Genomic DNA, 57,219 nt, shown 5'->3' on the forward strand with positions numbered 1-57,219 from the left:
GCCGATGCCCCCTGGATTCAGCGGATGGTGGATGAATTAGGGACAAATCATCACTGGATTGAATTCGATACGCCAGAAGTTGTAGCAGCTCTGAACAACTCCACGCTAACGCGGGATTTACCCGGAATGGCGGACGTGGATTCGTCACTGTATCTCTTTTGCCGGGAGATTAAAAAAGGAGCTACGGTCGCTATTTCCGGCGAGGCTGCGGATGAAGTTTTTGGCGGATATCCTTGGTTCCACCGGGAGGATATGCTGAATTCGGGTACATTCCCGTGGGCAGTTGCACCCGACATGAGAGCCAGTCTGTTGTCTCCCGAAGTGCGGGACTGGATCAAGCCGCTGGAGTATTTGAACGACCGCTACTCCGAAGCGGTAGGAGAAGTGCCGAAGCTACCAGGAGAAACAGGAAAAGCTGCACAAATGCGCGTTATGTCCTATTTGAACATCACCCGCTTTATGCCTACTCTGCTGGACCGCAAGGATCGGATGAGTATGGGAGCCGGACTCGAAGTGCGGGTGCCGTATTGCGATCATCGATTGGTGCAATATGTATGGAACATTCCGTGGAGCATCAAGATGACAGGCGGACGTGAAAAAGGTATTTTGCGCAAGGCGCTTGAGGGTGTACTGCCGGATGATGTGCTGTATCGCAAAAAAAGCCCATATCCCAAAACGCATAACCCTTCCTACCTTGAGGCTGTGAAAAGGCAGGCGCTGCAGCTACTGGATGACTCCTCTTCCCCACTGATCAAGCTGATTGATGCGCAAAAGGTACGCGATATTGCCGCCTCACCAGAGGCATCCACCAATCTGCCTTGGTTTGGTCAACTGATGTCGGGTCCCCAGTTGTTTGCCTATTTGGCCCAAGTGGATAACTGGTTGCGCACTTACAAGGTAGCTATTCGATAAGCTAAAAATACCAAAAAGGCTATCCGCAGCTCATGACTGACGGATAGCCTTATTTCGTTATGTGAATGGGGGATGATTTCGCCCCTGCTACCAAGCTATGCCTGTGGATTACCCAGCTTTGTTGCCAAATTACGCAGAGCTATCCCTCGGTGACTGATAGCCTGCTTTTGTTCCAACGTCAGCTCGGCCATTGTCTTCTCAAACTCTGGCAAATAAAACAGCGGATCATACCCAAACCCACCGCTGCCGGCGGTTTCAGTAGTAATCCAGCCTTCCACGGAACCTGTCGATTCCAGCGTCTCGCCAGTCTGCGGATTATACAGAATCAAGGTACAGACGAATTGAGCCGGGCTAAGCAAAGGCTGTCCCGTATCATCACCCAGCTGCTTCGATTCCAGAACGTCGAGCAGCTTAATATTGTTTTCGTGATCGCTGGCACCTTCTCCAGCATAACGGGCAGAGTATACCCCCGGTGCACCGTCCAGCAAGTCCACGCAGAGGCCTGAATCATCGGCCAGCACGGGCAATCCGAGCACATCTCCAACCGCTTTAGCTTTTTTCAGTGCATTTTCGGCAAAGGTTTTGCCATCTTCAACGACATCAGGAATGTCGGGATAATCGTACATGCTTCTGACTTCCTTGCCAAACGGCGCAAAAGCATGCGCAAATTCCCGCACTTTTCCTTTATTTTTCGTAGCGACAATGACGACCGGGCCATCCAGCTGCATTAGGCGCCAGCTCCTGTACGTCCAGCACCGATCTTATCAGCAATCGGTCCAAGTACTTCTTTTTGGCGCTCAATCATTTGCAGAATCCCTTGTTCGCCCAAGCTAAGCAGTTGATCCAATTCGTTACGGTCAAATGGGCTTTCTTCACCTGTACCTTGCAGCTCGACATATTTTCCACTGCCAGTCATGACAAGATTCATGTCCACTTTGGCCCTGGAATCCTCTTCATAGTTCAGATCCAGCAACGCTTTTTCACCTACAACCCCTACGCTGACGGAAGCCAGAAAATCGGTAATTGGAAAAACAGGCAGCTTGTGCTGGGTAGCAATTTTATTGACCGCAATCGCCAACGCTACGAAAGAACCGGTAATTGAGGTTGTACGTGTTCCGCCGTCCGCCTGAATGACATCACAATCCAACGTAATCGTCCGTTCACCAAGCGCCTGCAAATTGACCACCGAACGCAATGCTCTTCCAATCAGACGCTGAATTTCCATGGTACGGCCTGTCAGCTTGCCACGCGCAGCTTCACGCTGATTACGGCTATGAGTCGCACGCGGAAGCATGGAATACTCTGCGGTTACCCAGCCTTTTCCTTGTCCCTTCATAAAGGGGGGGACGCGTTCTTCTACAGTAGCCGTGCAAATGACTTTCGTCTCGCCAACCTCTATAAAAACAGAGCCCTCCGCGTATTTATTTACTCCTGCTGTCAATTTCATCGGGCGCAGCTCATCACCGTTTCGTCCGTTAGATCTACTCATGCTTTTTCCTCCTACGTCATATGCAACCTGTTCTTATATGTTTATTTTACCAAAGTGTGCAGGCAAAAGCACCCCAAGGACGATTCCCGCCCTTAAAGAGGTTGTTCAAAAAGTCGTCTTTCCATGACGAAGCTAATCAAGAAGCGGATTCAACGTCGAATCTTGAATTCAGCCGGGCCTTCCGTTGCTCACGTAGATCTGTCTACGCTCCGCTACTCAGTCCCTAGCTTCATCCAATCTTCTCGGTCCTGAAAAGCCGACTTTTGAACACGCCCTTAAAGAGGGATTTCGTTAATATGCTGCGGCTTGGCTACAGGCTCTCCATAATTTTGATTATTTTGTCCAATCACGCTTTTTTCACCATTCAGTTCAATCCGAATTTTTGTTTTGACTGCATCATCTGAATTGTCTGCCGCTGTCAGCACAACCGATTCCAAAAATTCAGCAGGCACGGCTTCTCCCTTAGCAAACATATCATCCGAGAGCGATACCGTAATGACGTTGTCTTTGGAGCGTTCTACTGATTTCAGTGCCGTCTCTCCTGTCATCACTTCTTGTAACCCATCTTTGGTCTGCGGCCCTTGAATCAATTGATGCAGTGCTGACTGGACACGATCTTTTTCAGGGCTGACCAACCGTGTTACAGGTACATAGTATTGAACTCCAGCAGGAGAAGATGAAGAGAAATACACAGTGACTGGACTAGAATCCAGTGGTGTTACGCCATGACCAATCTCCAAGTTAATACCTACTGCACGTGTCAACGGATGATCCAGCGGTGTGCCGCCAACAGGCATTTCGTTCAGCTTTTTGCCCTCCACCCAGATCTGTACGCTCTCAATATCAGGACGGTCGGTCAGGGTCCAGGTCAAGCTCTCCATTAATTTTCGTTCATCCTGTGGCTTATAGTTGGCGAAAGATTTGTTGAATTCGACAACAGCCAGCTTGTTGTTCTTGTCCACTGTCACACTTTTCACTTCCGTGCCTTGGGGAATTACACCTTTAAATCCCTCTGGCAATAATCCGGCATACGGCCCCCCCTCAACCAGGGCTTCCAGCGCCGACTTGGCATCTGCCTGTACATCCCCTGTAGCCATCGGTAAAGATACCGGGGCCAGCAAACCGTTATGATCTTGCAAAAAAACAGCCCTCAGTTGCCCTGTACTGGCAGGTGCTTTTCCGGTTACAGCCTTAATCATGGACTGCTCTGTCGTGGACGGCGGGGGGTCAATGGATGCCGATTCGTTGCCGAAAAGGCTGCAGCCTGACAACAACAGGGGTAGGGATAGCAGTCCAGCTACAGAGGTCATACGCCATGGGTGTTTTATATTCATAAGTGAAGTTCCTCCCTAACAATTTTGTACAGATTGTACTAATATGTATACAAGCCTCGCGTAAAAAATAACTACTTTTTCAGCAGACTGGACACACTGGTCATAATTGCAGTAGAAATCAGGATCTATACGAGGAGGGTAACTTCAATTTTATGGACAAGAAAAAAGTACCTTACAGCCTGAACAGTAAAAAGGTAGCTGATGCCACCCGCGAGTGGCTGCACAAGCGTGGCGTTAACATGACTGAAATCGCAGAACTGGTCATGCTTTTACAGAAAAAATATTACCCAACCCTAACGATGGAAGAATGTATGGAGAATGTGGACAAGGTACTGATGAAGCGCGAGGTTCAAAATGCCGTGCTCACGGGCATCCAACTGGATATCCTTGCAGAACAGGGCGCTCTTCTTCCCCCATTGCAGGACATGATTGAAAATGATGAGGGATTATACGGGGTGGATGAAATTCTGGCCTTTTCCATTGTAAATGTGTACGGCAGCATTGGATTCACCAATTACGGTTATGTCGATAAACTCAAACCAGGTGTGCTGGAACGCCTGAATGATAAAAGCCTCGGGCCGATCCATACGTTCCTGGACGACATTGTGGGCGCTATCGCAGCTTCGGCCAGCAGCCGTATCGCCCATCGCAAACAGGCAGAGCGTGAGCAAGAGCTTGGGGAAGAAAGCGCACCGAATACAACACGTTAAACAACATGCTAAATAACATGCTAAATAACAAACAACGCGTGGGAATATAACAGATATATAAGGGTTAGAGGAGAACTAGACATGGCAAACATTACTGAAGGGTATGCATTCCGTACGATGCAGGCTAATGATTATGATCAAGCCATTGAGCTGTGGAATGTCTTAGACGGATTGGGATTAAGCGAGGCCGACTCACCGGAGCGAATTGCACGCTTTTTACAGCGAAATGAAGGACTTAGCTTTGTCTGTGAGTACAACGGGAACATCATAGGCACGATTTTAGCGGGCCACGATAGTCGCAGGGGGTTTCTGTATCATCTGGGTGTAGCTGCAGCACATCGTGGTCAAGGGATCGCGCCCAGATTGGTGGATAAAGCGTTATCTGCTTTGCTGAGAGAAGGCATTGATAAATGTCATCTGTTTGTGATGGAGCATAACGCAGGGGGTCAACGCTTCTGGTCAGCTAATGGCTGGGAGAAACGGGATGGAATTTTACTATATTCCCGAGGACTAGAATAGGATCTAAGCGCTTGATCTATACAAATAGGAACACCGGGTCTGATTCAAGTCGAGCTATAAACGATCAGACCCGGTGCATAATACTCACAGCTTATTCATTAGCCATTCTAACCTTTCAAGCTCAGATTACCTTCATTCATAAATTACAATCCATTTTGTGGACGCAGTGCACGTTCTACAATTCCCAGCGTGGATTGACGAGAGAAGAACCGGGACACCTGAGCTACCCAATAGTTTTGGCGACCGGAAATGATGTGACTACGCCCCTTTTCAAATGCTCTCAACGCGTTCTTCACAACGGTTTGGGGAGTTTCCCTAATTCCAATTGACGCTTCACTTGCGCCAACAATATCAAAAAACGGCGTTTCTGTTGAGCCTGGACAAAGGGCCAGAACCTTAAGCCCCCGTTTCCGGTTTTCGGCCCATAGCGCTTCAGTAAAAGAAAGCACAAATGCTTTGGTTGCTCCATATACGGCCATATATGGATCGGGCTGAAATGCGGCTGTGGAAGAAACATTGATGAGTCCCCCATCCCGCTTACGCAATAAATCAGGCATAAATGCATGTGTGATATCGACTAAAGCAGCCACATTGAGCATCACTTCCTCATGCTGTCGTTCTCCTGAAACCTGCTCAAAGTATCCATAGGTGGCAAAACCCGCGTTGTTAATCAGGAGATCTACCTTTAGCTGTTGTTTTTGAACCTCCTGATGCAATGTCTGGGATGCTCCGGGTGTGGAAAGATCCAGCGCAATCACTGTTGCTTTTACGTTATATTTAGCTATGAGCTCCTTGGCCAGCGCTTCTAATTTGGTTTCATTCCGAGCTACCAAAATGAGGTCACATTTCTTAGCTGCGAGCGAATAGGCAAATGCCTCGCCAATACCGGATGATGCCCCTGTGATCAGAGCTGTTTTGTTTGCGTACATAAACATGATGATAACCTCCATAGTATCGTTGTTTTATTTTAGAAACATTGTTACCACTACTCTATAATGAACTGAAGTCATCTACTATGACGACCTCAGTACACTTCATTTTTACGATGGGGATGAGGATGTTTTAAATGCTACGAGCGTATTCTTCAGTGTAAATGCATACACCCCTTGAGCCATATCTACATCTGAAAAATGACCTGCAAACTGAAGATGTATGACCCCATGTAAAGCAGACCAAAACATCCGGACAACCAGCAACGGATCATGCTCTTTCAATGCTCCCTGCTCCATAGCGTGTATGACGGTTTGCAGAATTCGTGACAGTGCCGTTGTGGTCCCCTCCAAGCTCTGTTCATCCGGCTTGAAATCAGACAATGCCCCGCCAAACATCATTTTATAATAGGCTGAATGGAGCTGTGCAAATTCCCAGTACGCCCAGCATAGAGCTTCCAGATCAGCGAGTACGCTTTCGGTAACAGGTACTTGCTGGAAGGTTTCAGCCAATAGCCGACATCCATCCAGGTACATCTCATTGGCAAGACCATCCTTACTGCCAAAAATATTGTAAATGATCTTGGTGGAACAGCTTAATTTCTGCGCAACTCGCCGTACGGTCACAGCCTCAGGCCCTTCTTCCACAAGAAGGATGCATGCGGCATCGATGACATTTTTACGTAGCAATTGCTGCTGCTGTTGCTTCACTTCCGAATAGGTTTTATAGGGAGGCGATGGCTCGGACATGATTGAATGCACTTCCTTTTGCTTGAGGATTTTGCAAAATCCTGGCTTATTAAAAACTGTTGCTTGTTGCTACTATAATAAATTAAAGAACTACACAAGACTTTCGGGAAACGGTGTTTCCGTTAAGAATCATAGTATTCTAAGCCTGAGTATTTGTCAAATAAAAAAAGAAACACAATAAGTAGATACACTTACCGTGCTCTGGTTGATTGCTTAAAAATGAAGCTATGTTGGGTGTTTCACGATCAGTAGGCAATACCTACCCGTGTACGGATAAATTCGTAACTCTTGCATTGCCAATAAGTAAAATCAGCCGTATCCGCGGTGGTAATTTGTGAGCCACCTTCAGGCAAAAAATCTTTTTCCACGCGATAAATACCTGTCCGCGCTCCGTCCGGTAGATAGGTTGGACATACGATTGTCCAGTCTAGTGCCGATTCACGCAGCAATTCGTACACTCGCCGATGTTCCTGGGCCGCACGAGTGCTGCGTCGTCGGGTATCGTAGGACTCGTAACGATACAGGTCCGGTTCGGTCCGGCTTTGCAAAATTCCTGCCGTTCCTACCGTAATGAGCCGAGAAATGGACTGTTCCTGCATGAGCCGGATCAGCAGGGCTATATTAACGGATAAGGTAGTCGTTCCATCCGTATTCAGCGCACTGATCACAGTCGTCGCCCCACCCTTCAGCGCCTGTGCTACGTCCTCTCCATTAGTGGCATCGCCTTGTACGATTTGCAGCTGATTCCCATATCCAGGTATGTAATCCTCCAACTTGTCCGGTGAACGAACAAGGACCGTAACGGTATGACCGTCCGCTAACGCATAATCTAATATATACCGTCCTACGCGTCCGGTAGCTCCCAGCAGCAGCAAATTCATAAAGTCCTCTTTTCCGGCATGCATGCCGCTTGTCATGTTGTTTCGTTATGTCACTTGTTGGTCAACTTTCCGTGACTATTGACGGCAAAAGGGATAGAAGCGCGTGATTGGGTTCGTCTCGCTCATAGAGGCCCGTTCACGGCGCACCAGCTCCACCAGATGAGCCAGCGTCTCGGACATGGCAAACCTTAGCTGGTGAATACCCAGCTTGCCACCGAACATGGCAATGCACAGCTCATAGGCTGTGCTTCCCTCCGGTTGGATCAGCTGCTGAAATTTCTCCAGTCGTTCTTCATGATGTGCCAGCAACGCTTGCGTCCGCTCCCGAAAATAACCAAACGGATTGCGGTGCCCCGGATATGCCCACGCTACCTCCAGCTTACCTAGACGCTGCAAGCCGTCTACATAAGACTTCAACGGCTGGGCATCACTGCCCGGCAGCAGACTGATATTAGGAGAAATCTGCGGCAAAACTGCGTCACCGCAGAGGATAACACCGCTATTCGGGTCATATAAGGACATATGTCCGGGCGCATGCCCTCCCGTCTCGACGGGCAGCCAACTGCGTCCACCCCATTCCAGACGAGCGTCTATGCCGGTAGGAATAACGGTAATCTCAGGCTGTGGATTCACTTGCAAATAAGCCTGCCGCATATGTAATTCCAAGGCCGGCACTTGCTCCAAAGGAAAACCATGCTGGACAAAAAAGCTGGGAAGCCTGTTCTCCATAGCGACCGTCGATTCTGGAGCGTCCCACATCATCATCGCTTCCTTATGGCTTCGGGCTGACATATGTACACGAGCCTGACTTTGCTGCTGCATCCAGCCCGCCAATCCGTAATGATCGGGGTGATGATGAGTGACCACAATGTCCGAAATATCCCCAAAGGACATTCCCAGCTGGTGGAAGACATGCGCCCATTCTGCCTCGGTGTCCATATTGCGCGGCCCCGGGTCTACAATTGTAAAACCGTGCTCTCCCTTGAGCACATAGCTATTCACCCAGCGCAGCGGAAAGGACATGGATATTTTGACCTGAAAGCCTCCGTCTATTCGCTCACACGGTGTAAGCTCTGGCATTTTCATGGCTTCCACCCGCCTTTCTGTTTCAAGCCCGCACGCCGACAAAAATCATTCGAGGCGAAGCATCTTCAATATATTGATCTTCATTATAGCTTCCGTGTACCTGCTCTACAGATAGTCCGGCTTGCTCTAGCAATCCACGAAACTTCTCATATGGATATAGCTTCACTCGTTCATGATACACGCGCGCAGGTTCTCCCTCAGTAGGAGTCGTGCCCAGAGCAGAGGCTGCCTCAGTGCCCGTAACGGATGCAGCTGACCGAATCGCAATTTGCTTTTTCACAAATCCATCTTCAATGACCCGATGCTCCTCAATCCAATTCCCTTCATCCTCCCGCGACGAATGCGGTACCAAATGAGCGGCTACGTAAGCAGGGTTCAAATAATCTATGATAAAGCGTCCTCCCGGCTTCAACAGCCGATATATTTCCTTTAGCACTTTAAGCTGCTCCTCATCCTGTTCAAAATAACCAAAGGAGGTGAACAAATTCATCACCGCGTCATAGCTTTCATCCAGCGGCACCTCTCTCATATCCCCTTGATGCCAACTTACCCGTCCTTCGGAATCAGCTGCACGAGCTTCTCTCAGCAGCACATTGGAAAGGTCCACACCTGTCACCTGATAACCTGCATCTGCGAGCGCAAGCGAATGACGTCCCATCCCACAACATAAATCCAATACGCTGGAGCCTTGCGGTAATTTAAGCCAGGAGATCATTTTTTGCACTTCCTGATAGGCTCCCTGAAAGTCGCGATGCTTGTATACCAATAAATAATCTTCCCCAAAGCTTTGCTCGTACCATTCTGCCATATCGTTTCTCCTCCATGAACTCATTTCGCTCTATTACATACTATATTAGCTTTTTCAAACTGGAAACTCAAAAGCATTACGAATAAGGGTTTTGCAAAATCCTGAATAAGGAAACATGTTACAATAACCGTATTTGAGCTTAAATATTCATAGGAACTTCATACCAACTTCATGTGATTCACCCCATTTTATCATTAAAATGATTCATGGGAACGCCTTTAGAAGTTTTCATGAAGGAAAGGAGCGGGGAAATTATGATTCAAATTGGACTTACGGGTTGGGGCGATCACGATGACTTGTATCCAACGGGTACCAAAGCTAACCAAAAACTAAGTATCTATGGAAGCCATTTTCCGGTAGTAGAAATGGATAGCTCTTTCTATGCGGTGCAGCCCACAGATCGTATGGCACGCTGGGCGGCGGAAACCCCTGACTCTTTTTCATTTCTCGTCAAAGCCTACCAAGGCATGACTGGACATACCCGCGGCAAGCAACCTTACTTCAAAACAATAGATGCCATGTACGAAGCACTGCATGCATCGATACAGCCTCTTCACGAAGCGGGCAAGCTCAAAGCCGTGCTGTTTCAGTACCCACCCTGGTTCGACTGTACACGTGAGAATGTCGCTGTACTGCGAGACACAAAAAATAGGATGGGAGAGGTCCCATCCGTACTTGAATTCAGACATCAAAGCTGGTTCACACCCGATTTTCGGAAACAAACGCTGGCATTCATGCGTGAAGAAGGCTGGATACACAGCGTATGCGACGAGCCGCAGGCAGGACCAGGGTCGGTTCCCATTGTGCCGTTGGCTACAGACGGTAATCTGACAATCGTACGTCTCCACGGGCGGAACATATCGGGCTGGAATCAAAGCTCTGCACCGAATTGGCGGGAGGTTCGTTATCTGTATCGGTACAATGAACAAGAGTTGACCGAATGGAGAGACAGGTTGCTGGAGCTGGAGCAGCAAAGCCGCGAGGTGTGTGTTATTTTCAACAACAACTCAGGTGGAGACGCCGCTGCTAATGCCAAGCAGCTCATGACCATGCTTGGCATGGACCCTAAACCTTTTCCCCCTCGCAAGCCACACGAAGAGAATAACGGGCCGGAACAGCTTGAACTATTTTGAGGAACGGGCTGAGGGTGGGGAGTTGGAAATAGCCTCCTTGAGCTTGCGTGCATTATCCAGTAAATGCGGGTCGTCAGGTAAATAGCGTAAAGCGGTCTGGTTATGCTCATACGAAGCGTCCAGCTGACCTACATGGGCATAGCAATGGCTGAGCCGCACATGAGGTAACCAGGAGTAGCATGGTAGTGGAACAGGTCGCATACCCGGAAGGTGATGCTGTTGCTCCAATGCCTTTTCGTACCAGTACGCGGCAGTGCTCCATTCGTTTCTTGTGAAAAACCAGTCACCGATCATGCAGCACAAGTCTGATTGCGGTACACCGTATCGAAAGGAACGTAACAGACGATCCAGCTGTTGCTCCGGCTTCCCGAGGTGAAGATAGCATTCCGCCGACCGCGCACAAGCGGTAATCCGATCCTCACGGTAGCCGCTCGGCTCCTCCAACAGAAGATTGAACGCCTCTACCGCCTCGGCATATTCTTTACGGTCAAAACATTCATTGGCGTGCAAATACAGCAGACGCCCCTCCAGCTTGCCGCTTTCGCTGATCCACCGGGCGAGAATACGTTGGTTACGGAGCATGTGGTCTTGCATTCGGCGGTGTGTTACTGCCACATCTGAATGAACGATTTGCCCCTGAGGTATCACCAGATCCTCATGCAGACGCCCTTCCCAGCGGTATTGTCGCTCGCGCTTCACGAGACGGATACGGCGTGAGGTGAACAACAGTTCACCCTGCTCCCCCTCTGCCAAATGAAGTGGCATCACCACTGCGTCGATATCCTTAGACAAACGCTGCTTCAAGGCACGCAGGCGCTCACGATCCGGCTCCAGCAGCACATCGTCCGCATCCAGCCACATGACGTAGGAACACGTCGCCTTGTCAAATGATTCATTACGGGCGGCTGCAAAATCATCCTTCCATTCAAATGTATATAGCCGATCCGTATAGCGCGCCGCTATCGTCTTCGTCTGATCCGTCGACCCCGTGTCCACAATAATGATTTCATCCATCAGGTCTGAGACCGAATCCAGACAGCGGGTAAGTGTGTGCTCCTCGTTCTTTACGATCATGCACAAGCTGATGGTCATTGGATGCTCAGTCATGACTTCACGTCATCCCCTTTACCTTTGGCTGATTCTCCCCTCGTTTTTCCGGTAGACTCGCCAGCAGTATATGCAACTCTCCTTTCAGCCTGCGTCTTGTCTAACTGTTCGACACGTGCATACCTTTCCATCGGCAAAAGTTGTTCCTCCATATACCGGATTCGCTGTACCGCCTTGTCGAGTGCGGCCTTTCGCTGATTCATTTTGCGAACATGCTGCTGCTCCACCAGTCGAAATTGCTCCTCGTCCAGTTTCATCCACTCATTCAGATGCGCTGCCTCTGGTTTGACCTCACGCAGTTCTTTCGACTTCTTGCGGCCTGCAAAGCACAAATATTTGTGATGCACCTCCAACGCTTGTTCATCAAAATAAGGATACAACACACGGGAGAGGCTCCCGGCATAGTAAGTCCGCTTGTGATCATGAAACGGATGGTAACCATAAGGTACAGACAAGACGAGCGTACCCTTTTTATTCAACAAGCGGTAAGCATGAGCCAGCAGGTTGTCGGGATGCGCAAAATGTTCCAAAATCTCCCCTAAAATAATGGTGTCAAATCCACCGGGAGGACGCTCAAATTGTGAAATGTCCTTTAACTGAAAGTGGACTCGTCCCCGGATGGGTGCGGATTCCTGACGAAGTTCTTTTTTTGCATAAGAAATGCTGCCCTCTTCCAAATCAATTGCCGTTACCTCAAAGCCTTCCCGCCCGAGCAAAATAGCCGTTATGCCCTGACTGCACCCAACATCCAACACCGTATGACCCTGTACATGGCGACAAATCCAGTGAATTCTATTGCGGGTGGCTTCATGAGATTCCTCCGAATTAATCTGCCCGTAATAACGTTCGTTTACCTGATCACGGTTAGCCAACAGCGGCGCCCCCTCCGGGATGCCCCAAGATCACGACATGTCCACCTGTGCAATGTGCAGTCGCATTACGTGTATCGAAGACCAGCGGGGCATGGTCGACCAGCTGTTGGTAATTCACCACAGAATGGTCTGTCGTAATGACTACGATATCTGCACTTTCCCATAGCTGGGCATTTGCCGTCCGAGATGGGATTTCTTCACCGTTCAGCTTAAAACTTGATACATACGGGTCGGTGAAGCTAACCGAAGCACCCATTTTAGTTAAATGCTCGAACAGGACAAGAGCCGGGGATTCGCGAACATCATCAATGTCCTTTTTGTAGGCCACACCTGCCAGAATGATGTTGGCTTTGTTTATGGCTTTATCTTTCTGAGCAAGCATAGCTTCAATTCGCTCCGTAATATACAGCGGCATACGCCGATTCATGCGATCTGCCAAGTCCACGAATTCCAATGGAAAACCATGCTGCTCGGATTTCCATGACAAGTATAGCGGATCAACCGGGATACAGTGCCCCCCGATGCCAGGTCCCGGATAAAAAGGCATATAGCCGAATGGCTTGGTGGCCGCTGCATCCAGTACCTCCCATATATTGATGCCAATTTTCTCACAGGCGGCTGTCAACTCATTGACCATTCCAATGTTGACGCTGCGGAACGTATTCTCGAATAGCTTGGCGGCTTCCGCCACGGTCGTCGAGCTTACCGGAACAATCTGGTCCAAAAAGGACCCATAAAACCCTGCTCCCACTGCCAGACAATCCGGCGTGCAACCGCCGATCACCTTGGGTGTGTTGCGAATGTTAAAATGAACGCTACCCGGATCCACACGTTCCGGCGAGAAGCACACATAGAAATCCTTACCTACCGTCCAGCCCCTGCGCTGCTCTATCACCGGTCGAATCAGTTCCTCGGTCGTTCCCGGATAGGTGGTGCTTTCCAGAATCAACAGTGTTTGTCTACGCAAATGAGGTATAGCCTGATCAATAGCCGTTTCAATATAGGACGTATCCGGCTGGTGTCCGTCCGTCAGCGGCGTAGGCACGCAGATCACGACGATATCCGCTTGCTCCAGTACCTTGATATCCGTAACCGGATGCAATTGCTGTCCAATCAGACCTTCCAATGCATCATCACCAATGTCTATGATGTACGACTTTCCTTGAAGCAGCTTGGCTACTTTGACGGGATCGGAATCCACACCATATACATCATAACCAGCCTTTGCCATTTCCACTGCCATGGGCAGCCCTACATAACCGAGGCCGATTACCGCAACCTTTATAGTTCCTTTAGTTATTTTTTCCATAAGCTGCAAAATACCCACCTCTTTCATCATTACTCCATGCCTCGCAGTAGCTCAGCAATTCCAGCGCGATCCATTAACTCATCGTCCGAGCGATATTGATCGAAGCTCACTCGTTCCAATCCACCGTATTGGCTCAGTAAGCGCTTGTCTGCTTGCTGGGGAAGAATAACAAAATAGCGATCATCATAGCGATACGTATGCGGCACCTCATAGGGCGAAATCAGCACCTCATGCAGCTTTTCCCCACCACGTATACCAATCTCCTTTACTTTCAACGCAGGCTGCCCCGCCTGTTCTTTCATCACTTCTGCTAGATCTGCAATATTGCAGCCCTTCATTTTCATCACTAGCGTCTCTCCCCCAACCGCCGTGACAGAAGCCTTCAGCAGCAAGCCAATCGCCTCTCCGAGCGTGAGGAAAAAGCGTGTCATATCTGGGCTCGTCAGCGTTAAATCCTGCCCATCCGCGATCTGGCGCTTGAACAGGGGCACGACACTTCCACTCGTCCCCAACACGTTGCCGCCGCGTATACACACAAAGCGAGTACGCTCACTTAAAGTGTTGGCGCGGATCATCAGTCTTTCACCTATCGCCTTCGTCATGCCATATACATTCACCGGATCTACTGCCTTGTCTGTAGAGACATCAATTACCTTGGCGACTCCCTGCTCAATGCTGGCCCGGATCACGTTTTCCGTACCGTGTACGTTCGTCTTGAAAGCCTCTTCCGGCTGTCTCTCACACACAGGGACATGCTTTAATGCCGCCAAATGGAATACATAGTCCACTCCGCGACATGCCTCCTGTAATGCCTGAAGATCTCGAATATCTCCAATCATGAAATTCAGGCGAGGATCCGATAGAAATTGCCGCTGCATGGCAATCTGTGCAAATTCACCGCGTGAGAAAATACGAATCTCCGCCGGGTCCTCCTTCAGCAATTCAGCGGTTAGGCGTTGCCCCCAAGATCCCGTTCCTCCGGTCACCAGCAGTTTTTTTCCTTTGAACAATATAATCTCCTCCTGACCGTTACGAATTGGCAATGCCTGTTCCCAGAAATTCTGCCAGCACAGCATTCATTTCATTCTCTGACAGCCGATCCTTCGCCGGCACTTTTTTCACCGAAGTATTGGCAGCATGAATGACGTTCACATAGTTGCGAAGTGGAATGATCTCATGCGGCAGCTCCGTTACATATCCGTGCGTACCCTTTCCAGGAATGACCACACGGTAATCATTCAGAAAATCTTCCACTTGATAGCGAAACACATAAAAAGAAGGCGAACGGTGAAACACCGGTGCCATCTGCCCCTCAACCGCATCCCACAGGTAACCCATCTGGTTCACCAGCGCAACCGTCTCCGATTGAAACTTGTAATCATGCAACTGTTGTACAAAGGACTGGTGATACAAATCGTCGGAATCTATTCGAGCAATGAGCAGTTCGTCCGCACCTTCGATGTACGCATGGATACGACGTTTACTTTCGATGCTCGTACCAAAACGGATGTGGTCGGGAATGGGCTCATGTCGGGCCAGCTCCTCTTCCACGATGTCACTGCATCCGCCCGCCAGCTTGACGACAGATAGGAAATCCGCATTTGTCTGACTGAGTAAACTACGCAGCGTAAAGGTTCTGAATATATCCAGTCGCTCGCTGATCCACTCACGTGTCAGGCGGTTGGGATTCATCCCATAGTTATTAAAATTAATTTCAATTACAACCTTGCGATTCATTGATCTTCCTCCCTTTCAACCGTCTTCTCTCAAGTTATGAAGACGCTCCTGAAACGGCACGTACAGATACAACGAATCTTGTAAAAATAGGTAGAATCCAAAAAGAATAGCCGTTCATACAAAAACCTTTTCGCTTTCGACATATGATAGAATACAAAGTTTTTTACTCCATCTGAAAAGTTGAACAAGCAGGAACGACAGGGAGGAAACATGATATGACGAATCCAAAGTATCTGGAGATGGACGAGGTACTGAAGCGTTTGAAGCTAGCACTCGATCAGCACCAGTCCTTTTCGCTCATTCGTATTGGAGATGGTGAAAATTTGGTGTTGGCGCAGGATACCGTCTGGCCGATGGAAAAGGTGTTACAGGAACGTTGGGCGGTCAAAGCCAATCTCGGTCAAAAGGGACTGTTTCTACCAAATACGGAGCTACGGGACGCGGTGGCTGAGGCAGTGAGCAAAGCCAGCATTACTGGCATTTTGCCATATGATGACGAATCTATTAAAGCACCATCCTATATGAAGCGGGAGCTGACCGATCAGGTCTTTGCTCACTATGCTCTTTCCCCCCCGCTGACCTGCCACGCCTGCCTGAATCGGTATTTGGCTGGGACACCCGCTTTCTGGGACATGCTGAAAAATCGACGCATTCTGCTGGTCACCCGGACGGCCGCTGAAGTAAAGCCTGTTCTTGAGGCTGATCCGTACAAGCTGCATATCGCGCACACGCTGGCATTTCATCAATATGAACAAATGCCTGAAACACTCCAATGGATCGCAGCACACAAAGATGACTTTGACATTGCCCTGTTCTCTTGTGGTGTCAATGCAGTCGTGTTAGCACAAAAAACAGCAGAAATCACTGGCAAAGTAGGTATAGACTTCGGCAAGGCGACTAATATCGTCATGTTCGGCAAAGCTAATTAATAGATAAAATAATATTTGTGAAAAAATCCACTTAGCAAGTAATCTTTGCTCCGTATATCGAAAAGGCACTAGCAAATTTCAATTTTGCTGGTGCCTTTTTGATACCATATGTGGTTCTAAAGCGTGATCAAAAAGGATAATCCATATAAAGCTTTGAGCCCTTGCTTGTTTAGAAATAGAATTTGAGATTTCCTGTCACTTCTTTTACAATATTACAGAAACTAGCATTCATTAAAAACCATTAGGAGGGTGTTGAAATGTCACATAACAAGAGATTGAAGACATACACACTTACAAAAGCAAAGCATATAAAGGTTCATGGTCGAACTACGCAAACACGTACACCGCTTACTCTATTTTGGACAGGCAGTGGCATTGAATTGAATATCAAAGGCTCAGAGCTGTGGATTGAAATTGAGGCCGATTACCAGGTGTATGAGCCCTGGATCAGTATTGTCATCAATGGTGTCCCGATGAGTCGCCTGATGGTGACTGCAGGACGGCATTGGATCTGTCTTTTGAGAGGGTTAAACCCTGATACAGTCAAAAATGTCCGTGTGGTCAAGGATGTCCAGCCTATGAGTTCGGACCCGCACTGCTTGTTGCAAATTCATGCCCTGAAGGTTGACGGAGAATTGCTACCGGTCACTGATAAGCCCCTCAAGGTGGAATTTATCGGTGACAGCATTACCTCGGGAGAAGGAACGATTGGAGCGAAGGACGAGACAGACTGGGTTCCCATGCTGTTCACAGCACTACGCAATTATACAGCCATAACAGCCGAAGCACTAAATGCGGACTACCGAGTGTTTTCACAAAGCGGCTGGGGTGTCCTAACGGGCTGGGATAATAATCCGGATACGAACATACCGGCATATTATGAACAGATATGTGGTGTGCTGACCGGTGAGAGAAATGAAGCATTAGGGGCATTTTCAGATCATGATTTTACCTCATGGCAGCCGGACGTGGTCGTAGTGAATTTGGGGACTAATGACGGGGGAGCCTTTTATTCTCCTGCATGGACGGACCCAGCAAGCGGTAAAGTGTACAAGCAACGCTTGAACGAGGACGGCACATTCAATGAAGAAGATTTACAAGCTTTTGAAAGCGCTATCGAATGTTTTCTTGTCAAGCTTCGGAATTGCAATCCTGCGGCTCATATTGTATGGGCCTATGGGATGCTGGGTACTCCTATGATGCCCTCAATCTACCGAGCGGTAGACGCGTACAAGAAAAGAACGAGGGATTGGAATGTGTCCGTATTCCAACTGCCTAACACGACGGAAGAAACGATAGGATCTCGCAGCCATCCCGGGCTCCCCGCCCATACCAAAGCGGCAGATGAGTTGACAGTGTATTTGCGAGAGATTCTAAAGAAATAGAATCCGAGAAGCACAATCAACTCTGTAGAACACGCTCATAAAGGAAATTGTAACAACTAGGTCATTTGTGCTCTGGGTGTTGCTATTGAGAATTATAGCCACGAGTCTGCGGCAGATGTCTGTCTATGCTCGTGGCTAGTTAAGCTTGGGTGCAGCGGCCTATCCTAGGAGAACCATGAACAGGCAGCGAGCATTTACGAAAGAAATATTTACCTGATATATTTACAAGAACGGAGTCGAAGCGATGCCCGTGAATACCTCTGGACCGTTACGAACAGTGGTCGAAACACCAGAAATATAAGAAGAATATACTGTTTGTATTGCCCAGGGAGCGGACAGATCCTGTGCATTAAAAGCTTGCGTTTCATTAGATCCGGTCACGCCCAGTACCCCCTCAGCGCGGTAGACTACCTCGCTCGGATCATAGTCGGCTCCACGCACGATTTCAACTGCATACGTATCGCCAAGCTCACCGATTAGACCAATGGAACCACTAAAAGTCACAATCGGACCTGGCACAAGAAAGGTTCGCAGAGTAATCAAACCGAATCGCTCCGGTATAGGACCCAGTTGAATATCGGGACCTTCACCTGTCTTTGATGAATTGGTGGAGCTTCTCATATCCAGAAAAAAACCCATACCTTATCCCTCCAAATTGCAAGATACTCCATGTTATGCAAGAAATTCTTTGGCGTATTGGACAAATTAGTAATAAATCTATCAATTCAGCTCAAAATAACCGATAGTAAATACATATGATATAAGCTTTAGAATTGAATATATAGATAGAAAGCAGGGGTTAGATGAAACGACTGAAAACATTAACACTACGCAAGAAATTGACCGCAGCATTCCTTCTGGTCATGCTTGTTCCTAGTATTATTGTAAGTTCTTTTTCTTATCAAGCAGCATATAACCAGACGGACCGCCAATTACTTGATAGTGCGACAACTAGCGTTACTGCATCCGATCGTGCAGTTACTCAAACGATTCAAGCCAAAATCGCGGATCTCGAATATTACTCTACAACGATGACGGCTAGTGATAACAGTGCTGAAGCAGATGATGCCATTCTAAAAAGATTACAAGTTTATTTGAAAATGCACGCGGAAGCTGTTGATATGTTTGTAGGAACCCCCGAAGGTAAGCTCATTATTGGCAAAGCCGTAGGCTCCACAAACGATCCTCGTGAGCGCCCGTGGTACAAACAGGCCCTGGAGAAACCCGGCCAAACCGTAATCAGCCCTGTTGGACTCAATACGGCTAAGATCCCCGTTGTGTATATTTCACGTACACTTCCCGACAACAGCGGTGTTCTCGGCCTTTCCCTGAACCTGAAAAATTTGAAAGAAATCACAAATTTAAAAATCGGACAAAATGGCTATATTATGATATTAGATGGTACCAAACGTATCGTTACCCACCCGACAGAAGTCAGCGGAAGTACCAAAATGGGAGAAACAATACCCAAACTGTTTGACTCTAAGGAAGGCAGCTTTAATTACGATCTTAATGGCGTAGATAAACACCTGATTTTCAAAACCAATGCGCTGACAGGCTGGAAAATTGCCGGCACAATGGACAAAGCAGAAACCAGTGCCTCCGCCCAACCGATTCTTATCACGACGATCGTAGTGTTGGTGATTGCAGCCATCATCATTGGCGTGCTCGCAATGTGGCTAATCAGCAGTATACTTAAGCCTATCCAAAGATTGCGTAATTCTATGGATGCCATCAGCCAAGGTAATCTTTCGATTAACGTGGCTACGACCAGTACAGATGAAATTGGTGAATTATCAAGATATTTTCAACAAATGGTAGATAACCTGCGTAACATGATTAGAGAAATTCAAGCGATGACTGGCAATTTGTCGGCATCCTCGCAAGAGCTTGCAGCAGGTGCAGAACAAACGACCCGGGCTATCGAGCATGTGACCATAGCCATTCAAGATGTGGCTGCTGGCAGCGAACGCCAAGTGGGCAGTGCTAAAGCTAATCAGACACGGGTTAGCGGCATGGCAACAGACATCACCGCGATGACCGAAACTATGGCTGAAATGACTACTTACTCCGCACAGGCCATTCAGGCGTCGGATGCAGGCAGTGAGCATATCGGCAACAGCGTCGTTTCCATTGATGGCATTCGCACTACCGTGGAAGAACTGGACACCATTATCGGTGCTTTGAATGATCGATCTGGACGAATCGGAACGATTGTTACTGTCATTACGGAAATTGCCAGCCAGACTAATCTGCTCGCATTGAACGCTTCTATTGAAGCGGCACGCGCAGGGGAACATGGTAAAGGTTTTGCTGTCGTGGCCACAGAGGTCCGCAAGCTGGCTGAAAACTCAGCTCATTCCGCTCAACAAATTCGTGAACAGATTCAAGGGATACAGAGCGGTGTATCTGAAGCCCTGACCGCTATGGAATCCGCCAAGGAACGCGTAAGCGAAGGTATCAATTCCATTGACCTATCTGGTCGCTCCTTCTCCCGCATCCGTAGAGCGGTAGCCAAATCAGCGAAGCAGCTCGATAACGTCGCAGCTTCTACCGCTGGAGTCGCAGATGGAACAAGTACAGTCGTCAGCAGCATGGAGGAAATTACACGCATCGCTGAAGAAGCGGCATCCCATACGGAGACCGTGTCCGCAGCCGCTGAGGAACAGCTCGCCTCCATGGAAGAGATCGGTTCGTCTGCCGCAGATTTGACCCGTCTGGCAGAGCAGCTTCAAGATTTGCTGACACAATTCCAATTGGATGAAACAAAATAACCGTTCCAACCGATAAATACAGAGAAAGAGTCTTCACAATGAAGGAGGGTTGGAACATGGATATCGCAGCATTATCAACAGGTATGAGTCAGGCCAGCTTGGCTCAAGCCGCAAGTGTGAAGGTATTAAGTATGGCTACGGATCAGGCCAGTGAACAAGGACAGGCTTTAGTGCAGATGATGGAAAAAAGCGTACAGCCTCATCTCGGGGGTCAACTGGACATTCGCGCATAAGTACATCCATATGCTTGGTTAGGGGCGATTCTGCTCAGGTCTGGACAGACCCGGGTAGAATCGTTTTTTTATCTCCCTATTTTTCGTTCAGCACAAAACGTAGTAAACTAGACATATCGTCCACAACCTCGGTTCGGAGGATAGCGCAACATTCACACGATTTACATTGAAAAAGGAGGATACATAGTTTATGAGTTATTCTGAATATTTTGAAAAAGCCAGAGAGCAACAACTAGGCGAGTTACAGGAGTGGTTGTCCATTCCGAGTATCTCAGCATTATCGGAGCACAAAAAGGACATTAACCAAGCAGCTGATTGGCTGGCTGCCAAACTGACTGCTGCCGGTCTGGAAAACGTGGAAATCATTCCAACCAAAGGGCACCCGCTGGTATATGCGGATCATTTGCACGCACCTGGTAAACCAACGATTCTCGTGTATGGACACTATGATGTACAACCCGTAGACCCGCTTCATCTGTGGGAAACGCCACCGTTTGAGCCATCCATCCGTGATGGAAAATTGTATGCACGCGGAGCGACAGATGATAAAGGACAGGTTTTCCTGCACATTAAAGCAGTTGAGGCCATTTTGAAGCAGGAAGGCAAATTGCCGCTGAACATTAAATTCTGCATTGAAGGCGAGGAAGAAGTGTCCAGTCCGAACTTGCTTGAGTTTTTGCAAACTGGAGCTGAACGCCTGGCTGCCGATGCTGTACTGGTGTCCGACACTTCCTTGATCGAAAAAGGGAAGCCTGCCATTTGCACAGGTTTGCGTGGACTATGTTCACTGGAAGTCGCCATTCACACGGCGAACACAGATCTACATTCCGGTTCTTTCGGTGGCGGCGTGCCGAATGCCCTGCATGCTCTGGTGTCCTTGCTGGCAACCCTGCATAATGACAAAGGCAGTGTAAGCGTCGAAGGATTCTACGACGATGTTACTCCATTATCGGCAGAGATGAGAGAAGAATTCATGAAGCAAGGCTTCAATGAGAGCAAGCTGCAACAAGATCTTGCACTTGATTCCCTCTTTGGTGAAGAAGGATTCAGCTTCGTTGAGCGTGTGGGGGCTCGTCCGACACTGGAACTGAACGGCGTATACGGCGGCTTCCAAGGGGAAGGTACGAAAACGGTCATTCCGAAAGAAGCTCACGCTAAAATCACATGCCGCTTGGTGGCTAACCAGAATCCGCAAGATATTCTGGACAAAATCGAGCGCCATTTGCGCGCCCATGTTCAGGCAGGAGCTACCCTGGATATTCAACAGGGCGAAAAAGCGAACGCCTTTAACATCGACCCGTCACACGCGTTTCTGCAAGCGGCGGCCGATGCTTTTGAGAAGGTATACGGTGTGCGTGCCCTCTTTACCAAGGATGGAGGCTCCATCCCAATCGTGGAGACTTTCTCCCGTGTGCTGACTGCCCCAGTCGTGCTGATGGGTTTCGGCTTGCCAGATGAGAACCTGCACGCGCCCAACGAGCATTTCAACTTGGACAATTTTGACAAGGGTCTGCTGACGATTGTGGAGTTTTTGAAATCGGTGTAAGTAAACTAAAAAGCATTCACAGCATGGCACCATCCTTGCTTCGTGAATGCTTTTTTTTCGTTAGTTCTGTCGCTTAAGAAAAACGGGTATAGCGCAACAGATGAGCCAGCCGATTGAGCCGTTCTATCTCCCGATCGAACTCATGCAGCGGCTGTCCAGCCAAAGCAGCGTTTGCTCTCAGATCCCGTAGCGGGTTCATTTTCCGACCCATGAGTTTCAGCACCGTGGCCTTCCCCATGTTATTCACCACCACATATTGTGTTAGCGGGTCAAGCTCAATCCACAATACATGATGCTGTTGGAAAAACGACAATAGTTGCTTTTTTAACGCCTCCAGCTCTTCAAGGTCACCTGTGATTTGCGGATGATGATGAAAAGCCACATAGCCCATCACCCGCAGGTCACTTATGATTTGTTCCAAATGAAGCGTTTCGTGTATGTACACATTGTTCGTGCTCATGCGGTTTCTTGCACCATTCGTATGATCTTCCCGGATGACGTTCACCACCTGACTATCATTTATATCAAGCTTTATCTTTCCCCTTTTCCAATAGCTGCACAAGCCAGCAACCTCCAAACCACAATGCACCTACAGCAAAAAAAACGGTATACACCGTATATAACGTGGTCAGTTCAAACAAGCTATTGTACCGATTAAGCAAGATCCCCCACAAGCATAGCAGAAAATTGCTACCATTTTGCTGATGAAAGCGATGCTTATAGATCCGTTGAATCAAAACAGCCAGGAATCCTATCAACAAAACGTGATTCAGCAAAATACTCCACATTTCCATAAGCCCCCTTTTTCACTATAGCGCAATGGCTTTGAAAAGTCAGGACGTACACAAACCTTGCGAACAAAAAAACAACCGGCTTATACGCCAGTTGTTTCCCGTTCCACAAAATACTTATTGGTCATATAATGGGCCTTGCCTCTGGAAGTATCCACCATTCCCTTTTTGTTGTCGAGAAAAACAATCTCCCGGCATTTGGTGCAGTACCACTTGGTCCGCTTAAAGGGAGATTCTGTAACATACGATGTACCACATTTGCAATCTACTTTAATTAAAGTTTCTGTTGATTTGTAAGCCTGGGACAACTCTTTTAGGCCAGTATCCGGTTGTTGAATGGGGATAATAACCTCCTGATAGCTTGAATACTGATTATGCACTTTAAAATCAGCCACCAGTTCCGCATGCAGTCCAAAGTACTCTTTGCCAATCTCGGTTACAAATTTCTTACCGATTCTGTAACACTCAAGCCATTCCTGTATCTGTTGATTAGACAAAGGCACTGTGCCCTTGATACCACTATTTAATGTGTAAGTCATGATGTATAAAGTATCATCTTGTCTATGTCCGTACATGAGAAGCCTCCTTATAATACACTTGATAATGTACTACAAAGCGCAAAAAACATCAATTTTATTATTTGCCAAAAGACTTATATCATTTGGGTAGGCACACAACAATTGTGAGTATATGGTTAGAAAGCAACTGACAATCTGTCAGTTGCTTTGTCTTTCCACATAGTATTTGTTGGTCATGTACCACGCCTTGCCTTTATCCGTATCCACCATGCCCTTTTTACGATCCAGGAACACAATGTTATTACACTCCTTGCATGACCACTTGGTTCTTTTATGCGGTGACTCTTCTATATAGGAAGCACCACATTTACATTCTACCTGAATTAATGTTTTATACTGGCTGTACGCCTCTACCAGTGGGTCCAGCTCTACAGCTTTGTGTTCCATTACAGGCTGTATTATGAATATGTGTTCTCTCTGCTCCGAGTATTCATTATGTACCTTGAAATCTGCTACCAACTCAGGGTTTAAACCAAAATACTGTTTTCCCACAACCGTTACAAACTTGCTGCCAATTCGATATGCTTTGATCCATTCCTGCACCTGCTTACTGGTTAGGTCGACAGTTCCCTTTATACCGCTGTTCAGCGTATAAGTCATCAAGTGTTGGTTGGGTGTCATATGTCTTAACATTCACCTCCGATCAAGAATATACCACAGGTAGCTCTAGGCAAAAGCTACTTCCTGCTACCTGAAGCAACGAGCTTTTTCTGCCTTGTGATTCTTCTTCAATCCATCTTCCATCCTGTCGTCATGCTGAATACTGTTTTTGTAGGGATTTATATTCTTAGACTATCACCGAATGCATTTCTAGCCTTGTATAACTTTGTGGTAATTCTTCTGATTTGATCACTTCTGCTAGTTTACCATGATCTCCAATGGTAGTTTCTTCCTTCTATATATAGTACATCATTTACACGCAATTTCCCACCTATTTCAGCGGTTTAATCGTTTTACTTTTTTATATACCACAAAACAAAAGCCTTCCCGACCACCCTTCATTGTCGAAGGATCATCGAGAAGACTTTGTACCCCGCAAGGAACGAGAGGTCAGATTTTTAATTCGCCAAGCCTGATTAATTCCACGACCGCCTGTGAACGACCTTTTACGTTCAGTTTCTGCATTACATTGGAAATATGGTTTCGGACCGTTTTTTCGCTAATAAATAGCTGTCCGGCGATGTCACGTGTTGTTTTGTCCTGCACGAGCAGTTCAAATACTTCACGTTCACGGTGAGTTAACAAAAACTTGTTTTTATGGTCGTTACCCTTCGTCAATTTCACCCCTCCTTGCTCGGGTTTTGTGTGGTGTAACAAGGTTAAGGGATACAGTCAACACATTTTATGTCATGCGCTTAGGTATGGTTCAATATGCGGATAAAAATGGGCATAGGCACCCTACTAACTCCCTTCGATGGACGGTTGGACTCTGCGTCTAATTTATGTATTGACAGGCATATGGGCCAGCCTTATGATAAGAAAAACCGCGACTGATAATCATTATCAAAATGATAATTTGATATAGATATCGCAACAGACTATGGTTCAAGGCCAGTTTGGCCAGAAAGGGTGTTCATTGATTATGAAACTACGTTATGCCGTACCGGCCGGAGTGCTGGTCTCTTCTATTCTGTTCTCAGGTTGCGGACAAACCGGAACTGCTACTCAGCAGCCTGCTGCAACGACCAAAGATGCAGGAGCCACAACACAGACAACGACTCCTGCCGCTTCTGCTCCCAATTTTGATCAAGCGGTAGCAGCTTACCGCACCTATGCCATCGAGCAATGCGATACGTTTGTGAAGAAGACAGAAGAATTCACGAACGCGGTCAAAGCTGGCGAGCTGGATAAAGCCAAGGCGCTGTATGCTCCTGCACGCATGTACTATGAACGGATTGAACCAATTGCAGAAGCGCTGGGTGATCTTGACCCAAATATTGATGCACGTGACGGTGATGTGGATGCAGCGGATTGGCGCGGCTTTCACCGGATTGAAAAAACATTATGGGAAGAAAACACAACCAAAGGAATGGACGAGTTCTCCGACCGACTACTGAGTGATGCCAAGCTGCTGCGCGCCAAAGTAGAAACAGTTAATATTGACGCCAGCCTGATGGTAACGGGTGCAGTCGAGTTGTTGAATGAAGTCTCTACCTCGAAGGTGACGGGTGAAGAGGAACGATATTCCCATACGGATTTGTACGACTTTGCAGCCAATGTAGAGGGCGCACAAAAGATATATGACATTTTGAAAACAGATCTGAACCAAAAAGATGCCGCGTTGGAAAAACAAATCGGTGAGCGCTTTACGGCCTTACAGCAGGAGTTGGCTCCTTTCAAGGACGGAGAAGGCTATGTATCGTATACAAAACTGAAACCGGAAGAAGTTAAAAAGCTGAGCCAAAACCTCGATGCCTTGGCAGAACCGTTGTCCCAAATGGGGAAATTGTTAGGAGTGTAATGATATGAAAGGCTTTAAGCGGCAAAAAGGGCAAGAAAAGCCGCAGTATGCGGAATCCCATAATGAACAGGGCGATCTGGTAAAAAAGGATGCGACGCTAGTGAAAGATGATCCGTCAGGAAAAAGCAAATCCGTATCACGCCGAGACCTATTGAAGCTGGCCGGGGTAGGTGGACTAGGTCTCCTGCTTGGCGGCGGGGGCGTGGGAGCCGTGCTGTCAGCCGGTCAACGTCTCGAAAGCATGATGACGGATGCGGATACCAAAGATGTAATCTCTTTTTACGGGAAGCATCAGGCAGGTATTGTGACTCCGGCACAGGATTTCATCTACTTCGCCGCTTTCGATCTAACAACCAGCGACAAGGAACAGGTGCGTAGCCTCTTCAAAGCCTGGACGGAAGCAAGCACTACAATGACTTCTGGCGTGCTCCTTGGCAACGATAATGAAAACCTCAACCTCCCTCCGTCCGATACGGGCGAGGCGGCAGGATTGTCGCCGTCCCGCACGACGATCACCTTTGGTGTGGGCCCATCCTTTTTTGATGGACGATATGGCCTGGCAGGGCTTAAACCTGCCGGGTTCCGTGAGCTGCCCCGTTTTCAAGGGGATGCCCTAGAGGAGCAATGGTGCGGTGGCGATATCGGAGTGCAGGTATGTGCCAATGACTTGCAGGTCGCTTTCCATGCCCTGCGTAATTTGGCGCGTATCGCCAGAGGAACGGCGGTGCTTCGCTGGACGCAGGAAGGCTTTCAGCGGACTGCACAAGCTGATCCTGCGGGAAGCACACCACGCAATTTGCTGGGCTTCAAGGACGGTACGGGGAACCCGGACACCTCCAAGGCAGACGAGATGAATCGGCTGGTGTGGACACAGACCAGTGACGGACCAGCATGGATGGGCGACGGCAGCTATATGGCTGTACGCCGCGTACGCATGCGGGTAGAGGTGTGGGATCGCTCAACATTGGGCGACCAGGAGGATACTTTTGGACGTCATCGCAGCAGCGGGGCCCCACTCGGTAAGGTCAAGGAGTTCGACAAGCTTGATCTGGCGGCCAAAAATCCAGAAGGCAAGCCAGTTACGCCTCCTACCTCTCATGTGGCTTTGGCTCATGGGAACGGAAGCATTAACATTTTGCGGAGGTCTTATTCGTATTCAAGCGGATTGGACAAGCAAACTGGACAGCTGGATGCCGGGCTGCTGTTCATCAGCTACCAGCGTGATCTGTTCAAGCAGTTCGTTCATATTCAGGAGAAGCTTGCACGCAATGACAAACTGAACGAATACATTGTACACAAAGGCAGTGCGGTGTTCGCCTGCTTCCCGGGTGTATCGCAAGGCGGCTACATCGGGGATACGTTATTTTAGCAGCAGGCAAGGAAGGGGATTTATATGAATCGGCGCAATAAAAGCTTGGGATGGGTGTTTGTACTGGTGGCAGCTCTGCTGCTGACCGTAGCTCCGTTCCTATCCAGCTTCGGGTCGGTCGCTTTTGCACAAACAGATGCCAAAGCTGTCACCAATGATCAGCTAATGCCTGTAGTAGGCGGAGCGCTGGTGGAGGCGGGACAAGCCCAATGGACGGAAGCCTCCAAGGATCTGAAAGAATTCCGCACGCTGTGGGAGGCCGCCAAGACAAATGGTGGAGATTCAGCTCACATCGCGACTGTAGATCAAGCACTCACCGATGCGGAGCAGACACTCGCCAGTGGCGGCGGGGAATCAGCGAAAGCTGCCTTATCCGTGCTAGCGCGCTCGGTCAATGAGTACGTCACTGCTGCCGAAGGGGACAAACCAGCCCCGGCTGGAGCCAAAGCAGCGGAAAAACTGCTTCCCATGGCGAAGGGCAGTCTGGCCGCCATGCAAAAAGGCGATTGGGCTGCCGCCCGGGTGGATTACGACCGAATCGTCAAAGCCTGGTATCAGGTAGAAACACCGATTCGTTTGGACAATTTTCCGGTATACAGTTCGCTCGAAACTAAAATCAGTCTCATTCGCATCTCCATGCAAGCTGAGCCCATTCGCCAAGAACAGGCTCTCAGGGAAATGCAGGAATTAACGACTCTGTTGTCTGATTATAGTCAGGGCAAATCTGTGAACACAGGTCAAGGAACGAATACAGGCAATACGGCTACCGGAACGACGAATGGTTCGACAGCTTCCTTGGGCGATGCAGTCACCTTGCTCAAATCCGCACGCCAAGATGCTGTAGCTAATCAATCAGAGCAAGCGGCTGACAAGGTAGTGCAGTTTATCGCTCTGTGGCCTTCTGTCGAAGGACATGTACAAATTGCCGATCCGACGTCTTACACTGCGATTGAAAATGAAATGACCGAGGCTTCCGGATATCTGCTGTCTTCTCCACCGAATACAGACAAAGCCATACAGACTCTTGATCAGATGCTGGACAGGCTCCGTCCGTTGACGGAAGAACGTTCTTACACTGCGTGGGATGCCGCACTGATTTTGCTGCGTGAGGGTCTGGAGGCCATCCTCGTGCTCGCAGCTCTGCTGGCGTATGCCAAAAAAAGCGGCGAAGCCGTGGCTGGACGATGGATATGGGCAGGAGCTGGAACGGGGCTGGTGCTGAGCGGAATTCTGGCGGTGCTGTTCACCACGCTGGTGGCAGCTGCCGCATCGGGCAGCATGCGTGAGCTGCTGGAAGGTGTCACCGGGCTGGTGGCGGTCGTGCTGATGCTGACCGTTGGTAGCTGGCTGCATAGCAAATCCAATGCTGCCGCGTGGAACCGCTTTGTGGAAAACAGCGTGGGCAACGCGTTAGCACGGGGAAGCCTGTGGTCGCTATTTGCGGTTTCTGCGCTCGCAATTCTGCGTGAAGGAGCCGAGACAGCTATCTTTTATGTCGGTATGGCTCCAGCCATCGAAACCTCGCAATTGCTGATCGGCATTAGCTCGGCGATGTTTATTCTGGTCATTCTGGCGTTTGCGATCATTAAATTTAGTGTACGGTTGCCGATTCGCGCCTTTTTCCTGACTGCCACTGCACTGATTTACTATCTCGTATTCCGATTTCTGGGCGAAAGTATTCATTCGCTTCAGGTGGCTGGCAAGCTTTCGGGGCACACTGCCTCCTCGCTTCCGTCCATTAGCTGGCTGGGAATGTATCCAACTTGGGAAACATTTGTCCCACAAATCGCTGTACTGATCTTTATGGTATGGCAGCTTGTGCGTCAGGAAATGCGCAGCTCCAAGCAACATTAAGTCGATACTACCCTACTCATCATGTAAAAAAACGCCAAATCACAGGTCCGATTTGTATCGGTTCCCATGAGTTTGGCGTTTTTTTTATATACTTCAGCATTTTGCATCATTCGATTCCCAACGCTCGTAAGTACAATATATAGACGAACTAAAGCGTTTCGATCTATATATTGCTGATTTAAAAACGCTCTTGGGATTTATGCAAAATGCCCACTTATATCACATCCTCAGGCAACGGAATCATGCGCTGATGACGCAGCAGGTCCGTACGGTCACCGTGTTCACGAATGACATGTACCTCCCCACGAAAATCGAGCAGCTCCGCCGGGGTAGCATGTCCCAGAAATTGTAGTGGACTATAGCTTAATCCATAGGCTCCTGCATTCGGAAAAGCAATATAATCGCCCTCGTGAATCGGAGGAAGCTGCGCTTTTTTCACAATACAATCCTCGGGTGTACAAAGTGGACCGACAATGCTTACCGTCTCCAGCTCCATGGATGCTTCTTCCAAAGGCCCTCCTGTTCGGCTTGCAATCTCTTCTAATGATTGTTCGACAGCAACAGCCGTTTGAGCAGAAACGTCTCTCTGCCCCATCCGTAGGGTTGCTTCCAACTCTCGTTCTTTGGGTTCTTTCGATTCTCCCACTTGCCTGCGCATAATTCGTACCGGGTAGTTGTCCCTAATGCGGCGTCCTCGAAAAGTAGCTGCGGCGTAGTGATTCATGCCACCATCAGCCACGACAAACTTCTCTCCCTTGGATTCCTTTGTATACAATGCTCGGCAGACATACATGCCCGATTGAGCAACCAGATACCTGCCGCTTTCGATGATTAGCTTAACCCCGGGCATGCGGGTTCGGGTCTGCTCCGCGAGTGCGTTCAGTCCGTCAATGACGTGATCCATATCGAGCGGCTCCTCATGAGCAAAATAAGGTACGCCAAACCCGCCGCCCAAATTGACCGTATGCATTGCCACACCATACTGAGCCTGTACCCGTTCTGCCAACTGCAGCGTATTCGCAAATGAAGCTAAAATCTGATCCGATTTCAACATTTGCGTACCTGTATATACCTGAATACCTTGAAAATGGACGTGTGGGCAATCTTCCAGCACCTTAAAAAAGTGATCCAGCTGTCCTTCATCTACTCCAAAGGGGCGCGGAACGCCGCCCATCTTAATCGTTGCTCCAGACAGATCGTTATCAGGATTGATGCGAACCGCTGCCCTGACAAGCTGGCCCGCTTGGGCCGCAATGTCCTCCAGCAGACGCAGCTCCCTCACCGATTCGACATGAATACAGCCGATTCCATAGGCTATCGCCTCGTTCAGCTCGGCTACTGTTTTTCCCGGTCCGGCGTACAGCACGTCTTCCGCAGCATACCCGGCCTCCATAGCGACGAACATTTCTCCGGCCGAAGCAATCTCAACACCACAACCTAACGAGCGCAGCAACCCAGCCAAGGCTACGTTACCATTAGCCTTGAGCGCGTAATGTACACGCACAGCCGGGTGCAATCGGGACAGCAACGAGCTGACATGAGCATGCAGCGCGTCCCCGTCATAATAGTAAAATGGCGTCGGATGCTCGCCGAATCGTTCCAGTAAGGCTTCGTCCTTTTTATCCATCTACTGAATTCCCCTCCTCTCTTTGCCTTGATACTCCGTATTTTGCATCATTCGCTTCCCACCGCTCGAAAACACAATCATGCTCATACTGCATAGATCGTCTCGCCCGAGCGTGCTGCTTCATGAATGGCTGCCAGCAGTCTGACGCGTTCCGCAGCCTCGCGAAATGGTATGGGCTCCGCTTCTCCCCGGATGATACCGCAAAAGGTATTCAACTGATTGACATAATAGTTCATAGGCTCGAAAACCGTTTTGGTATGCGAAGATGTCTGTGATAACACAGGCAGTGCGTCCGCATCCGTTATATTTGACGCGATATTCTTTTTGATCTCCGTCTTGAGTGTCATTTTATAAAAGCCTAAATTTGCTCGAAAGCAGTCCTTTAAAGTGACTACTGCCGAATCAAAGGTCAGTACATGAGCACAGCGATAAGGGCGCTCGAATGAAAAGAGGGCAGATGCCTCCAATCCACTCGGATAACGGGCTTGCGCACGAAATGTCCAGTCACAACCATGCGGACCATCGAAATCCGATTGACTGTGGAATTCCGCCTGATCTAATCCAACGACGGCCTGGAGCAATTGGAGCCAGTACACGCCTAAATCCCAAAAACATCCCCCACCCTGCTCCGGACGGGATCTGTAATTGTCCGCATGCCCTTCTTTTGCCGGAATACATAAACTCGTCTCTATGGAGCATAAACGACCATAACGCCCCGATTCTACGATCCTCCGCAGCTCACGCTGCCACGGATGGTGCTGCACCATGACACCCTCCAGCAGGTGAACGTTACTCTGCTCGACTATAGCTGCCAAGGGTGCCAGATCAGCCGTATTCAGGCATAACGGCTTTTCCACCAGCACATGCTTATGGGCCCGTAGTGCTTTGCCAATCCACTCGGCATGCAAGTCGTTGCTGAGTGCAATATATACAGCGTCGATCTCCGGGTCCTTTAGCATATCCTCAGCATGCCGATAAACGACACTGACGCCAAAACGATCTGCCATTTCTCCTGCCTTGGCAACCGTCCGGTTCGCAAGCGCGGTCACGCGTGCCCCTGCAACATGTCGGATCGGTTCCAGCAACGCACGGGGAGCAATGGCAGAACAGCCAATGATCCCAAAGCGAATATCTCGCATCGCAGGCTCTCGCGCAGCCGCCGCAGCGTTCATGACCCCTGCTCCATTCCCGGTGAGCCTGCTAACATTTGGATGCTATTCACATAGGACTCTATATAACGCGGCGTTCGACTGCGCAGCTCTACGATCCTGCGATGCATATCCTCCAGTATCTGAGCACTACCGTCATAGGTTTGTATCCACGTATCGTACCGCATACCGAGCCCCAGTCGTTCCCATAGATCGGCATTATGCTTTTCATGTACACCAAATGGCTCCAGCATAATGAGTGGAGTGGCTGTAGCAAACGAATCGGTTAGGCTGCCACCTCCTGGCTTGCTGACAATGGCCTGGACATGACAGGCTTGGTCCAGCATGCTATGGTAATCCGGTCCGACCTGATACACGGTCTTCTCGCCCTTTTTCACCTCTCCGAAAGGCGGAAATGTATGCTCCCCGGCTTCATTACGCTGCCATGTCCTCCACTGCGGATCCATCTGAAAATAGCGTATACTGTCCCGCTGTTCATCCGGTTGATCCTGATCATACAACAGCAGATCCAGCTCCCAGCCCGCTTCTTCTAACCGTCCAACCTTGTCACGGTAGGTGCCCATCCCCCAACCGCCGCCATGTACGAATAAGCGGGATTGCCGTTCTTCAAACGGAACATACTCCACAGCCGGAATATCAATATAGTAGCTGACTCTATTGTTATCATTTTCAAAAAAGGTCGTTTCTCCACAGCCATCTGCAAAATGCGGATTATGCTTGGCTAGATTCTTCCAAGATGGGGAAGGCGTCGAATCCATGTACACGATGTCCACATGCACCGATTCAGGTTCTCTGCGCTTGCGATACTCTTCCAACACATACATCCAATGACCGGATAAGCATATAAAATACCGCCGATCCTCCTCCATCCATTGGTTCAACAGCACTTCCATCGCAGCGAGATCCAGTGAATTACGCATATCCTGCGGAACCTTCTGCGACATTAAGGCCACCGCAAAATTGTCATGGTAAGCTTTGCGGCTTTTGTCGACCTTAAGACGAGCCGATTCCGGCAGTACATTTTCAAATACATGAATCGCCGTATCCATGCCCAGCCTGCGAAGACCCGCTTGCAACAACAAGCCAGGGGTATAAAAGCCCAATCCGAAACCGGAACATAAAATCGTTACCTTCATAAGCTTATCGGTACTCCTACGCATGCTCATACGCCTCCCGTTTAATTCAGCACTGTAAAATGATGCTCTGCCAAAAAACGCTCCAGCTTTGTAGTCAATCGCATTTTTTCCTCATCGCTCGCGGCAACCAGTTCCAAATAAAGGCGCCCCTTGCCTCGTGCCCGTTCGCTTCCAGCGGTTTCTTTTTCACCATTCAAGTCCGGCTTAGCCGTGCCAATCCCTTCTGATCCGCCACCGCTGGCCCCAATTCCGCTCACACGAACCTGCTTGGCAGGCGATCTGCCTCCGCGCCCGGTTGCATTTCTGCTTGGCGTGCTTGTATGGCCCACAATCTTGTTCTCGCCATCTCGTCCACCTGTGTTCACATATAACGTATTGGCACCCAGAGGCATGACACCTTCTTCACGTTCACCTGTGAACAGCAATCCTTCACCTTTCAGCCCCTCCAGCAGTTCTTCATAGGATAGACTGCCATCATGGGACAGTGAATAATTCGTCAGCGTGCCACGCATATTTTTTCCGGCCAGAAAAGTATCAAGCTGATGCTTGATCAAGCTCATCGACTTTCTGGCATTAATTTCGATAATAGGCTCCAGCTTCCCACCACGAAGTGTCATGGAATCAATGCAAACATCGCCGTAATAACCATCCTGATACAATTGCCGCCCCACGTCCTGCATTAAGCTAAAATAGCCCTCGCGCTCCAGTCGCTCCAAAAAAGCCCCGTCCGGCGACAAGGATTCCCGATAGGAGAATTGTGTGTTAGCCAGCCATTGTACAGATATGATATCGACACTTCCATTATCACCAATCGTAAATTGGCATGAAAAATCCTGCTCTTTCTCCTGGAAAGGCTCCAAAAGGAAAAGCACCTGTTTGCCTTTGCGCTCCTGTCCACGTAAATACGACACGATCCGGTCCAGCATTTGTGTCGAGGTAATGTGCAGGTTTCCTTTGCCCGATACGCCAAAATCATCCTTGATTAAAAAGCTTCCATCCCGCAGCAGCTTACGCCCCGCCTCAGCGACATCTGCAAACGAAGTCACAATATAACCCGGGTTGCGCAGACCAAGGCTGCGTTTCAGATCAGAGGAATACGTTTTGGCATTTACCTTGCGAATCGTTTCCAGCGGTGGCTGATGTAGTGTTATTCCCCAAGCACGTGCAGCCTCCTCCACATGCGGTAAACCCGCAAACGGGCTAAGCACACAGCCTTCCAGTTGAGGAAATCCCTCTCCGGCATCGGCCTTGCGACTACCCAGCAGTTCAAATACGGAAGCGGTCGATACATTGCCTGCACGCTCCATGCCATCGGTCAAATCCCGTTCGTTGACAGCCGGATGAAAGCCCAACTGCGCGATATACTGACGATGTACGGGCGAAATGGCATAACGGGTCAATAACGCATCTCCCGGCTGGCAAAAGCTGAACAGCAGTTCATCCATGGCTGCTACAATCGCTGAAGAAGCCCGGTCAGGCAGGGCTGGCAGGGAAGCTAACTGGGCATCCCGCCAGTAAGCCTCCGCTTCGAATGTTCCCATATACAAATGACGCTGATTCGGTATCGCATTCATATGATTCGCTTCCTTTCCTGCTTCATTATTGGCCCACTACACGGTAGCGCTACTGACTCGCGCTCGTATAATCACGTAGAGCAAACTGCCATATCAGGCGGATGATCGCCAGCAGCCAGAGAGGTGCGAGAAATGCCCATACCACCAACCCGGGTTCCATTTTGCCGAGAATGAACATGGGCGGAAAATTACAAATGACAAACACCGGAAGCACGAACAAACCGATACGCTGAATCAGATTACTGTACACGGCCATCGGCACATAGTTTGTCTCGAAAATGCTGTTGGACAGCTCCGTAACGCCGTTCGTGCGGATAATCCAGAAGGCCAGCAGTTGGGGGAGCAAAAATACGGAGTATGCCGTAAGCACTCCGCATCCGAGCAGCACAGAGAACCCTCCTGCGGTTTCAAAATTAAACGGCAATCCGAGTCGATACCAGCCGATCCCCGTCATAATTCCGCCGCCAATTACATTTGGCACGGTATAGCCCAGTTCAAATTGACGCAGTGTCACCATAAATTGCAGCGATACGGGTTTGGTCATGAGCACATCCAGTGAGCCGGTACGAATTTTGTCAGGCAGGCTTGTAAAATTACTGTAGAACAATCCACTATAAAATCCGCTCATCATCGTAAACACGCCGATATATAACAATATGGCGTCAGGAGACCAGCCGTTAATGTCCGTCCCGGCGCGGTATGGTACCGATGCGTACAGCAGCTTGATGAGTAAATAAGCCGTTTCAACCAGAAATGCAGTTATAAAATTAATGCGGTATTCCATCTGCGACATGACGGAAAACTGGACAAACTTCCAGTACAGTCTGATGTAGCGCCTAACGTTTCGGAAAACATTTTTCATGTTACCCCCCCACCGAGACAAAGCGTTTGACCCCGGCTTGCCACACCCAGCGTGATAGGGCCGCCAGCGCTACAATCCAGAGCCATTGTACGCCAATGCCTTTAGCGGCTTCCAGTACAGTCAGCTTGCCCGTCAACGCATTCACCGGAAAAAATACGGTGTAGCTGAACGGTAGCAGACTGAACAGACGGGCCAAAACATCTCCAAAAATCGTCAGCGGAAACACGGTACCGCTAGCTACGTAAATGACAAGCGATAGCGTATAAAATAGTCCCGCCGATTCCGTCACCCAAAAGGCTATGCCGCTCAACGCATAATAGACCACAAAATTAAGCACAAGCGCTCCCGGCAACGCCAATATGTAAAGCAAGATGTACGATAGCCCGAAGCTGATTTGTCCTTCCAGGCTAAGACATAACAGCAAAATAGCAGCCGCCAGCAGCACGACCGCGGACTGTATGACTTTGCCTCCGATAAACCGGCAAAAACGGTAAGCGAAATAATGCACAGGCTGTACCATGAATTTTGCCAGTCCACCTTCCTTGATATCTGTAGCAATTTCATATTCAAAGCCCGTAGCAATCAGTTTTCCAGTGACTCCCGCCATGACCACATACACTAGCATTTCTGGCAGAGAATAACCCAGCACTCTTGCTTGTCCCGAAGAACCAAATACAGCTAGCCAGAGAAAAATTTGCGTCATGATGGGCAGCATAAATCCCGCCATTTGGAGCCAATAATTAGCCCGATACTCCATTTCATTTTGCATGCCGAGCTGGAGTACCTTCACATATTTGTTATTTCGCATCGGCCAGCCTGCCCCCATCATACAAATTGGCTATCCCCTCTTCCAGCGGGACGTCCTCAATCGTAAAATCAACGACAGGCAGTGCGTCCAAAATCTTTTTGGACCAAGCCAAGGTATCTTCTGCATCCAGCTCGAATACCGCCTCCAGCTCCGAGTTGGAGCGAAGTTTGCCGAGGCTCGCCAACGTTAGGTTGGATACAGGGGTCTCCAGTCGAACCTTGAGCAATTTACGGGCACCGATGACCTCGTTCACCTTGTGTAAGTCTCCGTCATAGACCAATCTGCCCCCGCTGATAATGATGGATCTACTGCACAAATCCTCAATATCCTTCATATAGTGGCTTGTCAGCAGGATGGTCGTCCGGTGCGTGCGGTTATAGGCTTTGAAAAACTCTCGAATCCGCCGCTGAGAAACAAGGTCCAGTCCGATGGTCGGCTCATCCAGCAAAATGACCCGTGGACGATGCAGCAGCGCAGCGATCAGTTCCATTTTCATACGCTCACCGAGAGACAGCCGCCGAACCTGCACATGAAGCTGCTCCTCCACCCCAAGCAAAGTGACCAGTTCATCCAGTGCCTCTTTATAACGGTTTTCATCGATTTCATAGATAAGCTTGTTCAGCTCGAATGACTCGCTTGCAGGCAAATCCCACCAGAGCTGGTTTTTCTGTCCCATTACAATGGAAAATTGACGTTTAAACTCTTTTTGTCGTTTCCACGGGGTAAAGCCGAGTACCGATGCCTCCCCGTCCGTGGGATGGAGAATGCCAGACAGCATTTTGAGCGTCGTTGTTTTGCCTGCCCCGTTTGGACCGAGAAATCCGACAATTTCCCCCTCCTCAATGCTAAAGCTGACATTTTGCACAGCCTCTTTGGTCAGCTGCTCACGCCTGAACAAGTTTTGCAACGATTTGCGCACGCCCGGCTCCTTTTTGTAGTACGTAAATGTTTTCGACAATTGGTTTAATGTAATGGACGGCAATTAATCCCCCTCCTCTTTCCTCTGTGCAGGACACCTGGATGAACGGTCTGATACGACCGAATGCTTGGACTACTCGGCTGCTTGCTCTGCTAAAATCATCAGTTCCTCCAGCATATGTCGCTGTCTTTCAATTAAATGCAAAGCTCGTTCCGTAATCTCAGGCATCCGATGCTTGCGCAGTTGAAGCCCTGTTTTGTAAATATGCAGATTAAGCTTGTGCCAATCCGCGTACAGCCCCTGTGCCAATTCAATTACATGCTGTGTTTGTGGCCCCAGCGTGGCTTGGTGCAGCAGGCAATAATCAGCTGTATAATCCGTCAAATGAAGAGCACTGCCCAATCGCAGATTGTAATAGATTTCATGACAGTACGTCCGAAAATCCTGATCCTCCATGTCTGCCAACAGACGGAAGTCATCAACAAATGCCCGGTACCCCTCATCTCCCCGCTTGACCTGCTTGCCTGTTACAGCTTTCCCTGTTTGACTGACCGACTCATTAGACGTAGGTACGCCTCTCCAGATGGCTTCGTGTCCAGTCAAATACTGTCGTATATGGTGAGCACACGCAGCATGCATCTCACTTGGCGAAAGCGGGGCAGGCTGCTCCACCAGCCATGCATACTCAATAATGCCCTGCATCAGATCGTCGAGCCGGGCTGAGCCCACATAAGTCATGGCATGTCCCGAGGAATCGAGCAGGAAGCTATCATTCACCTGTGCTGTCCGTTCTTGCAAGTCCAACCCGCACAACTCAATCACGTGGCCCCTTGGGTAATTTTTCACATATACATCGTGATAGGTTAAAGCGGTGCTTGACGTATGCAGCATGGTACCGTAGCCCGATGTAAGTACCCGCAACAAGTCGGTTTCATCACTGACACCAGCGACCCACGGTTCCACCCGAATAACAGGTCCACCACTGGCTGCCATTTCTTGAAGCTGCTCCGGATATTTCTCAGGCCCGAAGCGCTTCAAATCTCCACCATACTCTGCGCACATACTCCCACACAGCATGAATAGCTCGGATTCGGCCATGGTCACCCCGTACCTCCGCAATGAGGTACGCAGGGAAGAATATACACAATGCTTCCCTGGAAGAGCGTTTGCCACTTCTTCTGTACCATAGTCCACAACGGAATTTTGACGAGTCTCCATATCGGATCCCTGCATCAACCTTGTCTTTTCGGCGCCCTTATGCATATTTGCTCAGCAGACGCTCAATGCCTTGCAGTGTAGATAGATGCTCCAGCACTAGATCGTCGTCCTCCATCGTAATATCAAGCTCATTTTCCAACTCTACAATTAATTCCACAGCGGATAAGGAATTCAGCCCCAAGGTTCGCAAATCCTGATCCGGAGTCAACTGTTCCAGCTCGCCCGGAGCCAGCTTCAAAATCTTTTCCAGCAAGGGTACTACATGGTATACATCTGTTTTCATTTTTGATTCCCTCCCATTTATGAGCATCCTAATCCAGCAATGATACCTTCCAATTTGTGCGCATACGCATCAGCTTCCTGCCAGCTGTCTGCCAAAATAAGTGTGAAAATCCGGTTCACATAGCCCCGCTTCACAGGGATACCAGACAATGTACCCGCTGTATACACAAACACCCCTTCTGGACGTTCGGGCGTATAGAGCAAGCCCTCCTCAGCGAGCAGCCCGCACAAGCGGCTGTAGGTGAGAGGTGTGGCGGTAACGTTGCGATAATAACGGGATAATGTTTTGTGCTGCTCTCCCAGGACGGATGACAAAAACGAAATATAGGTAGACAACGTAAATCTACCATTTATCTCAATGACTGGAACCAGCAAACCTTCTTCGTCAACAAAACCGTCAATAGAGGCCATTCCCGTATACCCAATGGAATAGAGATACGTACCCAGCTGATAGGCGCAGCGTCTCACTTCTTCCTCCAGCGCATCGCCAATCTCAGCCGGCACTTGAGATCCGATATACACGGTGCCATCCACGTTTTGCCTTTTTAGCGAAAACATCGTCACACCACCGCCCTCGTCAATGCAGAGCTGGTAGTTCAGATCCATCTGCTTATTGTGCCAGCGCTCCACCAGCCAGCCGCCGGATGATGGCGACGAGCCGCCAAAGCGCCTCATCACACTCAGCAGCGTGTCCAGCTTGGACAGCTCGTCCAGCATATACATGCCTTGTCCCGAGGCACCGTGCGGCTGCTTGATAATCAGCTTCACAGGTCCATCCGATAAGTCAGCCAGTCTGGCACACTCCCTGCGGATCGCCGATTCGTCTGTACATACAGCGCCTTCGCTGACAGCAAAACCAAGCTTTTGCGCGGTCAGGCGGCTGAATATTTTATCATTCACCTGAGCACTGACCGCGGATGGAGCGCCAATCAACTCTAGCCCGCAAAGCTCCGCAATCGCTTCCTCCTGCGGTGTGACCGCATAGGGGACGAGCCACGCTTTGGCTCCACTGCTGCTGTGGCCTGCATCTGCAACCGTACGCAGTCGTGCCAAAAGCGCCTCATCCGCCAGCACCAGCTCTGAAATCGGCGTTAGCGGATCAGAAGGCTCTGGCACCTCAATACGCGGCAGGCTAAAGCCCAACCGTTGAAGCATGTCCAGAAACGCCTCATCCGGATATTCCCGAAGTACAATGACATCCTGACTTCGACATAGCAGAAGGTTCATTTCCTCCATCCGATTTACGACCTGCTGTTCATCCCGGTCTACCATGCCCCCCTTGCGGGGGGATGGATGCCATACTTGCTCTGCACCGATATTAAACAGCCAAATCAGGACTCCATGGTCCCGTTCATGCGCAAGCGCTTCCACAAGGTTAATTGTTTTAGTCGTCACGACTTATCATCATCCCTCTCTCTTCCATCCAGTAACAAACAACATTCATAGAAAGCTAAATGTATTTCAGAGAGCCTGCCCCGTGCAGATACAATACGCTGCATTTGGAGCACACCGGAGTCAATCCTTCATGATTAATCTTTTGACGGGTTTTCTCATACGCTTCCGAGTTCCATATCTCCTTCAGACTGTGCTCACGCATGCTTCCAATCGTGAACTCACTGAAAAATTTGCAAGGCATGACCTTCCCGTCTGGTAAAATATCTGTTCTGGAGGTGAGCGCCAAACAATGATTGGAACAACGGCTGACCATTTCCTCACCATGTATAAATTTATCAATTTCCTCATAATCCAAACCGGGCTGATAGCGCACGCGAATGTTCCATACTCGCTCATTGATCCGCTGTAGTTCCTGCATCAGAGGATCGATGTTATCCGGGTTGATTTTATATTTGAAAGCATGCCAGCTACTAATATTTTTTTCTTCGAGTTGTCGGAGCCAAGAAAAATTACGTGTAAAATATTCATCCATTTTGAGGGAGGTCTCTTTGGAAATGTACCAGGGGAACGTCAGCAGCACCAGATCCAGCCTTTTGTCCTCCAGCATTTGCAGAAATTCGTACATCCGTCCGATCATGTTATCGTTAATGACCGCATGGACAGTTACCCGTCCCTTGTACAATCCCTGGTCGCGCAGTTCAATCAGCTTATCCATCTGCCGCATTGTTTTTTGAAAGGTGCCTTTACCGCGAATTAGGTCGTGTTCTCTTTCAAAACCTTCAATCGCTATTAATAACTCCAGATTTTCGGACAAATCCAAAATCCGGTCCAAATATTTATCAATAAGTAATCCATTTGTACAAAAGGTCATTTCGCGCCGATCTTCCGCCAGCACGTCCAAAATTTCATCAAAACGCCGATGAAACATTGGTTCGCCGCCCCACATGTACAGTCTGGACTTGGCTTCCTTGGTTTCGCTCAAAATTTGCCGGAGCATGTCTGGAGCAAGATCCATGTTTTGTTCTTCTTTATCCATTTGGTGATGGTAGCCTTCCTCGTTCCATTCAAAGCAGTGGGTACATCTCAGGTTGCAGCGGTTAGTCAGCTTAATGCCGATCGTCTGGGGCATGTCCGTTTTGAAAGCAGGGTCCTGTGTGGCGTTACGGTAAGATACAGAAGCGTTTTTCAGGTTACGCTTGATGAGCTTGAACGCTTTCTCATCAATCAGCACATTGCTTTTGGGCTGCATGCTAACACCTCGTTTAATGGATTTTCAGGCACATGTACCTAGCTGTACGTCAGACCGTCTCCATTCCCTCCAGATGCGGCGCTTGTTCCGCATCGCTGATCCCCTGAATGTAGCTGCAAAACGCATCTACCGAGCTCAAATGCTCCAGTTCAAAGGAATCAAAATCAATCTCCACATCAAATGCATCCTCCACTTGCAGCATGAAATGAACCAACTGCAACGAATCCAGTCCCGCATCATGAATAATGTCCGAATGTCCATCCAGCTTTGCGACCAGTTCAGGATCTTCCTTGACTGCGCTGATCATTTCAATCACTTGGCTTTGCATAGCAAACTCCTCCTTGTGAATGAGATTCTGTTCGTTCCACCCAACGATGCCCTCTGCAAAGAAAGCTCCTAGAAAAATTCCTTCACTGGAACTTTATTCAATTATACTCCTCCAATGAAGAGACAAGTCAATAGGTTGTTTTGTAAGTAAAACTCGCAATATGTAAATTAATGTATGATAACTTCTACAATTTTCGCTGGCTATTTTTTCGCAAAATTTAATAAAAATTCTTCTCACATCTCTTGCATGAGCGACAGAATTATTTTACAATACACGTGAAAATGTTTTTCTTAATATCATTCTTATAAACGATATTTATTTTCACGCAAATACTCTACAGCCAAAGGAGCACAGCTCATGTCCCCCATTCTTCATACATTAGCCCAAAGACTGGAGCTGCTTCCCGTACAGGAGCGCAAGCTGACGGAATCCATCCTGCAATCCCCGGAAGATGTGTTACATCTGGGTATTCGGGAGCTGTCAGAGCGTTGTGGTGTGAGTGCAGCGACCGTTACGCGGTTTTGCAAATCACTACATTTTAAAGGCTATCCCGATTTCAAAATGAAGCTGGCCGCCGAGTTGTCCCATTCCAACCGTAATGGTGAAGAATCCTATCAGGATATTGTCGCCGGAAATTCACTTCCCCGAATCGTGCAAGCTATTCAGGCGAACCACACCGCATCCATTGCAGACACGACCCGACTGCTGGATTACGACAAGCTGGAGCAGGCTATTGCATGGCTGTCAGCCACGAGCCGCATTGATCTCTATGGGATGGCGACATCGTCGATTGTGGCGCAGGATTTTTACCAGAAGCTCATCCGTATTGGCAAGAACAGCACTGCCTTTGCAGATTCACATATGCAGATTACCTCTGCCTCCTCGCTCGGAGTGGGAGATGTCGCCTTTGCCGTCTCTTATTCAGGAGAAACCCAGGAGACCATTGCGGCTCTACGCTGCGCCAAGGAACAAGGGGCCAAGACACTATCCCTGACCTCCTTCGGAAACAACACGCTGGCAGGCCTTGCGGATATTGCGCTATTTTCCTCCTCATTGGAGGAAGGAATGCGACGTGGGGATATGGCCTCCCGCATCGCCCAGCTTCATATCATAGATATTCTGTTTACAGGTATGGTGAGCGCGGATTTTGACAAATATATTCCGAGATTGGAAGGTTCATATCAACAAGTGAGCAAGCTCAAAAAACAACCGGGAGGTCACTAAGATGAACATACGCATTTTGAACAGCCGTGAAGACCTGAACGCTACTGCCGCCGCTGTGATCGCTAGCTTGCTGCAATCCAAACCACAGGCCATGCTTGGCCTGGCCACCGGTAGTACGCCGATTGGCATTTACCGACATCTTGCAGATATGTACCGCAAGGGACAGGTCAGTTTTGCACGCGCCTATTCCGTGAATCTTGATGAGTATGTTGGTCTTCCCCCAGAACATCCGCAGAGCTATCGAAGCTTTATGAATGAGCACTTGTTCCAACATATCGATATTCCGATATCCCACACACGTGTCCCTGACGGGAATGCACTGGATCTGGCAGCAGAATGTGCAGCGCACGAGCAGGCTATTCTGGATCATGGCCCCGTGGATCTGCAATTGCTTGGCATTGGTCATAATGGACATATCGGCTTTAACGAACCTGGTCACAGCTTGGCTGGAGCTACACATGTTGTAGATTTAAAAGAAAGTACGCGCTCGGCGAATGCTCGATTTTTTGGCGAAATAGATGCTGTACCCAGGCAAGCAGTTACGATGGGAGTAGGCACGATTCTTAAGGCGAAGCAAATTATACTGGTAGCTTTTGGTGCGGATAAGGCTGACATTATAAAGCAGGCTTTAACTGGACCCGTCACGACAGCGTGTCCGGCTTCCCTGCTGCAATGCCATCCCAACGTACTTATTTTATTAGATCAGGAGGCAGGAGAATGGTTCAATTGAAGTCAGATGAAATGAGTGGTACCGTACCCCAGCTACTGTATGGGCAAGTTGTCGTTGGGAATGACATCATTGAAAAAGGGGTTGTCGTCATTGAGGGGCAATCCATTGTATACGCTGGTTCAGAAGCGAATTTGCCCGCCGATTGGACAGCGTTAGTCTTCGCAAATCAGGAAGAAAGCGCAGCGAAAACCGCCAAAATTGTGCGTTTGGAAGGAGGCTATCTGCTGCCAGGCTTTATTGATATTCATGTTCACGGCGGGAACGGTGAGGACTTTATGGACTCCGATCCGAGGGTTCTGGATACGATCACCTCCTTTCACGGTTCACAAGGTACGACAGCTATGCTGGCTACCACGATGACCGCGCCCAAGGAACAGATTGACCGGGTATTGAGTGAAGTTCACGCATACATGGCACTACCTATGCCCTATGCGCAACTGGAGGGCGTACATTTGGAAGGACCGTTCATCAGTCCGAAGTGGCCGGGAGCGCAAAACCCGGAACATATCGTGCCACCGAATCTCTCATGGGTAGCAGAATGGGAGCAGCGCTACCCGGGCCTTGTTCGCCAGCTCACGCTTGCGCCCGAACGGGAAGGAGCGCTGGAACTGATTGCATGGCTGCGCAGCCATGGCATTACCGCAGCTCTCGGTCATACGGATGCTACGTATGAAGAGGTTGAACAGGCAGCGACGGCAGGGCTGAACCATGCGGTGCATGCGTTTAATGCGATGACTCCGTTGCATCATCGCAAGCCGGGAGCCGCCGGAGCCGTACTTGCTGATCCGCGCATTGAAGCAGAAATCATCGCGGACGGCATTCATGTGCATCCCGCCGCCATTTCCCTGCTCGCTAGGTTAAAACAGGATCATAATCTCATTCTCATCACCGATGCCATGTCTGCTACTGGTCTCGAAGACGGGAAATATACACTCGGCGATTTGCCAGTGATTGTGCAGGGCGATGTAGCACGACTGGAGGATGGCGTCACATTGGCCGGAAGCACACTAACGATGATTGAAGGCTTCCGCTATTTGGTTCAACACGTGGGTATGAGTATTCCTGCGGCATCACAAATGGCCAGCCTGAATCCGGCTCGATCCTTGCACATTGCTGATCGTACAGGTTCGCTTGAAGCAGGTAAACAAGCAGATATCCTGTTACTGGATGGAGACTTAAAGCTGCAAGGCGTATGGATTAAAGGATTGCGCAAATAATTCAATTATAGTTATCATTCTCCCAAAACTAAAGAGCTATCCACCAGCGTATTCGCTGAGATGGATAGCTCTTTCTTTGGCATTGCACAATTATAGGGTTTGAATTAGCGATGATTCATCGGGGCAGGGGTATGATTTTGTGGACGTGTGGGTGCTGTATTATTCATTGGACGGTTTGTATCAGCCGCCGAGGTCGGGAACACACGTTCAATTACATCCATCATACCATTGCTCAAGCCTCTAATCGGATGACCATTTTGCACACTGTGTGTAAAGTCAGTGGCTTGTTTGACAAAGTCCGGGTTAGCGGATACATGTACCTGTTCAATCGAAGGTGCAAATTGCTTCACTTTATTCGCGATACGGCTCTTGACTGCATCACTTGGTTCATATGCAGTTCTTGCTCCCTCGATTGTGGTGTTTCCGTTATCTGTGCGATTGTTGTTGTCCGTTAAGCCACGCAACATACCGTACGATCCTGTACCCATCGTACCAAATAAACCGTCATCACGACGCGCAGGTGTTCCATTCCCGGTAACTCCATTGTCTGTCATTCCAGGCGTTGTAGTATCCGTAGTACGGTTTCCTCTAGTGCCATTAACGCCATTCACACTCGGTACATTCCCGTTACGTCCAGTACTGTTTGCACTTGGAGTACCGTCAATACTTGGAGCACCGACACCTGTTCCGTTGGCTTGGTCTTTCAAGGAAACGGCTACATAGGCATGTCGTTCACCGACCAGCACTGTCGCAGACTTTACATCCGGCATCTCGGATATACGTTTGGACAAATTGCGATCGACTTGCAGATTACGGACTGGATGTCCGGTTCGGTTGCCATTTTCATTCAATGACATCCCGTCCATACCATTCGACTTAACCCCATAACGATTCACACCATCCATACCATTACGGTTCACACCATCCATACCATTACGGTTCACACCATCCAAGCCATAACGATTCACTCCATCCATATGGTGCGTGCTTTGTGCGTTATAGCGGGTAGCGTTCGTGCGGACGTTATGATTCGCAGTCCCACATCCTGTCAAAGTAGCCATGCTTGCAAGTAAAGCAGCAGAAATCGTCAAACTAATGACCTTCTTAGTTCCTGGCATGAACTCATCCTCCATACATATAAAATGTGTGACGAGATTATCATGCGCCATGGATCATGGGGATATCCTGACTAAAAAATGACTAAAAAAATAAAATTTTAATGTAAATATGAAATACAATTGATGATTTACCACAAGATGGCATGTATAATAAGCTTGAAAAATACTTTATTTTACAAAGGAGGATTTTCAGTTTGAAAAAGATCACTGTTTTAATGCTCATTTTTTTGTTATCAATAACTCTTGTCCCCGTCGGCGCTTTTGCAGGTTCCACTACCCCCCAACCCCCGAAAGATCCCGCTGGAAGCTGGGTAGAAGGCCCACCACCTAATCGCGTTGATCCTACCAAGCCAGCACTTTTGTTCGTACATGGTTTGAACAGTAGTGCTGAAGTCTGGACCAAGAATAATAACGATATGCTTCAGCGTGCACGTGACGCCGGATACCAGACAGCCACCATTAATCTGTACGATACAAATGGCACCTCCCAAGATATGTGGGACAATGGTAAGCTTCTGGCCGACAAAATTAAGGTCATCAGTAATCACTTTGGAAAAAAACTTATCGTTATCGCCCACAGCAAAGGTGGAGTGGATACTCAAACCGCTCTCGTATATAACGGAGCCGCTCCCTATGTACAACGTGTCATCACCCTCAGCAGTCCTCATCATGGCTCACAACTTGCAGATCTCGCCTACAGTAGCTGGGCCGGATGGCTGGCAGATATCGTCGGCTCACAAAATCCCGGTACCTCCACTTTACAAACATCTTATATGAAGTATTTCCGATCCAAGACCGATGCACTCAGTAATGCGACTACAATTCCATTCTTCACGTTTGCTGGTGATAACTGGTCTGGCGGCACTGCTTCCTACATAATGGGCGGACTTTACCTCTCATCCTTTGGTAAGAATGATGGAGTGGTCACAGTCGACAACGCTAAGCTTCCCGGCGGACGTGTAGTTAAAGTCGGATCTTGGGATCATGCCAAGGTTCGTACTGGCTCCTACGTTTTCTCCCTGATCCAACCCTACCTCCAAGCAAACACTCCAGCATTGAATCAGGAAACTGAATCACTTTCAGCATCTTCCCTGACTGCTTCTGCTGTACAAGCCACCTATAGCGAGATCGACAATTCATACTTTATTCGAGGCGGCGATTATAATGGACAAGCCTCAGAAACCCTGACTGTTGAAAATGGTGTCAAATCCATTGATCTGGACTGGATCAGCGATAAACGTGTGAGTCAGCTGGAACTAACCAAGCCTGACGGTACTAGTGAAATTATTAATCTGAAAGCAGGCTATGATGACGATATTTTTGCTGGTGCCTGGCATCATAACGCCGTCATTCAAAATCCAAAACCGGGCACCTATAAACTGAACGTCACAGTTCCTGATCAAGGAGCGTATCTCCTGATTGCACGTTACCAGGCTGTTCAAGTTCCTGAACTGAAATACAATCTGAATGCAGTGGGTCCGAAGCTAAACCTGAAAACACAGGATTCCCCGGACAGCGTGACACAAGTCACCTACCAAGTTCAATATTATGGTGATCCGCAGCAAGGAGTCACTTCTGCACCTAAAGGTTTGACGGCACAGCAAAAAACGGTTAAACCTAATGGGCAAATTGAGCTATCCAAAGCGGACAAGCCCGGCATCTATTCTGTAACCTATGAAATTAGCGGCACCACAGAGGCAGGTTATCCGTACCGCCGTACAGCTGTTCAATCCATTTATATTGATGCAGACGGCAACAAGTATGTCGACTAAATAAATCTACAGCCTAAAAAGCCTGCGAATCCCTATTAAGTTGGGGCATTTGCAGGCTTTTTTTTCATTGTGTTCAATCTGTTGTCTGATTCCTCAGCTTATGAAGCCAATAGTAGCGGTGTAAATCCATAATAAAATGAAAAAGAACAAATGCCAGCATGGAGTATACACTGATCAATACTGTGGCAACTAATTGTTGTGTAGCAAATCCGAGGGAAACATTCGCTATCAGATAACCAGCCCCAGTAAATGTGGTGATCGTCACTAGAGGCGCTCTCTTGTTTTTTTTCTTAACTTTTGGTTTCTTCTTATGTTTTGAAGGATCTTTGAATTTCGCCAAATTATATTTTATAAAGTAATACAAAGCGACTCCATAAAGGGCAAAAGAACCTATAAAATACCATGAAGTATCCAGACCCAACATGCCATAAGCAAACTTTTGTGTCATGATCATGAAGCCCATAGAACAAATCAAACCAAATACACCACGGAATAAAATGTAATTCAATTGCAATTTGCGTGGCATGATGACCAGTACTAGAGCCCAAATGTTTATCAAAACAATCGGTGGCAACAGTACATACACGTAAACTGCAATGTATGGATTTCCCACTAAGGGGATAACCAGAAACAGATCTAACAGTAATAAAACAAGAATGATGACATTGGAACGAATACTGTTGACTGGGTACATCTTCATACTTTTCTCAAAAGAAGCCCTGTTATCAATCATAAACTTATAAGCCCTCCGTTAAATAAGTAAACCTACGGATAAGGATAGCCAAGGCTATATCCATTGTCCACTTTTCACTGTCTTTAACTCTTGTCGCAGTTCTTCTATAAAATCAGTCACAATGCTTTGGACAGCATCTTCACGGGACATACGAATATATCGACTGGTCTTTTGAATGTCTTCCTCGAACAATTGAAGTATCCTATACATGGCCTCCTGATCTCCACTTTGTACTAATTTTAGCAATTGGACGAACTCAGCATCCGAAATAACTCTTTCAGCATTTTCTTTTTCCATTTATTCACCGCCTGTTGGGATAGCTTTAACTCTTTTGCAATCTGTGCTTCGGTTTTATCTAGTATGTAAAGGTCAAAGATGATCATTTTTCCGATCTCAGAAGATAGAGAGTTGATAAGCTGTAATGTGTACATATGAGAGTTTGAAGATTCTGTAAAAGATGGGCCACTGACGGATTCGTTCTTTTCCATTACAAATTCATGATTGGTTTGTACCCGAGCACGATACTGGATTCTCCAGGCAATGCGGTACAGCTTCTTTCGATATTGTTCTACCAATGTTAGCTGAGACTGATCCATTGTAAATCACCCTTTCTCTTTGGATTTGACTTTTTCTAATCCTCATACTATAGGGTAATTTCCAAACCTATTTCACAACCAAAAACAGAACATTTGTTCTTATTTATTATACTATTTTTACAATCGGTTGTATATGGTTCGTTTAATTTACCTTCCTTTATATATGGCTAAAAAGGAGGGAATACATTGCAAATGGATGATGCTCTTTCTCTGGTTACCAACGTAGGCTTTCCGGCTGGACTTTGTTTTATTTTGTTGCGGCACATCCTGCACACGATGGAGGAAAAGCTGGATAAGCTGGACGTCTCACTTCATGAGCTGATTCAAGTAATCCAAGATTTAAACGACACTAACAACTCTTCTTCCAAAAGCAGCAAACCTGACGAATAACAAACACAAAGAAGCTCCAGACGACGATCATCCGCCGTTGGAGCCTCTTTGTGCAGCTAATTTAATTACTAATGGTTATTTTCCAGCCTGAGCTTGGTCGTGGGCATTCTGTTCAGTACGGTTCACGTCAGATACTGACAGACCATAAGCCCAGTTACTTTGTGGCGGTACAACCCATACGGTATCTGGATCATCTTTAAGCGTCCAGCCCTGATAGACCAGCTGGGAATCATCCTTACCCAGCGATACACTTAGCGTAAAGCGGTGGACAGGCTTGCTCAGCTCAGAGGCTTTGCGCAAGGCCTGACTGCTGGCCAGGTTTTTGATCTGCTGCGAGAGGGAAGTCGCCGTGTCGCTGGCTACTGACTTTCCGTTCAGCGTCCAAGATGTGGAGGCACTGTCTCCGGTCCCGCTGTTACCGGAGGATTTGAGCATCCATGAAGCATTTTGGCCTTCCCACTCTATTCCGCTCAGCTTGGTATCGTCCCAATCGAACGGCGTTGTATCTATAAAATCTTCAGCACCCAGCAATAACCCTGAAAGAGTATCTATAGGTACAGAAGCTATCTCTTTTTTGTCTGATAATACATAAACAGCATCTCCGGAAGGCAACGTTTCACCGAAAGCAAAGGTACGAACGTCACCCTGCTTGGTCTTAATCTCAATCTGATCATGGGTAGCGGAGATCCCATATTTGGCTACGTCTGTAGGGGAAGATTCCACCACTTCACCCAACTTTACATTTTGAATCGCCGCTAGCCAATGGTCTATTGTATATTGGTTTAGCGGGTAAGTCCGTGGCTTGCTCATACTCCATTGGCCATCATGTTGTTCAAGTTCCACCGACTTGCCGTCCTTTCCAGTGATTGCGAAAGACGTAATATTCTCTTGCGTAAGCTGAATCAGCTGACGAGCAGCCGGCGCTTGTTCATGAAAAAAGTTTTGGCTCTTTGCATAGATTATCCCCGCTCCCAATACAACTAACAGCAGCACTGTGGGTATCCATTTTCTCATGCTCTTCTTCGCCTCCACCATAATAAGATTCCGATGACCGCGAACAGCAACGGCAATCCGATGACAGATATGGTCAATATCGTTTTCGCTTGTGCAGGAGTCAAGTAAGCTACCTTATAATCCTGCTCCTGACGAGGACGAATAGTGAGCCCATCAGAATGCTCCTGCACATAATACAGACTGTTCAGCACAAAGTCTCGATTGCCTCCTGTGCCGATCTCAGTGTCGCTTAAGAGGGCAGACGTTCCGAGAATAACGGCTTTGGGCTTGCCGTCTTTCCCTTCTACCGCATAACCGAGATCCAGCGGCCCCTGCGGGTCCTTGTCATCCTTCTGTGTTTCGTTGTTCAGCAGACCTTGGATATTCGTTTCACCATAGCTAGCTCCAGAAGATTTCATCAAAAGCGTCGTCTTCCAATCCTTCTGCTCTCCTGCCTGCAAAGCAATAGACAATGAAAGAACAGGGTACAGATTGGAAGCCGCCAACTTATCGGTGATCGCATGACTGCCGAAGGTAGGAACCGTCCATAGCGGTCCAAGTGTATTCGTCTGTTCTTGATCCACCACGATGGCATGAGTGTCCTTCACTCCATAATCAGCCGCTAATGCATCAAGGTTTTTCCAATCGGACCCCATGTTCGGGTGAAAGCCTAGTGCCATAAAAAGCTTTCCGCCACCATTCAGATACGTACGAATACTCTTCAGTTCTGTTGCACTGATATCACGTTCTGGTCCAACAATAGCCAATACAGACGCATCTTTGGGTACACTACCCGCCTGATTGAGCTGAACTTCCTCTGTTTTCACATTATCTTGTGACAGTGAGCTACTTAATTCAGTCATTTGGGACAATGGGATTTCCTCATGTCCAGTTAGAAAGGCCACTTTTCCTTGACGGGTAGATGATAATCCCAACAATCCACTCGTCAGCTTTTCTTCCCCCGTAAATTGGTATGCCCCTTCACCACTCCCCTGAGCTTGCGTAAATAGACTCCCAATATCTATAACCCGTTTCTTCTCCCCCTGCACCAACACAATAGACGCTGCAGTAACACCATATTGCTTGGCCAGTATCGGTTCCTGATTCAGATCGTATTGCTCGACCTTGAGCTTGCTGTTACGCTTGGCGTATTCATTCAGCATATCCGTAACATCCCGGTTCAGCTTCTGATTTTGCGAGGTGGATACGGTAAAGGCAATCAATCGTACGTCTTCCTTTACATCCTGGATGGTCGTCAACGTTTGGTCAGACAGCGTATACTGCTTCCCTGCCGTCAGATCCAGTTGAAAGCCACCCAGCGAACGCAGAAATAACGTCAATAAAATAAAAATCCCTACAGCAGCAATCGATAGTACCACACTATTGGTATGACCCAGCCATTTTTTCATATACATTACCTCCACCGTTTCCGTTCAACCACTTGGATGCTGAATAACAAAAAGAGTACCGCCACCGTCACGTAGTACATCACATCGGCTCCATTCAGCAATCCTTTGGTGAAACTGTCAAACCGTGCGGTTAGTGAAAAAGGTTCCAGCCATTGCTGTACCGCCGCAGATGCACCCGTCTGTCCACCAAACGAATCCAGCATCCAGAACACAAGTAAAATAATAAAACTGACGACCGCCGACATCATCTGATGCTGTGAAAGCGTCGAAGCGAATAAGCCGATCGCCATCATGGCTGCGCCAAGCATAAACAGACCAATCACAGATGTTAATACCAGCGTCCAATCCAGCGACCCATAAAAGGACATCACGACCGGATACGCTAGACTGCACAGCACTAATATGAGCAACATGCCCAACGACGCTAAAAATTTACCCACGATCATTTCCGTCACACTCACAGGTGAGGTAAGCAGCAGTTCATCCGTACCTTGCCTGAATTCCTCCGCAACCAGCCTCATCGTGAGCAATGGGACGACGAACACCAGCATGGACAAGGTGTCACCGAGTACCAGCCGATAGTCCAGAATGCTTGGCTGATACATAACAAAATTGGTATAAAAAAGTAACCCCGTCAGCAGCATGTACACTGCAAGCGCAAAATAGGTCGTTGGTGTCCACAGATAGGCTTGCAGCTCTTTTTGACAAACCGCGAACAAACGCCTCATGACCGATTACCTCCTGTATCCTTATCTTCTTCGGCCTTATCGTCCCCGGACGCAGCATCTCCATGCTCCACCGTGATAGCCGTAGGGGCTGCATTCTTCGAGGAATGTAGGTCTTGTACTGCTGGATCGTCGACCTGACCTTCTTCCGTCTCGCGTGTCGTTAACTGCTGGAAGATATTTTCCAAGCTAAGGCTTTCTTTTTTCATCTCCAAAATCGGAAGCTTCGCATCAGACAGCACATAAAATAGTTCTTCGCGAAAATCCTCACCGGAGGCTCCTGTGAGTAGCAATCCGGTCAGTTCTGACTCTGCGGCACTTAGCTCCGTGTTCGCTGAAGGCAGCGTGGTCGCCATAGATTCAACCTCTACTTTTCCCCAAGTACGCAGGACATCCAGCACCTGCTCACGCTTGCCTTTAACCTCCACCTTCACCTTAAATCCATCTTCCATCGAACCGCCGAGCGCGTCAGGGCGCCCATCCATGACCAGTTTGCCTTCATGGATGATGAGAACACGATTGCATAACGCATCCACCTCAGGCAATATATGCGTGCTAAGCAATACCGTATGATTTTCGCCAATCTCCTGAATGAGCTGACGAATCTCCAAAATCTGATTGGGGTCCAAACCCGAGGTCGGTTCATCTAGCACCAGTAAATCCGGGTTATGAATAATCGCACCTGCCAGTCCCAAGCGCTGTTTATACCCTTTGGACAAACTGCGGACTAATTGTTTTTCCCGCCCATTCAGTCCCAGCCTGGACATCATCTCTGAAATACGCAGCTTCTGCTCTCTCGCAGGCACATCCCGAATACTAGCTACAAACTTTAAATAGGATCTTACGGACATATCCTCATACAAAGGGGGCGTCTCCGGCAGATAACCGATTTTGGAACGAGCTTGTCTGCCCTTATCCTGAATCGGGATACCATCAATCGTAATCACTCCCTCGTTGGGTTGAAGATACCCTGTAATCATGCGCATGGTTGTCGTTTTACCCGCACCATTCGGCCCCAGGAAACCAACAATTTCACCGCGCTGCATTTCAAAATCCAGCTTATGTACACCCCGGTTGCCCTCATACCACTTGCTCACCTGCTGTACTTTGAGCACATGTTCCACCCTTTCCTTTATCGTATTGACAAATCATATCGAACTACACACACATATCAAAAAAACTCCATAGCGATAGATTTGGACGACCAAATCAATCTTTGGGCGAGCGCTCTCATCCTACTACTCTCCCACCTAAAATGTTGCATGAGTAGCGGGTAGCAGTGGAGCGGAGGGTTTGGAGCTGGAGAAGCACCAGCGATCGGAAGCCCAAAGCCTTCGCGAAACGGTCTCTCCTCGCCTCATGCTACACTTTTAAACTCTAATGATACCCCCCCACATATAACTCCAGCTTAACGTCACTTAAATAGAAGCTTAAAATAATGTGTCTAAAATGTGAACATGGAAATGCGCATCTGCCCTCGTAAACTTGTACGGTTCGCCACGGCGTGGATTCGCATCTACTATCATTACAACGTGTGAAGGGAGTGTATAAAAAACGATGACCGTACTATTTACCAATCTAGTTAATAACGGCGACTTCGAGACTGGATCTACCCTTTTTTGGAACGCTGCAAATGTGACCGTCACTAACTTATCCGTAAAAAAGACAAACTTTTATAGTGCGATCCTGACAGGAGGCGCAGTAGATGCATCTCTTTCCCAGGTCGTTTTTGCTGCACCAGGCGAAAGCTATACATTAAGCCTCTCAGCTGCAAAAATAGGAAGCCTGTCCAGTCCTCAAGTTAACATTTTTCTGTATTACTATGACGCAACCTTTAGCTTCCTTAGCACGGGGCTGACTACCTATTTGAGCGCAGGCACATTGCCAGACGCTGTGAACGGAACATGGCAAAGCCTGTATGAAGTAACAGCTCCTGTTCCAGCCAACGCAGCCTTTGCCTTTTTGGTTATTAGTAAAAATGCCTTGGCTAACACTGCTGATGTAGCCATTGATTCTATTGCTCTTGTTAAAGCAAGTGCAGCTGGAGCTGTGGGCCCAGCCGGACCTGCCGGGCCTACGGGTGCTACAGGGCCTGCGGGTGCCACAGGCGCTACAGGCGTTAGCGGACCTGTCGGACCTACGGGTGCCACGGGTGACACTGGTGTTACCGGACCTGTTGGGCCTACGGGTGCCACGGGTGACACTGGTGTTACCGGACCTGTTGGGCCTACGGGCGCCACGGGCGACACCGGTGTTACCGGACCTGTTGGGCCTACGGGCGCCACGGGCGACACCGGTGTTACCGGACCTGTTGGGCCTACGGGCGCCACGGGTGACACTGGTGTTACCGGACCTGTCGGGCCTACGGGTGCCACGGGTGATACAGGTGCTACTGGACCTGTCGGACCTACAGGCGCCACGGGTGACACAGGTGTTACCGGACCTGTCGGGTCTACGGGTGCCACCGGCTTTACCGGACCTGCTGGACCTATCGGGCCTGTCGGACCTATTGGCGACACAGGCGCTACGGGACCCGCTGGACCAACAGGGCCGACTGGACCTACCGGACCGTTTGGCCTTGGATTTACTGGCCCGATTGGACCAACAGGAGACACTGGTCCACAAGGACCGATTGGACCTACCGGACCTACGGGGCCGACTGGACCTACAGGGCCTACCGGACTCTAACGTTCTTTTTTCTACCACATTATATTTAAGCGACGTACCATACCTTATCGACAAAGCCGCACAGCCCGTTTAGGCTTTGTCATCCTTGCCCTGCCGCGATTGCGGCAGGGCTTCTATAATCAGACCTCTTGATAAATAAAGCTTTATGTTCGACCTGAATCCTTAGAAGGTTCCCAAAGGAGTGGTACTCAATTGATCAGTATCAGCCTGTGCATGATCGTCAAAAATGACCAAAATACTATTGGCAGTTGCCTGGAATCGATCCATCCTATTGTGGATGAAATCAACATCGTGGACACGGGTTCACAGGATCAGACCATTGACATATGTCGCAACTTTACAGATCGAATTTTTCCATTTGAATGGGTAGATCATTTTGCCCTTGCACGTAACTATTCGTTTGAACAAGCTACGCAGGAATACATTCTCTGGCTGGATGCCGATGATATTTTGAAGGAACAGGACGCCGTCAAGCTGCTTGAGCTGAAGCAAACCCTTGATTCCTCAGCCACACCAATCGTGGATTCCGTGTCTATGAATTATCATTATGCCTTTGATGATCATGGCAATGTCACCCTACATTTTCGTCGAAACCGCTTAGTTAGAAGGTCAGCCGGGTTCCGTTGGCACGGAGCCGTGCATGAGTACCTCGCCGTAAACGGGAATATTCAACATGCCGATATCGCCATAACTCACACTAGAACACACACGGTCTCTCCAGGACGAAACCTGCGAATCTATGAGAAATTGCTCGCCCAAGGTCATGCCTTCTCTCCTCGTGACCTCTACTATTACGCTAACGAGTTAAGAGACAATAAAAGATATGAGCAGGCTGTGCAGGTTTACCAGGATTTTCTGTATACTGGACAATGCTGGGCAGAGGACGCGATTAGTGCATGTAGCAAAATGGCTGATTGTCTACAACAGCTTGGCAAGCTGGAGCAAAGCATTACGGCGGCTCTCCATAGTTTGACCTTCGATACGCCCAGGGCTGATCTGTGCTGTCGGATGGGTCATTATTTTTTGCATAAAAATGAGATCTCCAAAGCTATTTACTGGTACGACATGGCTACCACTCTGAATCCTCCCGACACGATGGGCCCGGTACAAGACGCGTACCAAACGTGGTTTCCTCATATCCAGCTATGCATTTGCCATTTTCGGATGAAGGATTACACACGTGCGAATTGGCACAACGAGCAAGCTGCCATTTACATTCCCAACGACCCGTACGTCCTGCATAATCGACAGTTCTTCAGCCCAATCCTGAATCCTCCCCAATAAAAATGTCCCACACACTCACCCCTTAATCTTTAAGTAAGTCAAAGGAGGAGCAAGCGGAATGCAACAATCGAATCGGTACAAAATAGCTGTCTATGCCATTAGCAAAAATGAAGCCCGATTCGCCAAACGCTGGATGCACACCATGCGTGAAGCCGATGTTGTCATTGTAGCGGACACCGGCTCTACAGACGATACTGTTTCCCTGCTACACGAAGCGGGTGCAGAGGTGCATCGTATAGAGGTAACTCCTTGGCGTTTTGACAAAGCTCGCAATGAG

General features: G+C 48.5%; 59 protein-coding genes (2 of these 59 cut by a window edge). 20 read left to right on the forward strand and 39 right to left on the reverse strand.

Annotated elements, in window-relative coordinates; all coding sequences use genetic code 11:
• Positions 1–912 carry the end of an asparagine synthase (glutamine-hydrolyzing) gene (gene asnB / locus MHH57_RS19460; protein WP_342434427.1) on the forward strand. It extends 933 nt beyond the left edge of the window, so 912 of the gene's 1,845 nt are visible here — the last part of the coding sequence; the start codon falls outside the window, past its left edge; it ends in the stop codon at positions 910–912.
• A gap of 95 nt (positions 913–1,007) precedes the next feature.
• Here asnB and MHH57_RS19465 read toward each other — a convergent pair whose 3' ends face one another.
• The 3 genes from MHH57_RS19465 to MHH57_RS19475 form a co-directional block, all read right to left on the reverse strand.
• Entirely contained in the window at positions 1,008–1,640 is a 633-nt protein-coding gene (locus tag MHH57_RS19465; RefSeq protein ID WP_165148721.1) for an XTP/dITP diphosphatase, read from the reverse strand.
• Complete coding sequence (gene rph / locus MHH57_RS19470; protein ID WP_342434428.1) at positions 1,640–2,401, reverse strand: ribonuclease PH; 762 nt, start codon at positions 2,399–2,401, stop codon at positions 1,640–1,642. Before rph ends, MHH57_RS19465 begins: the two co-directional genes overlap by 1 nt.
• Positions 2,402–2,676: 275 nt before the next feature.
• A complete protein-coding gene (locus tag MHH57_RS19475) occupies positions 2,677–3,735 on the reverse strand; it encodes a GerMN domain-containing protein (RefSeq protein ID WP_069011038.1) in 1,059 nt (352 codons plus the stop codon).
• A gap of 152 nt (positions 3,736–3,887) precedes the next feature.
• Between MHH57_RS19475 and MHH57_RS19480 the strand changes: the two genes are divergently transcribed.
• Both MHH57_RS19480 and MHH57_RS19485 read left to right on the forward strand, forming a co-directional pair.
• Positions 3,888–4,445: a phosphatidylglycerophosphatase A gene (locus MHH57_RS19480; RefSeq protein ID WP_069011037.1), complete on the forward strand. Its 558-nt coding sequence runs from the start codon at positions 3,888–3,890 to the stop codon at positions 4,443–4,445.
• Between the two features lie 81 nt (positions 4,446–4,526).
• Positions 4,527–4,964, forward strand: a complete 438-nt coding sequence (locus MHH57_RS19485; RefSeq protein WP_342434429.1) for a GNAT family N-acetyltransferase — start codon at positions 4,527–4,529, stop codon at positions 4,962–4,964.
• Positions 4,965–5,107: 143 nt separating this feature from the next.
• Here MHH57_RS19485 and MHH57_RS19490 read toward each other — a convergent pair whose 3' ends face one another.
• The 5 genes from MHH57_RS19490 to MHH57_RS19510 form a co-directional block, all read right to left on the reverse strand.
• Positions 5,108–5,899 (reverse strand): SDR family oxidoreductase, encoded by a 792-nt coding sequence (locus tag MHH57_RS19490; protein WP_165148718.1) that lies wholly within the window; start codon positions 5,897–5,899, stop codon positions 5,108–5,110.
• A gap of 105 nt (positions 5,900–6,004) precedes the next feature.
• On the reverse strand, positions 6,005–6,643 hold the full coding sequence (locus MHH57_RS19495; protein ID WP_029518356.1) for a TetR/AcrR family transcriptional regulator: 639 nt from the start codon (positions 6,641–6,643) through the stop codon (positions 6,005–6,007).
• A gap of 245 nt (positions 6,644–6,888) precedes the next feature.
• Entirely contained in the window at positions 6,889–7,524 is a 636-nt protein-coding gene (locus tag MHH57_RS19500) for an SDR family oxidoreductase (RefSeq protein ID WP_029518355.1), read from the reverse strand.
• A 75-nt stretch (positions 7,525–7,599) separates the two neighbouring features.
• Positions 7,600–8,610, reverse strand: coding sequence for an MBL fold metallo-hydrolase (locus MHH57_RS19505; RefSeq protein WP_029518354.1), 1,011 nt, complete (start codon positions 8,608–8,610; stop codon positions 7,600–7,602).
• A gap of 22 nt (positions 8,611–8,632) precedes the next feature.
• Positions 8,633–9,418, reverse strand: coding sequence for a class I SAM-dependent methyltransferase (locus tag MHH57_RS19510; protein ID WP_029518353.1), 786 nt, complete (start codon positions 9,416–9,418; stop codon positions 8,633–8,635).
• A gap of 254 nt (positions 9,419–9,672) precedes the next feature.
• On the opposite strand from MHH57_RS19510, the gene MHH57_RS19515 reads away from it, so the two are divergent.
• On the forward strand, positions 9,673–10,551 hold the full coding sequence (locus MHH57_RS19515) for a DUF72 domain-containing protein (RefSeq protein ID WP_029518352.1): 879 nt from the start codon (positions 9,673–9,675) through the stop codon (positions 10,549–10,551).
• On the opposite strand, the gene MHH57_RS19520 is transcribed toward MHH57_RS19515, so the two are convergent.
• The 5 genes from MHH57_RS19520 to MHH57_RS19540 are packed head-to-tail and all read right to left on the reverse strand — an operon-like array spanning position 10,543 to position 15,576.
• A complete protein-coding gene (locus MHH57_RS19520) occupies positions 10,543–11,658 on the reverse strand; it encodes a glycosyltransferase family 2 protein (protein WP_029518351.1) in 1,116 nt (371 codons plus the stop codon). The genes MHH57_RS19515 and MHH57_RS19520 overlap by 9 nt on opposite strands.
• Positions 11,655–12,530, reverse strand: a complete 876-nt coding sequence (locus tag MHH57_RS19525) for a methyltransferase domain-containing protein (protein ID WP_165148709.1) — start codon at positions 12,528–12,530, stop codon at positions 11,655–11,657. The genes MHH57_RS19520 and MHH57_RS19525 overlap by 4 nt, the downstream gene beginning before the upstream one ends.
• Positions 12,523–13,866, reverse strand: a complete 1,344-nt coding sequence (locus MHH57_RS19530; protein WP_069011029.1) for a nucleotide sugar dehydrogenase — start codon at positions 13,864–13,866, stop codon at positions 12,523–12,525. The genes MHH57_RS19525 and MHH57_RS19530 overlap by 8 nt, the downstream gene beginning before the upstream one ends.
• Before the next feature lie 2 nt (positions 13,867–13,868).
• Positions 13,869–14,849 (reverse strand): polysaccharide biosynthesis protein, encoded by a 981-nt coding sequence (locus tag MHH57_RS19535; RefSeq protein ID WP_322252280.1) that lies wholly within the window; start codon positions 14,847–14,849, stop codon positions 13,869–13,871.
• A 19-nt stretch (positions 14,850–14,868) separates the two neighbouring features.
• The gene (locus MHH57_RS19540; RefSeq protein ID WP_029518347.1) at positions 14,869–15,576 is read right to left on the reverse strand and encodes a glycosyltransferase family A protein; all 708 of its coding nucleotides are present in this window, start codon (positions 15,574–15,576) and stop codon (positions 14,869–14,871) included.
• Between the two features lie 215 nt (positions 15,577–15,791).
• Between MHH57_RS19540 and MHH57_RS19545 the strand changes: the two genes are divergently transcribed.
• A complete protein-coding gene (locus tag MHH57_RS19545) occupies positions 15,792–16,505 on the forward strand; it encodes a GT-D fold domain-containing glycosyltransferase (RefSeq protein WP_165148703.1) in 714 nt (237 codons plus the stop codon).
• 257 nt (positions 16,506–16,762) lie between these two features.
• Positions 16,763–17,890 carry an SGNH/GDSL hydrolase family protein gene (locus MHH57_RS19550; RefSeq protein ID WP_342434430.1) on the forward strand — a complete coding sequence of 376 codons (1,128 nt, stop codon included), beginning with the start codon at positions 16,763–16,765 and terminating at the stop codon, positions 17,888–17,890.
• A gap of 222 nt (positions 17,891–18,112) precedes the next feature.
• On the opposite strand, the gene MHH57_RS19555 is transcribed toward MHH57_RS19550, so the two are convergent.
• Positions 18,113–18,529 carry a hypothetical protein gene (locus tag MHH57_RS19555; protein WP_103050091.1) on the reverse strand — a complete coding sequence of 139 codons (417 nt, stop codon included), beginning with the start codon at positions 18,527–18,529 and terminating at the stop codon, positions 18,113–18,115.
• 164 nt (positions 18,530–18,693) lie between these two features.
• On the opposite strand from MHH57_RS19555, the gene MHH57_RS19560 reads away from it, so the two are divergent.
• From MHH57_RS19560 to MHH57_RS19570, 3 genes are all read left to right on the forward strand, one after another.
• Complete coding sequence (locus MHH57_RS19560) at positions 18,694–20,664, forward strand: methyl-accepting chemotaxis protein (RefSeq protein ID WP_069011024.1); 1,971 nt, start codon at positions 18,694–18,696, stop codon at positions 20,662–20,664.
• 56 nt (positions 20,665–20,720) lie between these two features.
• On the forward strand, positions 20,721–20,897 hold the full coding sequence (locus MHH57_RS19565; protein WP_165148697.1) for a YjfB family protein: 177 nt from the start codon (positions 20,721–20,723) through the stop codon (positions 20,895–20,897).
• 190 nt (positions 20,898–21,087) lie between these two features.
• On the forward strand, positions 21,088–22,443 hold the full coding sequence (locus MHH57_RS19570; protein ID WP_165148694.1) for a dipeptidase: 1,356 nt from the start codon (positions 21,088–21,090) through the stop codon (positions 22,441–22,443).
• Between the two features lie 73 nt (positions 22,444–22,516).
• Here MHH57_RS19570 and MHH57_RS19575 read toward each other — a convergent pair whose 3' ends face one another.
• From MHH57_RS19575 to MHH57_RS19595, 5 genes are all read right to left on the reverse strand, one after another.
• Positions 22,517–22,903 carry a hypothetical protein gene (locus MHH57_RS19575; RefSeq protein WP_176715708.1) on the reverse strand — a complete coding sequence of 129 codons (387 nt, stop codon included), beginning with the start codon at positions 22,901–22,903 and terminating at the stop codon, positions 22,517–22,519.
• A gap of 64 nt (positions 22,904–22,967) precedes the next feature.
• On the reverse strand, positions 22,968–23,231 hold the full coding sequence (locus MHH57_RS19580; RefSeq protein ID WP_029518340.1) for a hypothetical protein: 264 nt from the start codon (positions 23,229–23,231) through the stop codon (positions 22,968–22,970).
• An 86-nt stretch (positions 23,232–23,317) separates the two neighbouring features.
• Complete coding sequence (locus MHH57_RS19585; RefSeq protein ID WP_013311697.1) at positions 23,318–23,809, reverse strand: hypothetical protein; 492 nt, start codon at positions 23,807–23,809, stop codon at positions 23,318–23,320.
• Positions 23,810–23,950: 141 nt separating this feature from the next.
• Positions 23,951–24,433 carry a hypothetical protein gene (locus MHH57_RS19590; RefSeq protein ID WP_069011022.1) on the reverse strand — a complete coding sequence of 161 codons (483 nt, stop codon included), beginning with the start codon at positions 24,431–24,433 and terminating at the stop codon, positions 23,951–23,953.
• Between the two features lie 429 nt (positions 24,434–24,862).
• The gene (locus MHH57_RS19595) at positions 24,863–25,096 is read right to left on the reverse strand and encodes a LuxR C-terminal-related transcriptional regulator (protein ID WP_028541512.1); all 234 of its coding nucleotides are present in this window, start codon (positions 25,094–25,096) and stop codon (positions 24,863–24,865) included.
• Positions 25,097–25,394: 298 nt separating this feature from the next.
• Here MHH57_RS19595 and efeO point away from each other — a divergent pair, with 298 nt between their 5' ends.
• Genes efeO through MHH57_RS19610 form a run of 3 tightly spaced genes read left to right on the forward strand, consistent with a single transcriptional unit; the run spans position 25,395 to position 29,496 of the window.
• Positions 25,395–26,273, forward strand: a complete 879-nt coding sequence (efeO, locus tag MHH57_RS19600; protein ID WP_342434431.1) for an iron uptake system protein EfeO — start codon at positions 25,395–25,397, stop codon at positions 26,271–26,273.
• Positions 26,274–26,277: 4 nt separating this feature from the next.
• Complete coding sequence (gene efeB / locus MHH57_RS19605) at positions 26,278–27,642, forward strand: iron uptake transporter deferrochelatase/peroxidase subunit (protein ID WP_029518338.1); 1,365 nt, start codon at positions 26,278–26,280, stop codon at positions 27,640–27,642.
• A 24-nt stretch (positions 27,643–27,666) separates the two neighbouring features.
• Entirely contained in the window at positions 27,667–29,496 is a 1,830-nt protein-coding gene (locus MHH57_RS19610; RefSeq protein ID WP_342434432.1) for an FTR1 family protein, read from the forward strand.
• A 214-nt stretch (positions 29,497–29,710) separates the two neighbouring features.
• Here MHH57_RS19610 and MHH57_RS19615 read toward each other — a convergent pair whose 3' ends face one another.
• The 12 genes from MHH57_RS19615 to MHH57_RS19670 all read right to left on the reverse strand — a co-directional run bounded on the left by MHH57_RS19615 (position 29,711) and on the right by MHH57_RS19670 (position 42,063).
• Complete coding sequence (locus tag MHH57_RS19615) at positions 29,711–31,123, reverse strand: alanine racemase (protein ID WP_165148688.1); 1,413 nt, start codon at positions 31,121–31,123, stop codon at positions 29,711–29,713.
• An 83-nt stretch (positions 31,124–31,206) separates the two neighbouring features.
• On the reverse strand, positions 31,207–32,295 hold the full coding sequence (locus MHH57_RS19620; protein WP_342434433.1) for a Gfo/Idh/MocA family oxidoreductase: 1,089 nt from the start codon (positions 32,293–32,295) through the stop codon (positions 31,207–31,209).
• Positions 32,292–33,452, reverse strand: coding sequence for a hypothetical protein (locus tag MHH57_RS19625; RefSeq protein WP_029518334.1), 1,161 nt, complete (start codon positions 33,450–33,452; stop codon positions 32,292–32,294). The genes MHH57_RS19620 and MHH57_RS19625 overlap by 4 nt, the downstream gene beginning before the upstream one ends.
• Positions 33,453–33,469: 17 nt before the next feature.
• On the reverse strand, positions 33,470–35,002 hold the full coding sequence (locus MHH57_RS19630; protein ID WP_342425179.1) for a hypothetical protein: 1,533 nt from the start codon (positions 35,000–35,002) through the stop codon (positions 33,470–33,472).
• A 49-nt stretch (positions 35,003–35,051) separates the two neighbouring features.
• Entirely contained in the window at positions 35,052–35,864 is an 813-nt protein-coding gene (locus MHH57_RS19635; RefSeq protein WP_029518332.1) for an ABC-2 family transporter protein, read from the reverse strand.
• A 1-nt stretch (position 35,865) separates the two neighbouring features.
• On the reverse strand, positions 35,866–36,672 hold the full coding sequence (locus MHH57_RS19640) for an ABC-2 family transporter protein (protein WP_029518331.1): 807 nt from the start codon (positions 36,670–36,672) through the stop codon (positions 35,866–35,868).
• Positions 36,662–37,654, reverse strand: a complete 993-nt coding sequence (locus MHH57_RS19645) for an ATP-binding cassette domain-containing protein (RefSeq protein ID WP_029518330.1) — start codon at positions 37,652–37,654, stop codon at positions 36,662–36,664. The genes MHH57_RS19640 and MHH57_RS19645 overlap by 11 nt, the downstream gene beginning before the upstream one ends.
• A gap of 69 nt (positions 37,655–37,723) precedes the next feature.
• Positions 37,724–38,809 carry a hypothetical protein gene (locus MHH57_RS19650; protein ID WP_245249076.1) on the reverse strand — a complete coding sequence of 362 codons (1,086 nt, stop codon included), beginning with the start codon at positions 38,807–38,809 and terminating at the stop codon, positions 37,724–37,726.
• A gap of 37 nt (positions 38,810–38,846) precedes the next feature.
• Positions 38,847–39,092 (reverse strand): acyl carrier protein, encoded by a 246-nt coding sequence (locus MHH57_RS19655; RefSeq protein WP_029518328.1) that lies wholly within the window; start codon positions 39,090–39,092, stop codon positions 38,847–38,849.
• A gap of 17 nt (positions 39,093–39,109) precedes the next feature.
• Entirely contained in the window at positions 39,110–40,486 is a 1,377-nt protein-coding gene (locus MHH57_RS19660) for a peptide ligase PGM1-related protein (protein ID WP_029518327.1), read from the reverse strand.
• Between the two features lie 55 nt (positions 40,487–40,541).
• Positions 40,542–41,735: a radical SAM protein gene (locus MHH57_RS19665; RefSeq protein WP_069011016.1), complete on the reverse strand. Its 1,194-nt coding sequence runs from the start codon at positions 41,733–41,735 to the stop codon at positions 40,542–40,544.
• 49 nt (positions 41,736–41,784) lie between these two features.
• Positions 41,785–42,063 carry a phosphopantetheine-binding protein gene (locus tag MHH57_RS19670; protein WP_013311713.1) on the reverse strand — a complete coding sequence of 93 codons (279 nt, stop codon included), beginning with the start codon at positions 42,061–42,063 and terminating at the stop codon, positions 41,785–41,787.
• A gap of 357 nt (positions 42,064–42,420) precedes the next feature.
• On the opposite strand from MHH57_RS19670, the gene MHH57_RS19675 reads away from it, so the two are divergent.
• The 3 genes from MHH57_RS19675 to nagA are packed head-to-tail and all read left to right on the forward strand — an operon-like array spanning position 42,421 to position 45,234.
• Complete coding sequence (locus MHH57_RS19675) at positions 42,421–43,287, forward strand: MurR/RpiR family transcriptional regulator (RefSeq protein ID WP_069011015.1); 867 nt, start codon at positions 42,421–42,423, stop codon at positions 43,285–43,287.
• Between the two features lies 1 nt (position 43,288).
• On the forward strand, positions 43,289–44,017 hold the full coding sequence (gene nagB / locus MHH57_RS19680) for a glucosamine-6-phosphate deaminase (protein WP_340956678.1): 729 nt from the start codon (positions 43,289–43,291) through the stop codon (positions 44,015–44,017).
• The gene (gene nagA, locus MHH57_RS19685) at positions 44,014–45,234 is read left to right on the forward strand and encodes an N-acetylglucosamine-6-phosphate deacetylase (RefSeq protein ID WP_081317555.1); all 1,221 of its coding nucleotides are present in this window, start codon (positions 44,014–44,016) and stop codon (positions 45,232–45,234) included. The genes nagB and nagA overlap by 4 nt, the downstream gene beginning before the upstream one ends.
• Before the next feature lie 104 nt (positions 45,235–45,338).
• On the opposite strand, the gene MHH57_RS19690 is transcribed toward nagA, so the two are convergent.
• A complete protein-coding gene (locus tag MHH57_RS19690) occupies positions 45,339–46,352 on the reverse strand; it encodes a YhcN/YlaJ family sporulation lipoprotein (RefSeq protein WP_039272635.1) in 1,014 nt (337 codons plus the stop codon).
• A 194-nt stretch (positions 46,353–46,546) separates the two neighbouring features.
• Between MHH57_RS19690 and MHH57_RS19695 the strand changes: the two genes are divergently transcribed.
• Positions 46,547–48,124: an alpha/beta fold hydrolase gene (locus MHH57_RS19695; RefSeq protein WP_341071209.1), complete on the forward strand. Its 1,578-nt coding sequence runs from the start codon at positions 46,547–46,549 to the stop codon at positions 48,122–48,124.
• A gap of 73 nt (positions 48,125–48,197) precedes the next feature.
• On the opposite strand, the gene MHH57_RS19700 is transcribed toward MHH57_RS19695, so the two are convergent.
• Genes MHH57_RS19700 through MHH57_RS19710 form a run of 3 tightly spaced genes read right to left on the reverse strand, consistent with a single transcriptional unit; the run spans position 48,198 to position 49,453 of the window.
• The gene (locus MHH57_RS19700) at positions 48,198–48,857 is read right to left on the reverse strand and encodes a hypothetical protein (RefSeq protein ID WP_340933027.1); all 660 of its coding nucleotides are present in this window, start codon (positions 48,855–48,857) and stop codon (positions 48,198–48,200) included.
• Between the two features lie 54 nt (positions 48,858–48,911).
• A complete protein-coding gene (locus MHH57_RS19705; RefSeq protein ID WP_230585106.1) occupies positions 48,912–49,067 on the reverse strand; it encodes a hypothetical protein in 156 nt (51 codons plus the stop codon).
• Positions 49,068–49,096: 29 nt separating this feature from the next.
• Positions 49,097–49,453: a sigma-70 family RNA polymerase sigma factor gene (locus MHH57_RS19710; RefSeq protein WP_341071210.1), complete on the reverse strand. Its 357-nt coding sequence runs from the start codon at positions 49,451–49,453 to the stop codon at positions 49,097–49,099.
• A gap of 186 nt (positions 49,454–49,639) precedes the next feature.
• Here MHH57_RS19710 and MHH57_RS19715 point away from each other — a divergent pair, with 186 nt between their 5' ends.
• Positions 49,640–49,843: a hypothetical protein gene (locus MHH57_RS19715; protein WP_029518318.1), complete on the forward strand. Its 204-nt coding sequence runs from the start codon at positions 49,640–49,642 to the stop codon at positions 49,841–49,843.
• Positions 49,844–49,918: 75 nt separating this feature from the next.
• Here MHH57_RS19715 and MHH57_RS19720 read toward each other — a convergent pair whose 3' ends face one another.
• The 4 genes from MHH57_RS19720 to MHH57_RS19735 are packed head-to-tail and all read right to left on the reverse strand — an operon-like array spanning position 49,919 to position 54,085.
• On the reverse strand, positions 49,919–50,857 hold the full coding sequence (locus MHH57_RS19720; RefSeq protein WP_165148670.1) for a DUF4340 domain-containing protein: 939 nt from the start codon (positions 50,855–50,857) through the stop codon (positions 49,919–49,921).
• Positions 50,854–52,245, reverse strand: coding sequence for a GldG family protein (locus tag MHH57_RS19725; protein ID WP_342434434.1), 1,392 nt, complete (start codon positions 52,243–52,245; stop codon positions 50,854–50,856). The genes MHH57_RS19720 and MHH57_RS19725 overlap by 4 nt, the downstream gene beginning before the upstream one ends.
• Before the next feature lie 5 nt (positions 52,246–52,250).
• Complete coding sequence (locus MHH57_RS19730) at positions 52,251–52,973, reverse strand: ABC transporter permease (RefSeq protein ID WP_029518315.1); 723 nt, start codon at positions 52,971–52,973, stop codon at positions 52,251–52,253.
• Positions 52,970–54,085 (reverse strand): ATP-binding cassette domain-containing protein, encoded by a 1,116-nt coding sequence (locus MHH57_RS19735; protein ID WP_342434435.1) that lies wholly within the window; start codon positions 54,083–54,085, stop codon positions 52,970–52,972. Before MHH57_RS19735 ends, MHH57_RS19730 begins: the two co-directional genes overlap by 4 nt.
• A 442-nt stretch (positions 54,086–54,527) precedes the next feature.
• Here MHH57_RS19735 and MHH57_RS19740 point away from each other — a divergent pair, with 442 nt between their 5' ends.
• The 3 genes from MHH57_RS19740 to MHH57_RS19750 all read left to right on the forward strand — a co-directional run.
• Positions 54,528–55,658 carry an NTTRR-F1 domain gene (locus MHH57_RS19740; RefSeq protein ID WP_342434436.1) on the forward strand — a complete coding sequence of 377 codons (1,131 nt, stop codon included), beginning with the start codon at positions 54,528–54,530 and terminating at the stop codon, positions 55,656–55,658.
• Between the two features lie 192 nt (positions 55,659–55,850).
• Complete coding sequence (locus tag MHH57_RS19745) at positions 55,851–56,942, forward strand: glycosyltransferase (RefSeq protein ID WP_341039949.1); 1,092 nt, start codon at positions 55,851–55,853, stop codon at positions 56,940–56,942.
• Positions 56,943–57,000: 58 nt separating this feature from the next.
• On the forward strand, positions 57,001–57,219 hold the start of the coding sequence (locus MHH57_RS19750; RefSeq protein WP_069012658.1) for a glycosyltransferase. It continues 876 nt past the right edge of the window; 219 of the gene's 1,095 nt are visible here — the first part of the coding sequence; it begins with the start codon at positions 57,001–57,003; the stop codon falls past the right edge of the window.

It is taken from the genome of Paenibacillus sp. FSL H7-0442 (assembly GCF_038593105.1).
Classification (GTDB): domain Bacteria; phylum Bacillota; class Bacilli; order Paenibacillales; family Paenibacillaceae; genus Paenibacillus; species Paenibacillus polymyxa_D.

What these genes read in the sequence shown, in the direction of transcription:
- MHH57_RS19560 (WP_069011024.1), top strand. Translation starts at nt 18,694, where the DNA reads ATGAAACGACTGAAAACATTAACACTACGCAAGAAATTGACCGCAGCA.
- MHH57_RS19740 (WP_342434436.1), top strand. Translation starts at nt 54,528, where the DNA reads ATGACCGTACTATTTACCAATCTAGTTAATAACGGCGACTTCGAGACT.
- MHH57_RS19720 (WP_165148670.1), bottom strand. Translation starts at nt 50,857, where the DNA reads ATGAGAAAATGGATACCCACAGTGCTGCTGTTAGTTGTATTGGGAGCG.
- MHH57_RS19540 (WP_029518347.1), bottom strand. Translation starts at nt 15,576, where the DNA reads ATGAATCGCAAGGTTGTAATTGAAATTAATTTTAATAACTATGGGATG.
- MHH57_RS19500 (WP_029518355.1), bottom strand. Translation starts at nt 7,524, where the DNA reads ATGAATTTGCTGCTGCTGGGAGCTACCGGACGCGTAGGACGGTATATA.
- MHH57_RS19575 (WP_176715708.1), bottom strand. Translation starts at nt 22,903, where the DNA reads ATGAGCACGAACAATGTGTACATACACGAAACGCTTCATTTGGAACAA.
- MHH57_RS19515 (WP_029518352.1), top strand. Translation starts at nt 9,673, where the DNA reads ATGATTCAAATTGGACTTACGGGTTGGGGCGATCACGATGACTTGTAT.
- MHH57_RS19625 (WP_029518334.1), bottom strand. Translation starts at nt 33,452, where the DNA reads ATGCGTAGGAGTACCGATAAGCTTATGAAGGTAACGATTTTATGTTCC.
- MHH57_RS19555 (WP_103050091.1), bottom strand. Translation starts at nt 18,529, where the DNA reads ATGGGTTTTTTTCTGGATATGAGAAGCTCCACCAATTCATCAAAGACA.
- MHH57_RS19580 (WP_029518340.1), bottom strand. Translation starts at nt 23,231, where the DNA reads ATGTGGAGTATTTTGCTGAATCACGTTTTGTTGATAGGATTCCTGGCT.
- MHH57_RS19585 (WP_013311697.1), bottom strand. Translation starts at nt 23,809, where the DNA reads ATGTACGGACATAGACAAGATGATACTTTATACATCATGACTTACACA.
- MHH57_RS19640 (WP_029518331.1), bottom strand. Translation starts at nt 36,672, where the DNA reads ATGCGAAATAACAAATATGTGAAGGTACTCCAGCTCGGCATGCAAAAT.
- MHH57_RS19610 (WP_342434432.1), top strand. Translation starts at nt 27,667, where the DNA reads ATGAATCGGCGCAATAAAAGCTTGGGATGGGTGTTTGTACTGGTGGCA.
- MHH57_RS19490 (WP_165148718.1), bottom strand. Translation starts at nt 5,899, where the DNA reads ATGTTTATGTACGCAAACAAAACAGCTCTGATCACAGGGGCATCATCC.
- MHH57_RS19590 (WP_069011022.1), bottom strand. Translation starts at nt 24,433, where the DNA reads ATGACACCCAACCAACACTTGATGACTTATACGCTGAACAGCGGTATA.
- MHH57_RS19615 (WP_165148688.1), bottom strand. Translation starts at nt 31,123, where the DNA reads ATGGATAAAAAGGACGAAGCCTTACTGGAACGATTCGGCGAGCATCCG.
- rph (WP_342434428.1), bottom strand. Translation starts at nt 2,401, where the DNA reads ATGAGTAGATCTAACGGACGAAACGGTGATGAGCTGCGCCCGATGAAA.
- MHH57_RS19570 (WP_165148694.1), top strand. Translation starts at nt 21,088, where the DNA reads ATGAGTTATTCTGAATATTTTGAAAAAGCCAGAGAGCAACAACTAGGC.
- MHH57_RS19475 (WP_069011038.1), bottom strand. Translation starts at nt 3,735, where the DNA reads ATGAATATAAAACACCCATGGCGTATGACCTCTGTAGCTGGACTGCTA.
- nagB (WP_340956678.1), top strand. Translation starts at nt 43,289, where the DNA reads ATGAACATACGCATTTTGAACAGCCGTGAAGACCTGAACGCTACTGCC.
- MHH57_RS19530 (WP_069011029.1), bottom strand. Translation starts at nt 13,866, where the DNA reads ATGAAAGAGGTGGGTATTTTGCAGCTTATGGAAAAAATAACTAAAGGA.
- MHH57_RS19675 (WP_069011015.1), top strand. Translation starts at nt 42,421, where the DNA reads ATGTCCCCCATTCTTCATACATTAGCCCAAAGACTGGAGCTGCTTCCC.
- MHH57_RS19730 (WP_029518315.1), bottom strand. Translation starts at nt 52,973, where the DNA reads ATGAGGCGTTTGTTCGCGGTTTGTCAAAAAGAGCTGCAAGCCTATCTG.
- MHH57_RS19565 (WP_165148697.1), top strand. Translation starts at nt 20,721, where the DNA reads ATGGATATCGCAGCATTATCAACAGGTATGAGTCAGGCCAGCTTGGCT.
- efeO (WP_342434431.1), top strand. Translation starts at nt 25,395, where the DNA reads ATGAAACTACGTTATGCCGTACCGGCCGGAGTGCTGGTCTCTTCTATT.
- MHH57_RS19485 (WP_342434429.1), top strand. Translation starts at nt 4,527, where the DNA reads ATGGCAAACATTACTGAAGGGTATGCATTCCGTACGATGCAGGCTAAT.
- MHH57_RS19495 (WP_029518356.1), bottom strand. Translation starts at nt 6,643, where the DNA reads ATGTCCGAGCCATCGCCTCCCTATAAAACCTATTCGGAAGTGAAGCAA.
- MHH57_RS19705 (WP_230585106.1), bottom strand. Translation starts at nt 49,067, where the DNA reads ATGTATAGGATACTTCAATTGTTCGAGGAAGACATTCAAAAGACCAGT.
- MHH57_RS19725 (WP_342434434.1), bottom strand. Translation starts at nt 52,245, where the DNA reads ATGAAAAAATGGCTGGGTCATACCAATAGTGTGGTACTATCGATTGCT.
- MHH57_RS19670 (WP_013311713.1), bottom strand. Translation starts at nt 42,063, where the DNA reads ATGCAAAGCCAAGTGATTGAAATGATCAGCGCAGTCAAGGAAGATCCT.
- MHH57_RS19710 (WP_341071210.1), bottom strand. Translation starts at nt 49,453, where the DNA reads ATGGATCAGTCTCAGCTAACATTGGTAGAACAATATCGAAAGAAGCTG.
- MHH57_RS19620 (WP_342434433.1), bottom strand. Translation starts at nt 32,295, where the DNA reads ATGAACGCTGCGGCGGCTGCGCGAGAGCCTGCGATGCGAGATATTCGC.
- MHH57_RS19665 (WP_069011016.1), bottom strand. Translation starts at nt 41,735, where the DNA reads ATGCAGCCCAAAAGCAATGTGCTGATTGATGAGAAAGCGTTCAAGCTC.
- MHH57_RS19510 (WP_029518353.1), bottom strand. Translation starts at nt 9,418, where the DNA reads ATGGCAGAATGGTACGAGCAAAGCTTTGGGGAAGATTATTTATTGGTA.
- MHH57_RS19635 (WP_029518332.1), bottom strand. Translation starts at nt 35,864, where the DNA reads ATGAAAAATGTTTTCCGAAACGTTAGGCGCTACATCAGACTGTACTGG.
- MHH57_RS19690 (WP_039272635.1), bottom strand. Translation starts at nt 46,352, where the DNA reads ATGCCAGGAACTAAGAAGGTCATTAGTTTGACGATTTCTGCTGCTTTA.
- MHH57_RS19630 (WP_342425179.1), bottom strand. Translation starts at nt 35,002, where the DNA reads ATGAATGCGATACCGAATCAGCGTCATTTGTATATGGGAACATTCGAA.
- MHH57_RS19700 (WP_340933027.1), bottom strand. Translation starts at nt 48,857, where the DNA reads ATGATTGATAACAGGGCTTCTTTTGAGAAAAGTATGAAGATGTACCCA.
- MHH57_RS19550 (WP_342434430.1), top strand. Translation starts at nt 16,763, where the DNA reads ATGTCACATAACAAGAGATTGAAGACATACACACTTACAAAAGCAAAG.
- MHH57_RS19520 (WP_029518351.1), bottom strand. Translation starts at nt 11,658, where the DNA reads ATGACTGAGCATCCAATGACCATCAGCTTGTGCATGATCGTAAAGAAC.
- MHH57_RS19655 (WP_029518328.1), bottom strand. Translation starts at nt 39,092, where the DNA reads ATGAAAACAGATGTATACCATGTAGTACCCTTGCTGGAAAAGATTTTG.
- MHH57_RS19480 (WP_069011037.1), top strand. Translation starts at nt 3,888, where the DNA reads ATGGACAAGAAAAAAGTACCTTACAGCCTGAACAGTAAAAAGGTAGCT.
- efeB (WP_029518338.1), top strand. Translation starts at nt 26,278, where the DNA reads ATGAAAGGCTTTAAGCGGCAAAAAGGGCAAGAAAAGCCGCAGTATGCG.
- MHH57_RS19650 (WP_245249076.1), bottom strand. Translation starts at nt 38,809, where the DNA reads ATGGAGACTCGTCAAAATTCCGTTGTGGACTATGGTACAGAAGAAGTG.
- MHH57_RS19505 (WP_029518354.1), bottom strand. Translation starts at nt 8,610, where the DNA reads ATGAAAATGCCAGAGCTTACACCGTGTGAGCGAATAGACGGAGGCTTT.
- MHH57_RS19545 (WP_165148703.1), top strand. Translation starts at nt 15,792, where the DNA reads ATGACGAATCCAAAGTATCTGGAGATGGACGAGGTACTGAAGCGTTTG.
- MHH57_RS19465 (WP_165148721.1), bottom strand. Translation starts at nt 1,640, where the DNA reads ATGCAGCTGGATGGCCCGGTCGTCATTGTCGCTACGAAAAATAAAGGA.